A 43,299-nucleotide genomic window follows, 5' to 3' on the forward strand; every position below is an offset into this window, starting at 1 on the left:
GTCTTTCGGCCATATTTCCGCATCAATTCGCTCATCTGCCCAAAACCCGCGCATATCAAAAATAAACCCAACCTTAAAAATTCGCTTTAATAGTAAACCGAGTAGAGCAGGAACGTAACTGCGAACTTGGACAATCTCAATCCGGTAACGGATGACTAAATAACTACACAGGAGAAAACCGACTAATAAATCGTAAGCCGTTGCGGGTGCCGTGGGATGTTTGTGATACCGGAGAGGAATCCAGCGGATTCCAGAGGCGCGAACTTTTTCAATTAAAGCATTCCGCTCTTTTGTCTCCGCCCAATCTTCCGGTTTTTCATAAGTCACTAAAGTGATTTGATACTCTTTCGTCAGGTGATACAGATATTGCAAAACTTGAGATTGACCCAGAGGTTCTAGTAACCCGTCATAGGAAATATAGAGAACTTCTGAACTCATATTATTTCTGAGAAATTTTTGAGATATCATTTTGCTCAGTATGAATAGGAGTGGGACAAAGGCTACTGGCGGGATTATAACTGGCAATCGCTAAAACAGAACCTCCATACCGTTTAATATCATTAACTTTCCATTCATTTCGTTCTAATTGGTTGTTTAAAATATCAAGGGTGTACTCTCTAATATGATCGGCATCGGAGTAGTAAGGAGAGTCCAGAGTTCGTCTGACTAAATTGAGTGAATCAGCTTCAAAATCTGGGACTTCAATAATTAATGTAGCCGCTATAGTGTGAATTTTTTGCAAAAGAGCGTCGGCGTTGTCCATATGTTCTAAAACGTGGATTAACAATGCAACATCAAATTGATCTGAAATCACATTTTGAGTTATATCGGCAATAATATATTCAATTTTTTTATCACCTGAAAGCTGTTTGGCAATTTCAATATTTGCCGAATTACTATCAACTCCTACAACTCGATTTGCATACTCAGCCGCAACGCGACACCAGCGTCCCGTCCCACAACCAATATCAATCATCGAACCATTAACTGGGAGCCAATTTTGTAGTATTTCTTCTGATAATGCCATCGTGGCTTTGTGAAAGGATGAACCAAATATTTCACTGCTAAGTTCCCATGCAAACCTCTTTAGTAACCAAGATAAAAATAGACAACAACGGAGTAAGCGAGTCGAACCTAAAAAGATTTTGCTGATGTATTTAACACGATAAGCGATCGCAATCGGTAATGAACGAGGCTTATTTCTGGCCATTGTCAGATTGGCTTCTGTCAGACAAATCATCCTAGCTGTAAACATTTTTTTATCTTATTCCTGTAATAAGTTTTTGTCGTTGCCACCACCGTCGAGGAAAATCCAGAAAATATAAAAAGCTATTCGGGGTAAACCAGAGGCTTTTAAGGAAGTGATACATGAAGGATAAAGGCTGTTTAGCCTGAAAAAAAGATCCGGCAAGCATCCGGTGCAAATTTCCATAAGCTTGACGGCGTAAATTACTTATTTCTGATAAATTTTCCTTCCCAAAAGCCTTAGAAAAACAAAGCAGCATATCCCGTTCCATTTTTTGAACATTGCTGTGCATATTCTGCCCATGCACGCGATATTGAAGCAAAACTTCGGGGACAAAACCCACTTCTTGAGATCGTGCAATTCGGTAATACATATCCCAATCATGGGAAACAGAAACTCCTGGATCGAAATCGCCGACAGATAAAAAAGTATTTCGCGGGATTACTGCGCCGCTACCACCTCCTAAAATAACGGGACGAGAAAGTTTTAGCATTTCCTGAGCAACCCAACCTTCAAGACCATTCATTTGCCGATCGGTGACGCAACCTGTCGCATCGATAATTTCTAAACCACAATGCACTAAGCCTAAATTTGGTTCTACAATAAAGCGATCTACTTGTCGTTCTAACTTGTGAGGTAGCCAGATATCATCAGCATCCAAAAACGCTAATAAATCCCCCGTTGCATGGTTTGCTCCAACATTTTTAGCTGCTGATAAACCTTGATTTTTTTGGTAAATTACTTGAATGCGATCGCAATAACTCGCTAAGACTTCAGCAGTATTATCTGTAGAACCATCATTAACCACAATAATTTCTTTAATTGGATACGTTTGGCTCAGTACGCTATTAATTGTATGTCCAATATAGTCAGCGTAGTTATAAGCGGGGATTATGACGGAGATAGTTAGCATAATTTAATTTTATTGGTTTTTGATAAAACCCTGCGATTGACTGCTCGATAAAATAAGCTTGGTAAAACTGACAGAATTTTCCAGCACTGAGTTAATGCGCTACTCAAGCACATATTTTCAGGCTGCATTCTTTTTACAGCTTCTAAATATTGTTTTGGATGAACAACACTCACAAAGTGACTCTTAAAATTGGGTTCTAAACATTGTTTTAAATTTAAATAATTGGCGGTTTGATTCGCTTTCACATATAGAATCATATTTTGAGCATAAAAGAAAGCTACATTTTCATTATTCCAAACTCTAGGTCTAATGCAATCGACAAAAACATATCCTCTCTTGTCAAAAGCTTCTTTCCAATAATCTGTCCACTGTTCGTTAACATGGTGGGTTCCTCCTTGATGGGGAATTGCTGCTGAAAAAAGCACAATATCGCCTAAATTGCAGAGAGAGCTAATAAAAGCTTCGGCATTCTCCGGAGGCAGATGTTCGGCCACTTCCAAGCAAACCACTAAATCAAATTTTCGGTCCATTGAAAAAGGCTGACTAATATCTTGTGATTTAAATTTACTTTTAGGTATGAGTAACATCTGTCTATCGACAAAGTCACTATCAATCCCCAAAATATCCTCAATCTCGTATTGTTGAAAAACTGATAGCCAGGTGGCTACTCCACATCCAACATCTACAATACTTTTCGGCTCAATAAATTCCAGCAGGATGGGAATAATTTCTTGGGCTGAATGTTTAGCCTCTGAGTCACAATATTTATAAAAATCTCCTGTATAAGTCATGGATACTCCTGGCTGTTGTTTTAGTTTTAGGATTAAAGTGTTTTTTCGATGAGACTGTTATAAAGATTTTCATAGCGACGAGCAGCTACATCAGCACCCATATTTTGTCGAACATACTGATTTCCTAGCTTTCCTAATTTTTCACCCAATTCTCTATCTGACATCAGTTCACAAATAAATTCCGTGATCGCTTCACTATTACTAATAGGAACCAGACGCCCGCGTTCATTTTTACCAATAACTTCGGGTGCTACTCCTACTGGAGTCATAATTACAGGTTTATAAAATGCCAAAGCTTCAATTAAAACCTGACAAAAAGATTCACTTAATGAGGGTTGCACCACCAGATCAGCAGCAGCGATCCAATCAAGTACATCAGTGCGCCAACCAACAAATGTAACAAAATTATTAATTCCCAAATTTTTACATTGTTGATGTAATTCTTCTTGGTGAGTGCCGCTTCCTACGATAACTAATTTAAAATTTCTGCTTTTTCTTTTGATTTGAGAAATTGCTTCAAACAAATATTCCAACCCTTTTTCTCGATTTAATCGACAACAAGCAAGGATCATATATTTGTCTTGTAGCTCATATTCTTGACGTAAGCGTTTAGGAGAATCAGGAGAACTTGGCACGTAAGATGAAAAATTAAACCCATAGGGAATTATTGTTATCTTTTCAGGGGGAACCCCTTGTCTTTCCGTCAAAAGTTGGGCAACCTGCTGAGTCGGTACGACAATTTGTGTTGCCGTATAATTGCAGAACCCTTCTGCTTTGATGAGTATGTTTTGTTTAACCCCGTGTGACAGATGATAAATTAGGTCAGCATAATGCCGTCCAATCACATAACAGGGGACAGGAGTAAGTCGGACTGCAACAGAAGCAATTAAATTTTCATGGTAATGATGAGCATGGAGAATATGGGGTTTAAATTGTCTAATTTTAGCAACTAATAACCTAAGTATTTGGGGGTAGTTTTCCCAAGCTAAAGGAATATTTAATGTATCTATAGGATAAGAAAAATCTGCTGTATATTGCGTTTTGATTGGGCTATTGGAAGGTGATACAATCAATGCAGAGAGTTTAAAGCGAGAAGGATCTAGGCGTTTTAAAGCAGCATCAATACCATCCTCACTTCTCATGCTATGAGAAAAATGTAAAATTTTTATCATGTTTTTTGTAACAAGTATTTAAAACTAATTTTTTGGTTATAACCCACTATATTCTATGTTTCTATTGCAGGATTTGGGTTTTTAGAAAAGTTTCAAGGTTTTTGGCTTGTTCTTCTCTAGACAGTCCAACTAAAACATCGGGAGTTAAACCTGGAATTTGACCTATTGTTTCTTTTTGATGAATCCATTTTAGTAGTTGCTCGGCGATCTCTTCAGGATCGTTAAGAGTCACGCCCGCTTTTCTATCTTGAATTAGTTTTTCTGCGGCACTTTCCGAAGACCCGATCGCTAAAATTGGTCTATGCGCTCCGATATATTCAAATAATTTTCCGGTAAAAACTCCTTTTTCTCGTGGATCGTTCCATAAAATTAACAGTAAGATATCGGCTTCTAATTGAACTTCAAGAGACATTTGATAAGGTATCGGTGGATAACTTTTTACAATGTGTTCAACTTTATATTGAATAGCAATCTTTTCGACAAATTCACTATCTGCTCCATAAAAAATTACTTCCACGTTATTTTGTGCAACCTCTCCCAATAACTTTAAGGCTTTAAAAAGCGGATCTGGTTTGCGGATGCTTTCAGTCTCGGATAAAGGAAAAAGCTTGCCAGTATAAACAATTCTTAGACAAGTATTTTTACTTGTGTTTTTAAAAACAAAATCGTTTGGAAAATCAAATCCATTCAAAATCACTCCAACAGATTTTTGATATTTTTCTTTAAGTATTTCTGCGAGGGGCTCTGAAACAGTTACAAAACCTTGTGCCGAAGAAAAAATTAATCGTTCTAGCGGAGCTTCTAATTTTTTTCTCCATTGAGAAAAAAGTAAATCATACGCTGGATTCTCCACCCAAAGATCTCGGAGTTCTGCTACCCAAGGAATTCCATACTTTCTTGATATAAGATGAGCCAATATCAACGAAGTAGGTGGTGGTGAACTTGCATAGATTAAATCAGGTTTCCACTCTTCTAGCAAATGTGACGCTGCTGCCATTCCGGGAAAAATCCAGCCAAGCATACTATCGGGAAAATATAAGATGTTTCCATAAATCAAGCGAATTTTTTCAATGATTTTATTAAGCCCAAATGCTTTAGTAGATTCTAGTGTATTTTCAGTATTAAGATCGACGTTTCTTTTAGAAAACTTACTTTTGATTACAAAAAATAGGTGGACTAATTTTCTGGGTCTGATCCAGTCTATATAATTAATGTAGTTAGTTTGTATTACGTTGGCTGATGAAATTTCTAAAGGAAGACTCTGTTCGACAGGATGGTCTTTGATTGTAAGAACTCTCACATCATTGCCGAATTGAGAAAGATATTTAGCCATCTTGCCAACGCGAACAGATCCAATAGTGTTAAAAGGAGGAAAATACGCTGATACAATTAAAATACGCATAATAAATCAAACCTAAAGAAGAACTATTGAAAAGATCATTTTAAAATTTTGACAATCTGTTTCGCTGCCTGACCTGTACCGTAAACTGTACGGGAATTCAGATCGCCATCTGGTAAAGTCAATGAATTGAAGACTTCACATCTAACTACGATATCACTTTTTGGTGGCACTAATCGATTCCACCTTGATTGCACCAGTTCAACCCACTCTGTTTCCTCCCGTAATATGACGCAAGGAACTCGGTAGAAAAAGGCTTCTTTCTGCACCCCACCAGAATCCGTGACAATTAAACGAGCATTTTTCTCCAGCATAACCATATCCAGATATCCAACAGGTTCAATTATTTGTAAACAATTAGAAACCGGAATCATTAGATTATTTTGCTCTAAAGCTTTGCGCGTTCGAGGATGTAGAGGGAGTAACACTGGAATCTCTGCTGCTACCTGCATTAGTCCCCTAAAAATTGCCTGAATATTTGCAGAGTAGTCTGTATTTTCTGCTCGATGAATGGTCGCAAGTATGTACCCTTTTGACCGAAGATTGAGATGCTTTAAAATAAAGCTATAAATTGCCGCTTTTGACCCATAATATAGGGCCGCATCATACATGACATCACCGACTAAATGAATGGTTCCCTGATGAATACCTTCGCGACGTAGATTCTCTACTGCTACTTCGGTGGGGGCAAACAACAAATTAGAAGCGCGATCGGTTAGCACTCGATTAATTTCTTCGGGCATTTGCCAATTAAAAGAACGTAATCCTGCCTCTATATGAGCCACGGGAATATGTAGCTTGACTGCTGCGAGTGCCCCTGCCAGAGTTGAGTTGGTATCACCGTACACTAAAACCCAGTCTGGTTTTTCTTCCAGTAAAACTCCTTCAATTGCTTCTAACATTCGCCCAGTCTGAGCGCCATGAGTCCCAGAGCCAATACCTAAGTGATAATCTGGTGGGGGAATTTCCAATTCTTGAAAAAATACCTCAGACATATTGGCATCATAATGTTGTCCTGTATGCACTAATATTTCTGTTATGTCTGGGGTTGAACGTAAAACCCGAGATACTGTTGCAGCTTTAATAAATTGCGGTCTTGCTCCCACAACTGTGGCAATTTTTAACATTACATATATCCTGACCTGTAATTAATTTTTTAGGTTTTAAACCTTTTATGCAAAGTTATAATCCAAACTTCTTGTTCTTTTTTAGGCCATATAGATTTTAGCAATTCTTTAAAATAAGAGGGTTTTGCTGGTAATGATGGGGGAGAAGATTGGAGGTTTATGTTTGATGAAATTAAAGATCCTGAAAAACCACATTGAGGGCATAAACTGTAATCGGGCATAACATTTTTTTTTATAAATATATTTGACAGATTGAATCCTATCAAAAAACTCCAGGCATAAACTTCTCGGGTCACTATTTTATAATTTATGACTTGAAAGTCCTTAAATAACTCCTCATTTTTTTCTAAGTCAAAACTCCTCATATGATATATTGGATTAAAATGACAACCGCAGTAAAAACATTTTACATTTTTTCGTTTCTCGCGATAAGGAACGGCTACTAATATATAATTTTTAGCAACTCTTTCAATTTCTGTCAAGCACTTATTATAATTGATATAAGGCAAATGCTCAATCACTTCCAAAGCAGATACTAAATCAAATGAGTGATCTTCAAACTGAAGATTGTCAATCGAACCTCGCAAAATATCAGACTTACATACTCTACATTCAATTGCTGCTTTAGATCGCTCTACTCCTAAATAATTAATCGGCTTATTTTGAGTTTCTAGATAGCTAATAAAAGCTCCATTTCCAGTGCCTACATCTAACAAAGAAGTCACACAGCCCGGAATCATATCAGCACATTGCATAAAGCGTTTTAGCTCTAAGTCATTTTTTAAATACCTTTCTTTTGGCCATAAATCTTTATTTTCATAGTAATTTAATTCATTGTTCATATTTTTTATCCTTTACTAATTGTTCATTAATATTAAAATCAATAAAAACTATTTTATTGATTTATTGAAATAAAATAGTTTTTATTTTCCCACAAGAGCCAACAATAATACATGAAAGTTAACCCAAAACTAAAACAAAGAAGTAACCAGTCATCAGCTTTCGCAATATACAAAATACTCATGATAATTCCAGATGGAACAAATAGGAATAAGTTTTTAAAAATTATCGTAAAAAATTTCTTATGGCTAATTCCTGACAACTCAAATACTAAAATGCCCAAATATCCATAAACCATAATTCCTGAAATACTAAACAAGCTCAGTGCAACTCTGGCATCACCCATATATCCTCCTAACGACAAGGATAGCAAGCGAGATGTAAAAATCAATAACTGTATCCAAAATAATTTTTTTTGTTTCTCCAATATAGTAAAAACCGTACTTAACGGAGATGAAATAAACCAAAAAAATGACCAAACTCCTAAAATTTGAACATAAACGCCTGCTTCATACCATTGATTTCCAAAAAAGACTAAAAAAAGATTTCCTCCGATTAAAGTTAACATTAATATAGGAAATAGTGAAAATTTAACTAAATAATTAAATGTATTTTCAACCGTTCTAGCGAGAGTACAATCATGTTGGGCAACAGAAGCTCTTTGGAAGAATACTTGACTGATAGATTGACCAATTAAATTCATAGGGAGACTAATTATGCGAAAGCCTAAAGCGTAATATCCTACAGTTGTCATTGAAAAAAAAGCCGACAATAAAAAAGCGGGTAATTGCCAAGAAATATTGTTAAACAACGAAGCGGATAAATCATACAAAGGAAATCTGTAGTGCCGTTTTAGCCCTGATATCATTCCCCCCATACTGATACTGTGCCGTAACTTAAAACCATCATCGCGCCAAATTTGTTGTCCCAATACTAAACTCGAAAGAGCGGAACCTACTACACCAGCACCAATTAAGACTCCTCCTGTTCGATAACCCATGTAACCTCCACTCAGTTGTGTCCCCACTGTAGTTACTGAAGTGACGATCCGAGCGATTGATAAACGACCAAAATGCTTGGTTCGAGAATTCCAATAATTTAGAGCCATAAACACTCCACTGAAAAAAACTGTCAGTGGGACTAACCCTAAGTACAAACCGAGTTCTTCGGAACTTAACCAGCCTACTATCAAGGGTTTTGTGAACCAAATCAGAGGAACTGATAAAGTGCTAGTTAAAATTACCAATCCCAAACTTAAGCCCAGAAGATTAGCAGCTTCCTCATCATTGTCTGGTAACATAATAGAAAGTTCGTAACGCAGACAAGAACCAACAGCCACAATAGTTGTAATAGAACTAAATAGCGCAGACAAACCAAAATTTTCAGGGCTATAAAAGCGAGTTAGTAAAGGCGAAACTATAATGCTTAGAGCTTGAGCAAATACTGTTCCAGAAACTAGCTTGAGTACATCTTTTGAAAAACTATTTTTTTTAGGAAGAATCATTGAGATATCAATTTGCCTAAAAATTCTTTTAATACTTTTACAACCTTCACCTGGTTTGCATAACTAATCTCAGCCCAAATTGGTAAACTCAACACTTCAGTTACCAACAAATCACTCACTGGGATCTTAGGATACTGTCCCTGATAAACAGGCAACTGGTCTTGCGCCACAGGATAATAAATCATCGACCCAATTCCCTGCTCACCCAAATATCCCTTCACCTTCTCCCGTTTTCCATCCACAACCCGAATCGTGTACTGGTGAAATACATGACCATCCGCGAACTCTGGAGTGATTATCCCCGCAACATCCGCCAATAACTCATTGTAAGTTTTAGCCACCTTACGTCTGCCCTCATTCCACTGTTCCAGATAAGGCAACTTCACCCGCAAAATCGCCGCTTGCAACGTATCTAGACGGGAATTATATCCCAAAACTTCATTATGATACTTCTTTTTGGCCCCATGCACCCGCAACATCCGCGCTACTTCTGCCACATGGTCATCATTAGTGACAATCATACCACCATCCCCATAAGCTCCCAAATTTTTGGAAGGGAAGAAGGAATAAGCGCCGAGCTCGCCGATCGCCCCCGTAAATTTCCCCCGCAGTGACTCCCGCGTGGATTGCTGGCAATGACCATCACAAGACGAACAAGTTCCCCAATATTTTGCCCCAAAAGATTGAGCGCAGTCTTCAATCACCTTTAAACCATGCTCTTGGGCAATCTCCATAATCTGACCCATCGCTGCGGGTTGCCCATAGAGGTGAACAGGCATGATCGCCTTAGTCCGAGGGGTAATTTTGGCTTTAATCTCTTTGGGGTCAATATTGAAACTTCTGGGGTTAATATCCGCAAAAACTGGCTTTGCTCTCACATTGCTAATCGATTCCGCTGTGGCAAAAAAGGAAAATGGAGTAGTAATCACCTCATCTCCTTTCCCAATTCCCAGCGCCCGCAAGCCAATCACCAGGGCATCTGTACCCGAGTTTACACCGATCGCGTGTTTAACTCCCACATACTGCGCGACTTCCTGCTCAAATAACTTGACATCCGGTCCCATAATAAACTGCCCGGATTCCAGCACGCGATTAATAGCCGCTTGAATCTCTGCCTTGATGCTCTGATATTGACGACTCAGGTCGAGAACGGGAATTTTTATCTCACTCATATAACTTTTACCACTTCCCTTTCAGAAACTTGCTGATATTTTGCCCCTGTTGAATCCACCGCATAGCCATTGCTGTCGAATGTGAGAACATCACCGTAGGCGCTCATCCAGCCGGTGATTTTCGCGGGAACACCCGCCACCATTGCATAAGCCGGTACATCTTTTGTGACCACTGCTCCCGCTGCGACAAATGCACTTTCATGGAGGGTGATACCACAAACAATCGTAGCATTTGCTCCAATACTCGCTCCCCGTTTTACTAAGGTTGTAACGTAGTCTTCACGGGTATTGCGCGGAAACTCGCAACGGGGCGTTTTCACGTTGGTAAACACCATACTTGGCCCACAAAAAACGTAATCTTCGAGAATTACTCCCTCGTAAAGCAAAACATTATTTTGAATTTTGCAACTGTTACCAATCTTGACCGAGTTAGCCACGAACACATTTTGTCCTAATGTGCAATTCTCCCCAATTTTAGCTTTTCCCATAATATGAGAAAAATGCCAAACTTTGGTTCCTCTGCCAATCTCTGCGCCCTCATCTACATAGGTGGATTCGTGGGCGAAATAGTCGCTCATACCAGCACCCCTTGCTCCATTTCAGTAAGATTAACAGGAATGCCACCTCTTTCGAGGGATATCTGGCTCGCCTCCAATACTTTCAGCACTTTTAAGGCACTGATGCCATCAGTTAGGGGTTGCTTGCGCTCTTGGATACAATCGAGAAAATGTTGGCATTCTAATCTCAGCGGTTCTGCTTCCGGTATAAATAAGGTTGTTTCTGAAGTTTGGCGGGCAACGGGCAAACCTCCTTGCCACTCAATTCCTTTGTCGTAAATTTTTAGCTTCCCTTCCCGAATGGTATCGTCAAAAACCGCCATTTTTTGATCGCCGACAACCACCAACTTTTGTTCTTTGAAAGGATGCAACCAACTGACAAAAATATGCGCTTTTGTTCCGTCATTATACTGCAAATTGGTTGTTGTGACATCGACGATACCAGACTGCAAATAAGTACCCCCTGATGCACTAACGACACTGGGTTCCTGACCAATCAAACTAGAAATAACAGCAATATCGTGAGGGGCAAAGCTCCACAAAATATTTTCTTCTGCCCGAACTTTTCCAAGGTTGAGGCGGTTGGAATACATATATAAAACTTTGCCCAGTTCGCCGCGCTGAATAATCTCCTTCAAAAGGGTAACGGCTGGGTGATATTCGAGAATATGTCCCACCATGAGAATGGCCTTTTTTTCTCGGGCCAGTCCGACCAGTTCTCGACCTTCTCGATAGTGAAGCGCTAAAGGTTTTTCTACAAAAACATCTTTACCCTGTAAAAGGGCTTGTTTGACTTGAGTGTAGTGCAAGGCTGCTGGGGTAGCGATCGCCACTGCCCGAGTCTGTTCGTCGGCCAACACCGCTTCAAAGTCTCCAGTTTTATGGACTTCTGGATAAAGTTGGGCTTGATTGTTTAACGCCGTTTCATTCTTATCGCAAATCCACCGGAGTTTACCGAGGTTTGCAAAATTTCGCACTAAGTTTTTGCCCCAATATCCGCATCCTATAGCAGCTACGTTGGCATAATTATCATTAACCACTCGTTCCTCACTCTTCTGTCTCAGGGTCATGTCAATAGCCCTTTGAGGCTTTTTCAAAACTAGGGCTGCACTGTTCTAATAACCGCCACGAAAGAGATAACTGTTTTTTTTGATGCTCTAGGAGTTTGGGAGATTCAAGTAAACAATTGACTTCCCTCAACATGGCCTCTTGTGCTTCGGGGAGAAGCTCTGCATAGTTTTGAACCTGCAAGTTTCGCAACACCAATTTATAAATTGCTTCGATGTCGGTCATCCAGATCATCTACTAAAAAGCATGAGAGGTTTAAACGGCTTGAATTAAGGATGGATGGTATGAATACACTCCCCTCAATGTTAAGCAACCACAACATTCTTGGATGTGGTAAAACTCTCGATCGCATCGTCCAAAATTTCATCGAGCGATCGCGTGGGTTGCCAGCCTATATACTCGGCAATCTTGGATAAGTCCGGAAAACGCCGCTGCATATCTTCAAATCCAGGTGCGTAGGCTTGCCCATAAGGAATCGTTTGAATTTCAGACAGCTTGTTATTTCCTGTAGTTCCCACTCGATCAATAATCCGCTGGGCTAAATCTAAAATCGTAATCTCCTGTTGTGAGCCTACATTAAAAACTTCCCCAATGGCTTCGGAAGACTCGGCGAGGCCAATCAGTGCTCTGACTGCATCTTGCACATGGAGGAAGCAGCGGGACTGCTGGCCATCTCCATATACAGTGAGAGGTTCTCCCTGGAGTGCCTGTTGGATCAAGCGGGGAATCACCATGCCATAGCGTCCGGTTTGTCGGGGTCCGACGGTATTGAACAGACGGGCGATCGCCACGGGCAATCCTTTCTCGTGATAATAAGCCAACGCTAAAAATTCATCCACCATCTTTGAGGCTGCATACCCCCATCGATTGCGACTGGTTGGTCCGAGTACCACATCATCATCTTCTCGGAATGGAATACTATGTCCTTTCCCATAGACTTCTGAGGTGGAGGCAATGACGACTTTTGCCCGATACCGATGTGCCGTTTCTAGGACTTTCTCGGTTCCCATGATATTCGTCTTAATGGTCTGTACGGGATTTTCCACCACCAGTTTGACGCCCACGGCTGCGGCTAAATGAATGATGATATCCGCTTCTGATGCCAGTCTATCCAACACCATATCATTGGTGATGTCAGCGTAGGCAAAGTGAAAGTCTGGGCGATCTAGTAAGTGGCGAATATTATCGATACTTCCAGTTGATAAATTATCGATGACTCGCACTAGAGAGCCTTTATCTAACAATGCTTCTGATAGATGAGAGCCTATAAAACCTGCACCCCCAGTAATCAAATAGGTGGGGTAATTTCTGGATTGGAAATTTTTATTGATCATATTTGTTTTGGGTGGTTTGGCAAGGTGGTGATGTAGTATTCTCAGGGGTTTTCAGAAACCCGGTTGAATTTTAAAATAAAATTTTGCATTTTAAAAATTTTATGGGCTAATTATTTCATACACTTCCTGTAATATTTCGTGAATTAATTGTGCCTAAAACTGAAAAAGTACAAAACCAATCTAGCGTGAAGAAGTTTGAGTTTCATTAGGTGCATAGTATCGTTCATAGTAGTTATAGGAAGTCGGTAAATATTGTTTAACGCCATTGGCGACTAGGCCCAGGACTGGGGTGCGAGACATTTTTAATCCATCAAAAACTTCTCGTAAAATAGCCCGATCGCTTTTACCCATACCGATCACCATGACTAAACCATCGGTATGAGGTGCTAAAAACTTAGCATCGGAGATTGCCCCTAATGGAGGGGTATCAAAAATCACTAAGTCAAAACTCGTTTTAAACTCTTCAATTAACTGTTTCATGCGTTGAGACGAAAGGAGGCGAGCGGGATCTGGGGGGATTTGTCCTGCAGTTAAAACATATAAATTCTGATTAACTGCCGACTGCTGAATGCTGTCTTGAGCATTGAGAGAATCCGTAGAAATTAAATTGCTTAATCCCCAGACATTGGGTAAATCCATGCGGCGATCGATTTGAGGACGACGTAAATCTGCATCCACTAATAAAACCCGATTTCCCATTGCTGATGCAGCTTCAGCCAGTTTCATTGAAATTGTGGTCTTCCCTTCGGCTGGCAATGTAGAGCTGATTACAATGGACTTGAGGGGCTGATCCGGACTCATAAAATAAAGGTCGGCATGGAGAGAACGGAAGGCTTCAAAAAACTGAGAAAATAGGTAGCCGCCAGATGCTTGAACTAGGTTTTCTCCATCAGAGACCGTTAGGCTCTCTTTCAGGTCTTTTTCAAAGGGAATGGTTCCTAAGATGGGGAAGCCCATATAATCTTTTATGTCTTCAACAGAATGGAATTTTGTATCCAGTTTTTCCGCTAATAAAGCCGCCCCAATTCCTGCCATTAAACCCGCAATCACCCCTAGGAGTAAACTCCGAGACAAATTGGGTGAAATGGGAAAAGTGCCAACTTCAGGTTGCGAAATCAGTTGCCAGGGCATGGCTTTTTGAGCGGATTCAATTTGAAGATTTTCTCGAACGGCTAAAAATCGATTTAAACTTTCGGTTCCTAATTCCAGTTCTCGCTGTAAGTCTGTGTATTGACGCATTAACGTCGCTTGTTCTTGCATTTGCTGTTGCACAATCGTTTCAGCTTGAGCGATCGCCCATTGTCTCGCCCGAGTTGTTTCCATCAAATTGACGGTTTCTATCAGCTTTCCAGTCAAATCATTCCGCAGTGAGTTAGGAGTGGATAATCCGCGAATATCTCCCCGAATTTGAGAGACGTTGGGTCCAAGAACTAATAAAGCTTCCTCTTGCAATAAAGGTAATAAACTATTCCGTTCATCAATCAAAGCTTGCATAGCGGGACTTTGCGCCGTAAACCGAGTAGACTCTCGCGCCAGTTTTGCTTCAATTTCATGAAACCGATTCAATAAATCTTGATAGCGAGGTGCTTCACTCAGGGAGGTTGCTAACATCGCTTGTTCTAGTTCCAACCCTAACTGCCCTCTTAATTTCCCGTAGAGGGCTTGCGCTTGCACGAGCTGGGATTCTGTCTGTTGTCTTTCTTGGACCAAACTTCCAATCTGCTGAGATAAAATCTGTCCGCTTTGTTCCGGATCAATTAGGTTATAGTGTTGGCGAAATTGTTCTAAGTATTCTTGAAGGGTATCGACTCTCTGTTGCAGCCGAGGCAACTGGGTTTCTACAAATTCCAATCCTTGACGTAGGGTGGTCTGCTGCTCCATTTCAGAATAATGAATGTAGCCCGTTGCCAACTCTTTTAAGATAATTTGAATTTTTTTTGCATCGGTGTCCTGATAGCGAATATCTAATATTTTGGTTAACTTCAATCTTCGGATGCTTAAATTCGCTATAAACTCGCTAAATTCCAATTCTGGATAATTTTGTTGGATGTTGGTGAAAACAGGATTAAGGACGGGGCCGCTTAAAAGAACTTCCATTTGAGTTTCATAATCTAAGCTTTCTCCTTTTCCAGTATTTTGAGTTAAAGCTTGATTAAGTTGTTCAAGATTATCCTGTCCTTTAATCGGTTCCACTAACAATCTAAAATTTCCCTCATAAATCGGGGTTTGGGTCAAGACTTTCACCAAAACGCCACAAGTTACAGCGATGCTGACTCCGGCAAATATAAAAATCCGGCGGCGGGCAACGGAGAGCAAATGTCGAAGATTTAGAGCATCAGCATCATTATTGAGAGGAGGTAATATCGTTGCAGGTAAAGGAGTTTGAACGGAAGGGGATGCCCCCTTCAACTGCTGAAAGAAAGGTGGAGAGTTACCATCGATATCCATGATTTCAACGTCAGGAATAACTAGAAGTGTGAGGAAGGTAAGATTTTTTTAATTTTATAAGCGAGCCATTATTGTCAATCCCCCAACTCACTAACCTCTGGGTCAGAGAGGGGCGGGATTTCACTGGGATGTTTCTTCGTTATCAAAGGGACAGTCCAAATTTCCGCCCACTTGAATAATAAAATCATCAAAATCCTGGTCCTCCAATGCTGGATCAACTAATAAAGAACCTGTGTCATCCCAGGATAAGGCCACTCCTCCAGTTCCGAGAGTGGAAAAGTCTCCTTCAAATCTGAGTTGCTTATTCCCGCCTGGGTTTCGGCTATTCATGGAATATAGAATTCCGGCAGAACGACCATTTAACGTAGATTCTAAGTAAAATAGATAGGGCGTATTAGCCTGAAATTTAAAGGCGACTAAGGGTTGAGGAACAGCATTCCCTGGAGTCCCTTTAAAATCATTGCTGACGCTCTCGCCGGAATTGTCCTCGTAAGTAGATTCAGCTTCGACACTTTGTACCCTATCGGCGGGTTTGACTTCAACAAGCAAAGGGGTTTTTTCGCCCGTTTGTAAATTCATTACTCCAAAAGTGGCTTGATAAGCCCCGTTGGATTCGATAAATTCAAACTCTACAATAGTCTCTAAGTCAAACACGATTCCGGTATTATCAAATTGATTTTCACCCGTCGCTTTGACTGATAGGGGATTGAGTAAACCGAGGGCGGACAAAGAAGCAACTGCTCCTAAGAACCAGCTGGTTCTGAACCCGATTTTACCTAGCATAGCACAGTTCCTCTTCACTACCAAGTTCTTAAATTTTGAAGTGCCTTAAGTTTTTCTTCTTCAGGAATGTCGAGAAGACTTAAGAATGTTTTTGTTTCTTCCAGTAATCGGTTGTATTGAGTACATTCTGAACTGATGCAAATTCCCGAATTTTCTGGGGGTCTTCTGCTAAAGCGCCGAGGAAGATTTTCAGCTTGTTCTACAGAAGCAACACAAGCCGAATAAGCCTCTTGTAAAGCTTGATATAGCTCTTGGGCTTGAATTAAAGTTTGGGGATCGAGTTGGCTTTCAATCTCAAAGATAGGGGCGGTATTGTTCCAACTATTCGTTCCCGTACTATCTGACTGCTGTGGGGGATTTGCCAGGGCGCTGACAATCCAAAATACAGTTCCCACAGTAGATGCGGCGATCGCCCCTTTGATTCTGATATTAACCATAACCACTGCTCCTATTTCATTGACTAAAATCTCCAGCCTAAACCCGCCCCTAAAACAAATCTGGGTCCATCCCCAGCCCCGGCTAGATCTCGCACCGCCGGGGTAATCACAAAGGGAATATTTTTAAAGGGGGCAATGGAAGCACCCACAGCCAAATCTTGTCCGGTCCATTCTGCAATGACACTAACAGGTTCTATCACTCGCACGGCCATACTTCCAAATACATTAATGCCATTGCGCTCGTCTTCCAGGGCATCTTCAGTTTGGAATTGTCCATTGCCCACTCCAGCAGTAATGGCAATCCGACTTAACGGGGAAGAGAGAGATTCTTGGGTATGAATTATTTTCGTAACCGTGCCATAAAGTGAGTTCTGGACACCATCATCTTCTCCAAGAAATAGAAATCCATTCCATCCAGCCGCGATCGCCCAGTCATTGGCAAATTGACGATGGACTTTGACATTAAAGCCGCCCGTACCGATATCGCGATTGTTCCCAAAGACACTGGCTAGAGTATAGCTCACTTCTACCCCAACGAGATCCCGGGCATCACCAACCCCAAAGCCAATGGCGAGAGCTCCATCACTATTGTCAACAAATCGGGTGCGAGATTGATAGGTCGCGGAAATATACCCGGTGTTGCGATCTGCGCCATATCCCGTAGGATTGAAGATACTCAGAGCGGGTGAGGCTTCGATACTGGGCTGAATTTCAGCGCTTTCTTGAAGTTGCTGTACCTGCTCTTCAATTATTTGAATTCCTCGCGGATCGGGGCGATAGAAGGGGGTTGGGTTAGTGGATCGCCCGGGGGTGGAATTGCCTGGGGATTGGACCAGTGCGATCGCCGGTGCGGGATTGTTCGCTTCCCCTGAGTCCATTGGTAATAAATCTCTCGCACTTCCTAGGCTTGCAGAATCGCTCTCTTGAACCACTTGGGGAACCTGAATCGGAATCGACTCGGTAGCGATCGCCACAGAGTTTACCGGCGGGGGGGGAATCTGCGGAAGCGCTAACTCCTGACCCTGAGCGGCTTGAACAACGGGTGGAATCTCAATCCGGGGTTGACTCCATTTGGGGGTCGAGGGAACGGCGACGATTTCAGAAAAGGAATTGTCTGGATGTTCCTGCACCGACACCCAATTTATAGGCTGATCGCTGCTCACATTTTCTACTCTAACTCTGGGCTTCTCACTAATTTCTGTGACCACAGGGGTAACAGGTGCAGCCGCAGGAGTGAGAGAACCTCCTTGCTCCTGCATTGCCACTGGTGCTCTGGGTGGCGGTGAATATCTAGGGACGGAACCTTGCTCTAACAAAGGCTGAGAAGCGATCTGCTCGGGAGGTGCAACATTTGCCCAAGGAGAAGCGGCACTAAACTCAGGAATGAACAAGGGAGAGCGCCTAGGGCCTTCTAAACGCAGTTCCCGAACAGTTTCCCCTTTTTGAGACAGTGGTTGGCCCCCAGAGGGTTCAACCCGAGCGATCGCCGTGGATGCGATCGCAGATGAGTCAATTTCCGGGGAATTTTCTGGTGCGGAAGGAGTAATTTCCGTTGCGGGTGTTTCTACAAATTTTGTATCTTTAGCCTCTTGTGTCGGGGGTATTTCATCCGGTTTCAAACTCAGAGCGAGTTTCGCATTAGCGCGATCGGCACTTTCAGTATTAGACATTGAAGTTGCCAAAAAGGCCACGGTAAATAATGAAGCCGTTGCTAGTACAAGTCTCATAAGGTCACGTGTTCTCTTAAGTTGATATAAATAATAGACGCAGGAAATACCCATTAAATTAAATCCTAAAACCCAGCAACTCTATTCCCTCTTGTTCTTTGTTCTGAGTTTAGTTAATGACTCATACAAGGGAGAGTCTATAGCTCCGGAAATGTTCCTGCTTACTACAAAAGTTTCCTTGTTTTACAGTATTAGCACTTTAACTATTTTGCCCAGAAAGTGAATAAATTTCAAAAATAAGACACCCTTTATTTTATTTTATTACTTAATTATCTCAATAAAATAGTAGCTATAAATACCAACCAATAAATGAAATACAGATGATTTTTATTAGGGTAAGACTCGGCGAAATTTAGACCTTTAAGCATTGAACAGCTACTCAAACAAGTGCTATATATTGGACGAGAGTTCCTAAAGCGACACTTACAGGATTAGAGGAAGGGGGCAAGAAACTGTATTGCTTGTCCCCTTCCTCTTATATCATGTTTGCTGGACACCCACACTGACCTAACCCCCTTTCCCCACATCCTTGTAAAGAATGGGGGAAAAGAGGAAGAAATGTTTTTTTAAGTTAATCCACTGGACTTGCTATAAGAACAGAGGAACTGCTTAAAAAAAGAGGAGGACTGGATAAGATTATACTCCCTCCACTCGGAATCCTTACCTGAATTCTGCAAAGTTTTTTATTGCTCTTCCTCAGACAACAAGAGAGTGAGTTTCTTCAATAACTCGTCTATTTCAGCCCGCTTATTGGGATTGTTCCAGGCTTTAAAGCGGCTGAAGCGTTTGGAGATACTGTTAATTTCCGTTTTTAACTGGTCTTCTTCTTTAGGAATTTTCTTTTCTTTGACTATTTTTTGCACTTGTCGCAGAGAGAAAGATTGGGCGATCGCAGCTTCTAAAAGTTCGACTCGTTCCTCCTTAGACCCCAACTTAGCAATTTCCTTGGCTTTTGTGTATTCGATGCGACCCTGGCGTAACGCTTCAAGAATTTCAGGAGACAGTTTAAGCAGAGGAAGCCGATGAGTTCTAAAGGCTTCAGTAGAAAGTCGGCCAATACTTTGAAAAATAGCTTCAATTACTTGCTGCTCTTCCTGGCGGACAGCGCTGTCCGCCAGCCCTCTTTTTACTTTAGCCATTTGATTCAGTAAAGATATTACTGCTTCTCTATCCTTTTCTAGCTTCAGTTCTAGTAGTTGCAAAATTCCCTCGGTTTCTTCCACCGGGTTCAAATCTTCCCGTTGTAAGTTTTCCATCAAGGCGTACTGGACAACTTCTAAGTCGCTAAGTGTTTGAATGACAACGGGTACTTCACTGAGTCCCGCTGCTTTGGCTGCTTTATATCGGCGTTCCCCCGCAACTAATTCATAACGACTTTCTCCAAGAGGCCGCACAATAATCGGATGAAGCACTCCATGTTGTTTGACACTCTTGGTCAGTTCCGCCATTGCAGTTTCATCGAAGTAGCTTCGGGGTTGGAACTGCGAACGGGAAAGCTGGCTAATTTTCAGTTTTTCAGAAGCAGGGCAATTTTGGTGAGAAAGATAGGGAATATTTTGGGGGTCCATGTGGTTGCTAAAAAGTGAGTGGGCATCGGTTAACAACAGTAGAATCTATGCCATGACTTAAGGTACATCATGCCAGTAGGTGCAAGAGTCAGCTAGACTGACTGGGCGGCTATCCTTCTTACCCGGTGGGGAGGAATTTCGCTTGGGCAGAGCACGCAGATAAATACAAAATCTTTTCAGACTAGATCTGCGATAGTCCGGACAGTTTTAGAAAAAAAAATTAGATAGCGCGGCTTGCAGTAGTTTGTCATTGAACCCCAGTTGCACCGCTCATCTGTGCGTCAATTCAAGCCTGTGGCATCGCTTCGCTTTAGATGTCCCTGGCCGACTTCTTCACATGGTTCTTGGCTTGTTTGGTTACCAACAATTTAGCTTGTTTATACAACTATAGAAGCTTGATAGTATAAGTTATATATAAAATATTTATAAAGTATTTTTTGAGAAAATTTTTCTATCAAAGAAAAATGGGCAGTTATACAATATCAAACAGAATTAAAATTGCAAGCTGTTAAAATCATTCCAGCATTCATTTTTGACTGTGAAAAATTTTAGATTAATCACTAATTAGTGTGAATTATAAAACCGCTAAAACTTGCAGTATTTTTATGTTATGGCATCATAAAATGTTAACGTTATTAGTGCGGACTTATAAAATTTGGTAAAGGTAATTATAAATTATATTCTCAGCATTTTATTCATGAAGTGATGTTTTGGTGAAGTGGAGTTTTTATAAAATTTGGGGACAAGGGTGAGTAGGGTGATGAGGTTCTGTGGGAGAGGAAATAGGGGGACAATCAGACCAATATTGGTCAAAATTGCTGCGCATCGCTCTATCAGTTTCATATTTTAGCTCCCTCACCCCTGTTAGTTATAATCTATAGAGACAGAGGAATTATCTGACTACGGCGATGTTATTGCGATCGCATTGTAAGACCGATCGCCCGAGAGAGACCTCCGGTTTTTTAGGATCCCGAGGGGTAAAACCCCTCAGTGACCTAACCCATCGGTATCCTCAAAAGTATTCCGGTTCAGAAACCCGCTTTTCTGGCAATAGTAGGGACTTTCACCCCAATTTATCCCAGAGAAATCGGGTTTTCTCCCTTCATGAGCGAGGATACCGCAGACCCCTTATCCCAGGGTGGAGAAGAGGCGATCGCCCATGAAAGGGACAGTTCCCTGGAGAAAAGTGAAAAAATCTTTAGTCCCCCTCCATCTCATGCTTTAATAAGTAACTGTAACCCTGTGTCTGTAGCTTCTTTTCCCAGTCAACCTCAGTCCTTAATTGGCAATACATATCTGGAGGCCAATATGAAAAATTTACAGTTGCTCGATGAAACCATTCGGAACTTAGAGCAGGAAACCAATCTAACCCGCATTAAAAAATTAATGCTTTGTGTGTGTCAGGGAAGATGGGAAAATAATGCTGACTTACTAGCGGCTTTGAACTTACGGGACTTAATTATTGAAGTATGCGAAGTAACTGGCAGTTTAGACAATCTTAAATTTTCTTTAGATGGAATTGTCAGTAATATTAATAAACCGCAACAATATGCTTTAGTGGCACAAATTTTAATTTCTAATCTAGGTAAATTTTATGATGATGGTTTAACTCAGCCGGGACTCTCAGAGTTTCCAACCCCTCCCGATTTAGCAAATACCCTGGTCATTGTTTCTGATTTTACCAATGAAACTGACTTTGACCTTCCGACTCCACCGGAAGCACTGGGTGCCATCACCGGAGAAAAAATCTTTGATTTGCGGCTCAAAGTCGTTCAGCATACGAGTCCATTACGGGCAAAAATCCTCATCTTCTCGGCACTTGATCGCCTTTTTGAATTTAATCGGGATGAAGACTGGCTCAACTTAAAAAAAATCCAGCTTGACGAACTGTTACAGCAAATTTATGAACTCTGTCCCAGCGTCGAAGCTCTGGAATCTCACTTATATGAAACTGCCAAAAATCTCCCGGAAGCGGATGAAAACTACCAATCTGCTGGCGTGATTGTGCAATACATGAGGCCGTTATATTCCCCCATCGGGAAACTGCCACCCCTGCCCGACTCGCTCTCTCCCGGGAGCGATCGCTGGAATGCTCTGCCTGAAATAGAGGGGGCCGACGAAGACAGCAGTGCCAGTCACGGCTTCATTCCGGATGACGACGATAATGATTACAGTGAGATTAGGGAAGAAAGTGAGGACGGTAGCGATATATTGAGCGAAGTGTTACCGCCCATCTCGCTGAATTTCGAGAGTCTGAACAGAAGCGATCGCAAATTTTCGTTAAACGCCCTCAAAAAAATTGATCCAGTTCAACAAAAACAAGAACTGGAGAAAAAACTAACTCTTAAAGTCAACCAGAGTGTGGAAGAAATTGTTCAATTTATTGAAAACCGCTTAAATCATCTCGAACGGGAAATTAGCGACGAACTCGAACCTCTCGATATTGAAGACGGAATTTCAGTCAAATATGAAACGATGGGAGATTTTATCACTCAAGTCAAACAGGCTACTTCTCAATTCCTGGAACTTCTGATAAACTTAGAAGAAGCGGAAAGAAATCAACCCATTGAGCGAGAAGATAACTCGACGTCTTGAAATGGGTCCGGATAAAGAAGGGCAACCCTAAATCTAGGGATTAATGTCAGGGGAAAAAGCGGGGAAAGAGGGATAATGTTGATGAATGTCGAAGAATTATTGCGGCGCTATACAGCCGGAGAAACCAATTTTAACGGAGCCAGTCTCTGGGGTGCGAACCTGCGCGGGGCGGATTTAATTGGGGCGAAATTACGGGGAGCGGACCTCCACGGAGCGGACCTAATTTTTGCCTACTTGAGCCGAGTCAACTTGAGTGCAGCCTACCTAGTCAGTACCAAACTCAGTGGTGCTAATCTTAATCAAGCCAATCTCTCCGGGGCAAATCTCAGTGATGCGGACCTACATGGGGCGACTCTCCAAGGCGCCGATCTTCGCAAAGCGAACCTCAATTTAGCTAATCTACTGGATGCGAACCTCAGCGATGCGGATTTACGCGGAACGACTTTGAGCGGGGTTTGTTTACGCGGGGCCTGTTTGCGCGGGGCCAACTTCCGGGAGGAACGGCGAATATACAGTGCGGCGAATTTGCGGGGAGCGGATTTACGGGGAGCGGATTTGCGCGGGGTCAACCTCAGCGGTGCGGACTTGACGAAGGCGGATTTAAGTGGGGCAAATCTCACCGAAACGAACTTGCGCGGGGCGAATTTAGAACGGGCGAAAATGGCCGCAGCGATTGTTAACGGAGGGTTTCTGAGTGATGCGAATCTGTCTTATGTGGATTTGAGCGGGGCTTGTATGACAAATGTCAAGCTGGAACGAGCGCTGTTGGGCGACGCGAATTTGGAGGGAGCTAAACTGGATATGGCAATTATAGCCGATGCCAAACTGGGGAAAGCCAACCTATCCGGGGCGAATTTAACCCGGGCGAATCTATCGCGGGTGGATTTAAGTCGGGCAAATTTGTCTCATGCGCTCTTGAACGAGGCGAATCTATGTGAGGCATATTTGGCGAGAACGAATTTAATGCGGTCTAACTTGACTAAAGCCAGCTTAATCCGAGCAGAAATGAGTGGCGCTAATACTGCCGGGGCGATATTTAGCCACACGACGATGCCAAATGGAGATATGCAGAATTAAACTGAGCGCCCATTTTTAGTAGAACCGTGAGTGAGTAGTCCAGGGAGAAGAGGCAGATGACAGAGTATGATGCGATCGCCATCGGCAGTGGAATTGGCGGGTTAGTCACAGCAGCTTTACTCGCTCGGTATGGCAAGCGCGTGCTTGTTTGTGAGAGTCATGCGATCGCCGGAGGTGCAGCTCATGGGTTTTCTCGCCAGGGATTTCACTTCGACTCCGGACCCTCCTTTTACTGCGGACTGGGAGATTCCCAAAGCCTAAACCCCCTGCGCCAAGTCCTGGAAGTTCTGGGAGAAGCGGTGCAAACCATCGCCTACGACCCCTTGGGACATTATCATTTAGGGGACATTATTCTGCCCATTTACGGCAGTTGCGATCGCTATCGGGCAGAAATTGCTGCCATTACCCCCGCTGGAGCCAAGGAACTCCAGCGGTTTGAACGGCGAATGTTGTCCTTGTATGACGCCCTCAAAAGCATTCCTACTTTAATCTTGCGAAGCGATCGCAAGCTGTTACCCGTTCTCCTGTCATACTGGCCCGCCTTGCTCCAATTACTGCCCCATCTTCGGGAGATTCAAGGGTCCGTGGGTCAAATCCTTGATCGCGATGTGAAAGACCCCTTCGTCCGGCGTTTAATCGACCTAGAATGCTTCTTACTCTCTGGATTCAAAGCTCACGGCACGATCGCCCCAGAAGTGGCCTTTATGTTCGGAGAACGCAGTCGCAGCGCCATCGACTATCCGATTGGGGGGAGTACCGCCATGATCGAAGCCCTAGTGCGGGGATTAACCCGATGGGGAGGGGAACTGCGCCTGAATGCTCATGTGGAGCGCATCTTGGTCCAGGCGGGGCGAGTCACCGGGGTGCGGCTGCGAAATGGCACCATCCTCAAGGCCCCCATTGTCATTTCCAATGCCACGATTTGGGATACCTATACCCATCTGCTTGCGCCGGAGGACCTCCCGGAGTCCTACCGCCGTCAAGCCTTAGAAACCCCGGTGCTGGATAGCTTTATGCACCTGCATTTGGGGATTAAAGCCGAAGGATTAACTGGGCTGACGGGACATCATGTGGTGGTCCATGATTGCGATCGCGACCTCACCGAACCGGGGAATACCTGTATGATTTCCATTCCCTCGGTCTGGGATCCAAAGTTGGCCCCACCGGGACATCATGGGATTCATGCTTATACGATGGAACCCTACCAGTCTTGGCAGTCCGATGTCAGTTATAAAGCGCGGAAGCGACTGCGAGCACAATCTTTATTTCGAGCCTTAGAACGGATTATTCCTGATCTACGCGATCGCATCGTCCTGGAACTGATTGGGACGCCCCTCACCCATGCCAAATTCCTGCGGCGAGATCGAGGCACCTATGGTCCGGCGATCGCCGCTGGCAAAGGAACCTTTCCCAGTATTCATACCCCCATTGCTGGATTATACCGAGTGGGGGATAGCACCCTTCCCGGCATTGGGGTTCCTGCGGTGGCAGCATCGGGAATCCTCTGTGCCAACACCCTGGTGGAACCCGAGCAAACCGCACAATTACTGAAAAGTCACCGGACTTGACTGCGAGACCCCCCTCGGGTTTTGCAGGGTCTGGATTCTTTACTTCACTGGAGCCATAAGCGATAATCAAATAATGCTGATTCGGGAGTTGGATTGGGCATTATAGGTCTGAGGCTCCCCCAGTCCCGCAACGGGATGATCGAGCTGACAAAGGCACCCGGGATCAGCAGGACCTCAACCCTGGGGTAATCCCCTGGGCAAGATACGCGATCGCGGATCAACCCCTTTATAAGGATGAGGCTGTTTTATTGTAATCACATTCTGGCCTAGAGCCTCGGTATAGTAGAGGGAAGAGAACGGGGTTTCTTTCAAGCCTCTCTACTCATTAGCACCCAATTTGGACAAGAAATTGAGTTTCTTGTCCGGTTTATCAAATCGGGAACCGACACTCTAGGGGGGTGGGGGATGCCGCCAGTTCCAAACTAGGCGATACAGTAGGCCATATAGCGAACCGATCACAGATCTATAGAATTATGGAGCGATCGCGCCACTCTTATTCCGTGCAGTTAGGTCGTGCCATCATAAACGATTTCTTCGCCGGAACTACCGTTTTGGTGGATCGGTTGAGTAACGAAGATGAGGGTGTGAGCATTCTATGAAATTGCGAAAGAAAATACTGATTATAGTCGGCACGACCCTGTTAGGTCTAAATGTCGTGCTGTACGCTACAGCATCGAGTATTTTACTGGGAGACTTCAAAGAATTAGAACAGAAAGTTGTCCATCAAGATGCCGTCCGAGGCTTGCAGTCCCTCCAGGAAACCATTAACGAACTGGAATCCATCGCTCGCTATCATGCGGAATGGGACGATACCTACAGCTTTATCACCCCGGGAGATCCTAACTACGTTAACTCAAATTTTGGCAATGAAACCTTCGTTCAGTTAAAGCTGAATCTGTTGCTGATCCTGGACGAACAAAGAAAACCTGTTTTTAGCAAAGCCTTTGATTTGCAGCAAAAGACTGAAATCCCCATGCCTGGGGTGATTCAAGATTTAGCCACGGCTTATCAACAACAAGTTGAGAAAAAATTCACCGAAACCGGACACCACAACCACCCCCTCAGTGGCATTGTCCTGCTTCCCCAGGGACCGGCCCTGATTGCTGCCCAATCTATTCTCACCAGTCGAGGAGATGGTCCGTACCGGGGGACTTTATGGGTCGGACGCTTTCTGAATCAGGCGGAGATTGATCGCCTCGCGGACCTGACCCAATTATCCCTTTTGGTTTACCCGATGAGCGCTTTGCCGCCGGAATTGGAGGAGGTCAAAACCGAGTTAGAGGAGTCTTCTTCATCCCAGAGGCCCTCAGAACCCTTGCCGATGATCCAGCAGGGTCATCCCATGCGATCGCCTATCGTGGTCAAGGCCCTCAGCGAAACGGAAATGGCCGCCTATACCTCCCTTCCGGCGATCGCCAGCAATAACCGTTTACTACTGCAAGTCACCCACAATCGCGAGATTTACGCCAAAGGTAAAACCAGCATCCGCTATTTTATCGGGGCTCTGTTAGGGGTGAGTCTGGGGTTTAGTGGTCTAACCCTGCTCTTATTTGAAAAATTAGTCCTCTCGCGACTGACGGTGCTCACCCGAAAAGTTGAACGCATCGGCGACAAAGGGGACCTGTCCATGCGCGTTAAAATTGTAGGTCATGATGAACTTTCGAGTTTAGGGATGACCATCAACGGGATGCTCAAAGCCCTGCAAGAGTCCCAGTATAAGCTCAAAGAAAGTGAAGAACGCTATCGATTGATGGCGGAGAACTCCACCGATATGATTTCCCGGCATACCCCGAAAGGCAAGTTTATTTACGTCTCCCCCGCTTGTCATTCGTTATTGGGATATGAACCCGAAGAACTGATCGGCTGTAACCTCTATGACTTTTTCCATCCCGAGGATGCCAAGACCCTTGCCGAATCTTACTTGGCAATGGTCAAGGGTCAAGTCAGTTATACCGTTAGCTACCGGATCCGCCATAAATATGGTCATTACCTGTGGTTTGAAAGTACCAGTCGCACGGTTCGCAATCCCCAGACGGATCAAATCGAAGAATTAGTCGCCATTTCCCGGGATATCACCGAACGCCATCAAACCGATGAGGAACTGCGGGAAAGTGAAGCCTCGATTAGAGCGCTTTATAAAATTACTTCTTCCCGTAAACTCAGCTTTGAGCAAAGGTTGCAACGGTTGCTCAGCATGGGAAAACGGCGCTTTGGGTTGCCGGTGGCAATTTTATCTCGGATTAAAGGCGATCGCTATGAAATCATGGCAGTTGAATCCCCGGATAATACCCTGCAACCCGGCGATCGCTTCCCCTTGAGTCAAACCTACTGTCGTGAAACCCTCCGCCTGAAAGAACCCCTCTATTTTGAATCCGTTAGTGTCACGCGCTGGCACAACAACCCTACCCAAACCGCCTTTCCCCAAGAAGCTTATATCGGGACAAGGGTGATTGTCGGGGGCAAAATTTATGGCACCCTCAGCTTTTCCAGTAGCACTCCCCTGGGACGCCCGTTTAAAGCCGTCGATAAAGAACTGCTCAAACTCATGGCGCAGTGGATTGGCAGTGAAATCGAGCGTCGTGCTGCCGCTGCGGATTTAGCCCGGGCTAGGGACGAGGCCCTCGCTGCCACTCGTGCCAAAAGCGAATTCCTCGCCACCATGAGCCACGAAATCCGCACCCCTATGAATGCTGTAATAGGCATGACCGGATTACTCCTGGATACCGACCTCAACCCCGAACAGCGTGATTTTGTGGAAACTGTCCGCGCCAGTGGGGATGCCCTGCTCACCATTATTAACGATATCCTCGACTTCTCCAAAATTGAGTCGGGGAAACTCGACCTGGAACAGCAACCCTTTAATCTGCGCTCCTGTATTGAGGATTCCCTGGATTTACTTGCCTCCAGAGCAGCGGAAAAAGGAGTAGAGTTGGCCTATCTCATCGAACCCTCTACTCCGGAAATGATTATCGGCGATGTGACCCGAGTCCGGCAAATCTTGGTGAATTTGCTCAGTAATGCGGTGAAATTCACCGAAAAAGGAGAAGTAGTGGTCTCGGTGAGTGCCTCGAATATTCCTCCCCAACAGGCCGAAGGAATCGGGACGGATAGCTTAATCCTCAAGGCGCAGGAGACTAGGAACGGTCATCTCCCCAAGGATCGGAACCCGGATATCAGCACCAGCAACCCCTTATGTCAAATTCAATTTACCGTGTCTGATACCGGCATCGGCATTCCCCCAGAACGGATGAATCGCCTATTTAAGTCTTTTTCCCAGGTAGATTCCTCAACTACTCGCGAGTATGGTGGCACGGGGTTAGGTTTAGCCATCAGCAAGCGTCTGAGCGAACTGATGGGGGGTCGGATGTGGGTGGTCAGTGGCGAGGGAGTCGGTGGCGACCCGGACCCGGCCTTTCAATGGCCGATCGCCCCCGCCATTGCTGACAACTTCTCCCCTCGAACCGACCCCGAGCAAAGTATCTTTACTTTGACCGATGCCAAATCCGATCATCCCGATACCCCACCCACGGGTTCGACGTTCTATTTCACGGTGATGGCAACTCCAGCGGTCAATCCTTTGCCGGTGGACCTGAATGGCACTCAACCGTCTTTGGCCGGTAAGCGGGTGCTGATTGTGGATGATAATGCTACAAACCGCCAAATTTTAACTCGTCAAGCCTTGTTTTGGGGGATGAAGCCTAAGGCCGCGAGTTCGGCCCGGGAAGCCTTGGATTGGCTGCAAAACTCGGAAATCTTTGACATTGCCATTCTGGATATGCAAATGCCTCAAATGGATGGGATTACGCTGGCGTCCTACATCCGAGGAATTGTCAAAAATCGTGAATTCCCCCTGGTGATGCTGACTTCTATTGGCAGACAGGAAGTGGACTTGCCTCATAAGGTCCCCTTTGCTGCATTTCTGAATAAGCCGATTAAACAATCCTATCTGTACAATGTGTTGGCGGGAATTTTTGGGGGAGTGCCGATTCTTTCTCGTCCAGTTCTGATGAACGCCCTCGCCATTGACCCCCAGATGGCTCAACACAAACCGTTACGCATTTTGTTGGCGGAGGATCATTTAGTCAATCAAAAGGTGGCCCTGCAAATTTTGCATCGGTTGGGGTATCGCGCTGATGTGGCGGGGAATGGGATGGAAGTGTTGCAAGCGTTGGACCGGCAGCATTATGATGTGGTCCTGATGGATGTTCATATGCCGGAAATGGATGGGTTGGCGGCAACTCGGCAAATTTGTGAAGATGCCCGAGATGGCCGACTGCTGCATAAACCGCGAATTATTGCGATGACGGCGAATGCGATGCAGGGCGATCGCGAACTTTGTCTGGAAGCGGGGATGGATGACTATATCAGTAAGCCCATCCGTATGCCGGAATTAGTGGAAGCGCTGGCCCTGTGTCCCTTGGATTCAGACCATTCCCCCCTTATGACGCCGACTTTATCCCGAGCCGATGGGGAGGCTCCAGGGTCGGAATTAGCCCGGTCTGGTCCCGAACATCCTCCGGCTTCCCCGTCCAAGGCGATCGCTCCCCCGGTTCTGAATCCGGCAATGTTAGCCTCGTTACGGGATATTGAGGCCCTGGAAGAGGTGATCGAGATTTATTTAGAGGAGTCTCCCAAGCTGATTGACCTGCTGACGGTGGCGATCGCCCAGGATGATAGTTTTGAACTGCAAGAAGCAGCGCACTCGCTGAAATCAACGAGTGCGGCAGTGGGTGCAATGAGTTTGGCAGATCTGAGTCAGCAACTTGAATCCATTGGGCGATCGCACCACAACTCCAACACCCCTCCCCCCCCAGAAGTCACGGATATTTTCTCTGACCTGATTATGGAATACCAACGGGTCAAAACCGCACTGAACTGGGAACTGGAACAGGGAGAATCCAGCTAGTTGGGATTTTGGGTAATCGAGAGGGTGTAGCTATGCTGTCCTCCCGCAAGGTCGCCAATATAGATTTGATAAGTCCCAACGGTCCATAAACCAGACATTTCCGGCTTTTCTCCTACGGTACTATCGGCAAGTATGCAAAACCGTCCAGTGGGACCTTCAATTAATAAGGTGGGTTCTCCGGCACTTTCGACTCTTAACCGGAGATAGGGGAACTGCTGTCCGACTTCCAGGGTTTGACTGGGTTGCTCAGAAATGCTGCCACAGTCACTTTTTTGCACTCCACCGGATGTCCCTTGGAGTTGGATCGGATCGCTACTCAACTGGGGTTGCAGTTGGACTACTTCTGCATGAAGTCGATGGGGGGCGATCGCGGCTAAAAGGACCGCGAACAGAGGCGCAATCAGGGTGCGAGTGGGTAGTTGCATAGATTATTTCCCCTTGGGGTTTAAAAAGCTTTTTTGGTAATCTCTACTACTTACAGACGCTCAGCATTTTCATCCGTTCCGATCGCCAGAGGCAACTCGGATTCGAGCAATCCCCATTTTCACTATCATTATAGATTTTAAATTGACAGGTCGCCAGATGAGCAATCCTCCCCAGACAACCCTACTCAAAATCGTTATGATTATGATATTCTTGTAACGGTTCGTAAAGAATCGGGCGCGTTGATCGCCGTGAGCGTGCTTTCCAAGCCTACGCCCTAGCCTGTTCGCGCCAGTTAACCCTCATAACATGGAGAATCAAACAATGACCGAAGGATGTATCCGCGTCGGCCAACAGGCCCCCGACTTCACCGCCACCGCCGTTGTGGATCAAGAGTTCAAAACCATCAAACTCTCGGACTACCGGGGTAAATATGTGGTGTTGTTCTTCTATCCCCTGGACTTTACCTTTGTTTGTCCGACGGAAATTACCGCTTTTAGCGACAGTCATGGAAGCTTCAGCCAACTGAACACCGAAGTGTTGGGTGTATCGGTTGACAGTGAATTTTCTCACCTGGCTTGGATCCAAACCGATCGCAAATCTGGGGGTCTGGGCGACTTGAACTATCCTCTGGTTTCCGATATCAAGAAGGAAATTAGTTCCGCTTACAATGTCCTCGATCCTGAAGCGGGAATCGCTCTGCGTGGACTGTTTATCATCGACAAAGACGGTGTGATCCAGCACGCCACTATCAATAACCTGGCATTTGGCCGTAATGTCGAAGAAACTCTGCGGATTCTGCAAGCTATCCAGCACGTTCAAACTCACCCCGATGAAGTTTGTCCCGCAGGTTGGCAACCCGGTGCGAAGACGATGAACCCGGATCCCAAGAAGTCTAAAGAATTCTTTGCGGCTATCTAATTGGCGGGATTGGCATCGGAGGCGATCGCGATTGGAACTTGATCGGCGATCGCCCTTTAATCCTTTGAAACCCAACTCTTTCCCCAAGCTACTTCAGCAGGGATTGAGTTGGGTTTAAAATTTATGCAGGATTTTCTTTAATGAATGGGATCAAGAGGCTTAAACTATGTTGACATCTACGGATTTTAGAGGATTACTCAATCAACGCTTTTTCAATAATTTTCTGCCGGTTCCTGCTCTCAATAAACTCTACCCGGCAGTCTGTCCCCCTGACTTTCAACTTCCTCATGTCAACGGGGAGGGTTCGATTCGCCTTTCTGAATACCGAGAAAAACAACCTGTCATTCTCTATTTTACTCGCATTTTTACGGAAAAACAATATTGTCCACTGTGTTTTCCTCACATTAAAGCCATGAATACGGCTTATGAGCAGTTTGTAGAAGCGGGTGCGGAAGTGTTATTAATCACGAGTACCGATGAACGTCAAACTCAAATTGTCATCCGGGATTTGGGATTAAAAATGCCGGTGTTGTGCGATCCGAGTTGTTTAGTTTTTCGGGCTTATGGGACCGGACAAGCTCTGGGTGCACCGTTACCAGCACAGTATCTACTCGATGTGGAAGGTAAGTTACGGTTTAAGCATCTGTTTTCCTTTTTAGAACCGAATGCTCAAGTGAGCCGCTTGTTAGAGCAATTACAGCAACTTAAAGGGTGATCCAGACGATCGCTGGGTATTTGGGTCTGGGGTACAGAGTAGGGGTGACAAACCGGGTTTTGGGAGAACCTCTGTCGCACTCAGCAACAAAGAAACGGCCAATAACCCGGTTTCGGGTCTAGGCTGGGACTCTAACACTGTACCCAGTCCGGGGGTTACCACTGGGGAGAACGGGCTAACAATTCGGCGATCGCCTCTGGATCTAAGGGTTTAGAAAAGAGGTATCCCTGGGCGAAATCACAGCCTAATCCTCGGAGTTTTTCTAATTGGATGGGAGTTTCCACCCCTTCGGCGATCGCAATCATGCCCATTGTGTGAGCGATTCCGATAATACCGGGAACCAATCCGCACTGATGTTCCGGGTCATCAATGCGCTTGATAAAAGAGCGATCGATTTTTAGGACATTGACGGGAAATTCTTCTAGGTAACTTAAGGAAGAATAGCCGGTCCCAAAGTCATCAATGCTTAATTCAATATGGCAGTCGCGAATTTGGTGGAGAATGTCCAGGGTGGCTTGGTTTTTATTGGCGATCGCACTTTCAGTAATTTCCAGTTTAATCATTTGAGGATTGATTTGGGTGGCTTCCAGGAGTTCCCGCAGATGCTGGATAAACGAAAATTGTAGAAAATGCCGCGCTGATAAATTGACACTACAAGTTACCTTGTCATTAATCAGGTTTTGATGTTGCCACGCTTGGAGTTGTCGAACAGATTCCTGTAATACCCACAGATCAATACTGGCGATTAAACCCGTTTCTTCGGCGACGGGGATAAAGTCGATGGGAGAGATAAATCCCCGGGTAGGATGTTGCCAGCGCACGAGGGCTTCAAAGCCGTAAATTTTGCCCGTAGTTAGGGAAATAATCGGCTGATAATAAACTTTAAATTCCTGCCGTTCGACGGCCCGTCGCAAGTCATTTTCAAGCTGGAGACGGTTTAACGCCTCATCATGCATGGCGGGATCGAAGATGTAATATTGGCCTTTTCCGAGGGCTTTGGCGCGGTACATGGCGGTGTCTGCATCCCGGAGGAGATATTCGGGTTTTTCGTGGTAGAAACTCCCCAGGGTAATGCCGATACTGGCATTAATAAAAACTTCATAGCGGGAGAGTTGAAAGGGTTCGGTTAAAGAGTTTAAGATGCGATCGGCGATACTTTGTGCCCGGTCGAGGGTGGGGAGTTCTTCCACGAGGACTGCAAATTCATCGCCGCCTAACCGGGCTAAGGTATCTTCTTCTCGGAGGGCGGATTGGAGGCGTTTACCAATAGCAATCAGGAGTTCATCTCCGACGATATGACCGAGAGAATCGTTGACGACTTTAAAGCGATCGCAGTCTAAAAAGAGGACGGCAAACTGATAGTGGGGGTTAGCTTTTCGGAAGGCGATCGCCTGGTCCAATCGTTCCATAAATAACACCCGATTGGGTAGATTTGTCAAGGGGTCATGAAGGGCTAAATGGAGTAACCGTTCTTGGAGTTGCTTACGTTCCTTGATTTCCTGAATCAGCTCTTGATTAGACTGTTCTAACTGGAGGGTGCGTTCTTGGACGCGAGTTTCCAGTTCTGCATTGAGTTGCTGAATTTTTAATTCGGCATCCCGGCGCAGGAGTTGGGTTTGGATGCGAGCTAAAACCTCTTCTAATTGGAAGGGTTTACTAATGTAATCGATTCCGCCAACATTAAAGGCTTTGACTTTATCAAAAGCATCATCTAAGGCACTCAAAAAAATTACAGGAACTTCGCGAGTAGCCTCATTTGCTTTTAAAATTTCACAAACTTGATACCCGGTCATATCCGGCATCATGATATCCAGTAAAATCAGGTCAGGGACGACAATCCGACAGGCTTTGAGGGCCATTTGACCGTTTAAGGCTTTGCGAACTTTATATCCTTCCTCGGTTAAAATCGTGGCCAGATAGCGCAGATTATCTTGGGTATCATCCACGATTAGAATATCTTTTTGGAGCATTTGAACAGGTTCGGCGTTCATTGGCCCTCCTGTTGAGTCAATTGTTCAATGAGATCAAACTGATAGTTATGGGCTAACTCGGCTAAGGCTTGGGATAAATGGGACAGATCCGGGGGAATCTCTTCGAGTAAGCGTAATATCAAATCATCGCTGCATTGCATGGCTGCATCAGAAAGCTGATAAATCCAACTTTCGGGCATAACTTTTAAAGCCTCCGGGGAGAGGGAATACAGGGGTTTAGAACTATCGGGCTGTGAGCGGTTCAGGTCGTCTGGGGAGAGGTCTTCAAAAATATAGTCAATATTCAAATATTGGCCGATGGTTTCTAGCAACAATTCTTCTTGAAACGGCTTACGAATGAAGTCATCGCAACCGGCATCTAAAATCATTTTTCTTTCTTCCTCAAAAGCACTGGCGGTTAAAGCGACAATGGTCGTTTTTTGACCCTGAACGGTATTTTTAATATGTCGGGTGGCTTCATAACCATCCATGACCGGCATTTGCATATCCATTAAAATTAAGTGAGGTTTCCAACTTTCATAAACCGCGATCGCCGCTTGGCCGTTCTCCGCCTCTTGCACTTGAAATCCGAGGGATTTCAAGATTGTCTTCAACAACAGACGACTCTCAAAGGCATCATCTACGACTAAGATGCGAGATTCATTGGCTTTAGCTTGAGGGGCGATCGCCACTGGACGGCGCTTGTTTTGGCGAGTTTGAATCTCTGCCTCGCTACTCGGTGCGATCGCCACGGCAAAGGCAAACACCGTTCCTTGACCCACGGTGCTGGTAACCTGAATATCGCCTCCCATTAATTGTACGAACTTTCGGCTAATTGGTAAACCCAGGCCCGTCCCTTGCTGCGATTTCCGTCCTGTTTCTGTTTGTCCAAAGGGTTCAAACAATTTCCCCATCTCCTCCGGGGCGATACCTGGACCTGTATCCTCAATTTCCAAATATAAGAATTTACCCTGATTACTGGAGTTTGAAAAATCCGCCTCCCCAGGATTGACCATAGTCGAGGCATCTTTCACCTCAATGCGGAGAATAACGCGACCTGTTTCAGTAAACTTAATGGCATTCCCTACAATATTAATCAAAACCTGACGTAACTTACTCTCATCAGTTTTCACAAACTGAGGAAGGGCATTGCACCCCTCAAATATAATCTGGAGTTGCTTAGACTCCGCCTTGAGCTGAAACATCTCATTTAAGGATTTCAGCAAATTAATTAAGTCAAAATTGACCGGATTAAAACTCATTCTGCCCGCTTCAATTTTAGACATTTCCAACACATCATTAATCAAGGCTAAAAGATGCCCCCCTGCCCGATTAATAATTTTTAAATGCTCGTGATTTTCAGGTTTCAGGGAGGAATCCCGGGCCAAAACTTGAGTAAACCCCAAAATTGCATTCAGGGGAGTTCGCAGTTCATGGCTCATATTCGCTAGGAACTCACTTTTGGCCCGGTTAGCGGCATCCGCAGCGAGGGCGGCTTTTTGCAGGGCCTGGGATTGTCGCTGAGTTTTTTCCAGTAATTCTGCTTGCTGTAGGGCCACTCCCAACTGATTGCCAATTTGAACCACGACTTTAATTTCGGCTTCCTTCCAGTGGCGAGGACCGCTATTTTGATAGCTGGCTAATAATCCCCAGAGTTTATTGCCGGAAAAAATAGGAACAATAATATAGGCTTTGGCTTGAAATTGCTCTAGGATATTGAGGTAAGATTCATCAAAGCCCGCATTGTAAACATCTTCTACCGCCAAATAGGTCAAACCTAAATTCCACTCTTCAGTTCGGGCAGATTGCATATAGCAATCTTCTAGCACAACCTCGTTGTCCCCTAGCAAATCCGAGTCGCTTCCGGTTAGTTTCACGGCAGTTTCGGGTAAATCCTGAAGGTTATCCATTAAAGAAATCCATTCTGGACCCGTGGATTCGGCGACCACCTCACCTCGCCAGTCGTCATGAAAATGGTGAACTAAAACGCGATCGCACTTAAGCACCTGGCGCAATTCCCGCGTGGTTGCGGAAAAAATCGTTTCCAAATCCAGGGTTTCGCGCATTCGTTGAATCACTTGGGAAAGTGCGCGTTCTCGTTCCACACTTTCCTGTAACGCTGCTTCGGCTTTTTTGCGTTCTGTAATATCCGTTAAAGTGCCGGTGAGGCGATAAGCTTCCCCCTCTTCATTCCGGATACATTTCCCCTTCACTTCCACCCAAATCCAACTCTTATCTTTCCGTTCCATGCGGTGGGTATGATAATAGTAAAGGGGATTTTGCCCTTGCACATGGTCTTGCAAGGTTTGCATCGCTACAGACAAATCGTCCGGGTGAACCTTGTTAAACCAAGTGCTAACCCGATAAGGTAATTCCCCCTCTTCATAGCCTAAAATTTGCATCCAAACTGGGGAATAATAAATCTGGTCATTTTTCAAATCCCAATCCCAAATCCCATCATTCGTCCCGGATACGGCTAATTTAAACCGTTCCTCACTTTCCCTGAGTGCATCTTCAGCCCGTTTGCGTTCTAGGAGTTCAGTTTTAGCTTGCTCAAATAGGGTACATTGTTGAATTGCGATCGACAATTGCACCGAAAGCTGACGGAGGGATTCAATTTCCGATTCATGCCATTGTCTTTCGCCGCTACAGTGATGAGCAATCAGCAATCCCCATAATTGTTCCCCTTGTCGCAGAGGAACCACGAGATTCGCTTGAACTGCAAACTGACTGAGAAGTTCGACATGACATTCGGAAAGTCCAGCGGTGTGAATATTATCAATGGTCCGAATTCGACCTTGCGCGTACAGGGGAATATGGGTTTCAATGAAACAGCGGTCTTCGATTTCAATTCCTTTGACGGACATCCAGTCAGAACCCACCGATTCAACGGCAATCACTCCACCCCAGTTGGGGTTAAAACGATAAATTAAAATTCGGTCCGTGGCTAAAAATTTCCGAACTTCGTTGACGGCAGTTTCAAGGACTTCTTCCAGGTCCAGAGAGGAGCGAATCCGTTCCTGAATTGAACTGACCAGACGTTCCCGTTTAAGCTGCTGCTGTAAGGCAATTTCCGCCCGTTTGCGTTCGCTGATATCGGTAATGGTGCCGAGATAGCCCTGAACTTTCCCATCATCGCCGATTTCGGCGATCGCCTGACCGATCGCCCAAACCACAATCCCATCAGGACGGACAAACCGATATTCTGACTTAAACGGAACCCGAGTTTCAGCGGCTAAAAACCACTCCGATTGCACCCGCTTCAAATCATCGGGATGGAGATTTGCAATCCAACTTTTGCCGATCGCCCCTTCTAAAGAAAGTCCCGTCAACTCACTCCACCGCTGGTTAACATAAAGACAATTTCCCTGAGCATCCGTATGAAAAATACAAACCGGAGAGGCTTCAGCTAGGGTTTGATAGCGCCGCTGACTCTCATCTAAGGCAGCTTCCGCAGATTTTCGAGGCGTAATATCTTTGTGGGTACCGCTCATGCGTAAGGGGATGCCAGATGGGTCTCGTTCTACTACTTTACCCCGAGACAGAATCCATTTCCATTCCCCAGACTTCGCTCGCATCCGTAATTCCCGTTCATACACCGGGAGAATTCCCTTTAAATGGTCTTGTAACGCCTCCAGGGTGGGCTTACGGTCCTCTGGATGTAACAACAACTCCCACATTTGATAGTGATTACCTATTTCCTCAACTTCATACCCCAGCATCCCTTTCCATTGCGGATCAAAATAGGTTTTTCCCGTGGGGATTTGCCAATCCCAGATGCCTAATTCACTGCCTTCTAAGGCTAGTTGTAACCGCCGTTCACTCTCACTCAGGGCAGCTTCTGCGACCTTTTGACCAATGGAGGAACCTAACTGAGTGGCAACTGCTCCTACTAAGGCGATCGCTCGTTCATCTCGGGGACTTTCCCTGCGTTTAAAGAAGGTTAAAACGGCTAAAATCCCATTGCCTCGAATAATGGGGACTGCAAAACTGGCTTTTAATCCCTGTTTGAGTGCTGTTAAAGCATCGGCGAGGGGTTCGGTTTCCTCGGTTAAATTTTCAATCCATTCCGGTTGGCGTGACTCCCACACTCTTCCGGGAAGTCCTTCCCCAAACCGATAGATCCGGGGTTCCCGTAGCAGGCGGAACTCTTCCACATCGGGTTCGGGGTAATACCAACCGGGACGATAGGTGAGGGAGTGGTGATTGGCGTCGGGAAGCCAAGCCTCGGCCACATCCCAATTAATGGTAATGCAAATTGAGCGTAATACGGAGGCTAAAGCACTTTCTAAATCCGGTGCATGACGGATGGCTTGATTTGTATCTAATAGCAGCCGAATTTCATCTTCACTTTGCTTGCGATCGCTAATATTACTGAAGGTGCAAACGACTCGTTCAACCTCGCCGGAGGAGCCGATGTGGGGGTCCATATTTAGCAGCAACCATACGGTGTCTTTTTTCCCCCACCGGCAGATTCCCGTGACTTGATTGTGCACAGGTTGACCCAGGGCGATCGCCTGATTAAGGGGATGCTGTTCTTGAATCAAAATCGTTCCATCCAAAGAAAGAATCTGCCAGTTCAACTCAAAAGCACTTTTCCCCTGTAACTCGGTTTCCGAGAGATCCAGCAGTTCCCTGACGAGAGGATTGCTCAATAAAATAGTGCCTTTGGCATCCAGAAGTAATACTCCAACGGGCATATTTTCGACTAACGTTCGGAACCGGGTTTCACTTTCCTGGAGGGCCTGTTCTCGTAACATCTGGGATTGATAACGGCGATCGACCAAAGAGGTAATCAGGGTTCCCACCAGCAGAATCAGCGTTCCCAGACCGATTTGCATTGCTAACCAGGATTGGTCCGCACCTTCAATCCGCATCGCTTCTGGGTGGGAAATTGCCGCAAAACAGGTGGCCCACATTCCGGTATAGTGCATCCCGGCGATCGCCACGCCCATAATCCCTGCACTCCCCACTTTCAGCCATTCCCGGTGAGGACTGAGGGAGTCGCGAACCTGAAATGCCAACCGTAACGCCGCAGTGGAGGCAAAAATGGCGACTGCCACGGAAAGGGTGACCCCCCAGGGGTTGTAATGCAGGGTTGCCGGGACCTGGACTGCCGCCATTCCTAGATAATGCATCGAAGCGATCGCCAATCCCATGACCACACCCCCTCCCACCAGGAGGCGGACCTTCAACTGCTGACGATTGTACAGCAACATCGCCAAAGCCGAAGCCACAATTGCATCCACCCAAGACAACAGGGTGAGAGGGATATTGTATGCTGTGGGGACAGGCAACTGGAACGCCAACATCGCGATAAAATGCATCGACCAGATGCCAGTTCCCATTGCCACAGCACCCCCCACACTCCAGATTAAGCGCGATCGCCCCGAAGATTTCGGATTCACTCGTCCGGCTAAATCTAACGCCGTGTAAGAAGCAACGGCACCAATTATAAATGAAAGGGCGACTAAAACCGGCTCATACTGACCCCGAATCGTATCCATAATTGTCCCTAATTGTCCTTAATTATCCCTGACATTGACTTGCTTTCGTAAAAAATATTGTAGAATTCAGCGCAATTATTAACCCGTTTTTGTTAGTTTTAGTTAAAATTAATTATTAATACACTACTTTATTTTTTTAAGTTAACAATACAACAATCTCTAAGGGCCAATTATAAACTATCTCAAAAGGGGTCCAATAGTCACCGCTCTTTTTGAGAACGGCACTACTTCCAAGAAGCCCCTCAGTGTTGCCTTTGAATCCGCCTTCGATTAACTCGTAAAGCAGAGTGGGAATATGCCTGTCTTGGAGGCACTCCAACCCTCTATCATTCTAGTCCACCCCTGAGTAAGGGCGGAGTGACCCTATTAAGTATTTTTCACTGGACCCTAGACTAACCCGATCCTCCGTCAACCCCAAACAATGCCCAACTATCAGACAAGCCGCTTGGTAGTGGGGCTAACAAAATAAACGGAGGGTTTTCCAAGTATTTAGTGGGTTACAACTGAATTTAAGATATAGCATTTCCACCAGTGATGAGGTACGTTTTTGGAGTGCGATCGCCAAGAGTGCCGGAGGCATCACATCTTGCTCATTTTTTTGAAGTTAAACTCATTTAGGTGCGCTATAGCAAGGTCCGGGTTAAGCAGCGATCGCCTCCTTCCGTCAGCAGTTTAGTCCAACTTCATCGGATAATCAAAATGCCGTATTAAGCACCGATAATTATGCACCACCGGAACACCTATCAACTGATGGCTGAATATAATTGCTGGATGAACCAGAATATTTATCAAGTTTGCGAGTCAATTCCCGACGAACAACGCAAGCAAGATAGGGGAGCATTTTTCAAGTCAATTCATGGAACCTTGAACCATCTGCTTTATGGAGATAAAGTTTGGATGGGGCGATTTACCAATCAGCCATTTTTGGGGACATCCCTCTCACAAGAATTGTATGCAGATTTTGCCGAATTGAGAGCCGAACGGGAACAGACAGACCAGCAAATTTTAGACTGGTCCAAGAGTCTGGACCCGGACTGGTTAAATCAACCGTTTGAATATGTCAGTCAGTCGGACCAGAAACAGCGCGTCATGCCTGCCTGGATTTTGGTGACGCATCTGTTCAACCATCAAACTCATCATCGAGGGCAGGTGACTACCTTGATTAAACAACTTGGGTATGAACCCGGGGTGACTGATATTCCTTGGATGCCCGGGGTGAGTGGGTTGGGTTCGGAATGATTCGCGAAGGTGCAATGGGAGGGGAATAGATTTATCCGTTGGAACAGTTGCAAGTTTCAATCCCTGAAAGGGATTAGGGGTCATTGAGACCTGAGATTAGCTGGCTTAACAACTCCCAGATTCAGGTTTCAATCCCTGAAAGGGATTAGGGGTCATTGAGACGGGGTTGCGCTGCTGGTAGTGCGATCGCACCCGGGTTTCAATCCCTGAAAGGGATTAGGGGTCATTGAGACTGTTTGGGTTTCCCGGAATTCCGTCATTTAAAATGTTTCAATCCCTGAAAGGGATTAGGGGTCATTGAGACTAATTAACAAAAGTCGCCCAATGGTACTAGATTATCGTTTCAATCCCTGAAAGGGATTAGGGGTCATTGAGACTTGGGCAAGTTGGGAATTGGCAAGGTAAAATTGTTCGTTTCAATCCCTGAAAGGGATTAGGGGTCATTGAGACGGAATTTGACCACCCCATCGGTAGCTCTTACTATTCGTTTCAATCCCTGAAAGGGATTAGGGGTCATTGAGACAAATTCTACTCACGATGCAATCATTTCCAATCCGTTTCAATCCCTGAAAGGGATTAGGGGTCATTGAGACTTGTAGCCTCGTCTGATAATGTAGGTGATTATCTGTTTCAATCCCTGAAAGGGATTAGGGGTCATTGAGACGGAGAAGCACTTTTGTTGTCCGCAAGGAAAATTCAACTGGTTTCAATCCCTGAAAGGGATTAGGGGTCATTGAGACTCTTTAACCCAACAACGAGCGTATTCAAGCGCTTCGTGTTTCAATCCCTGAAAGGGATTAGGGGTCATTGAGACGTTAAAATCAAGCTTTTAACGAACATCTATATCTAGTTTCAATCCCTGAAAGGGATTAGGGGTCATTGAGACACCGATCAGCATATTATGGTCCCATCTCTCATCTAAGGGTTTCAATCCCTGAAAGGGATTAGGGGTCATTGAGACCCTCCGAATTTAGCCTCTCAACAGTTGTGGTGGGTTTCAATCCCTGAAAGGGATTAGGGGTCATTGAGACCACTTATCAAAGTCGGTAGAGCTATCCCCCAATCGGTTTCAATCCCTGAAAGGGATTAGGGGTCATTGAGACAGCAATTCGAGGATGAGTTATACCAGTATTGCCTAGTTTCAATCCCTGAAAGGGATTAGGGGTCATTGAGACTTGTAAATTTGGTCCCAATAACGATGTTGTCCGCCTGTTTCAATCCCTGAAAGGGATTAGGGGTCATTGAGACGAACAAAAGCAAAATATGTGGGATACGGCAGTAGAGTTTCAATCCCTGAAAGGGATTAGGGGTCATTGAGACGGATGATGGGAATATTGCGGCTATCTGTGAGTTTCTGGGTTTCAATCCCTGAAAGGGATTAGGGGTCATTGAGACGTGATTGCGCTGCTAGTAGCCCTGGCGGGAGGTGTTTCAATCCCTGAAAGGGATTAGGGGTCATTGAGACCGCCGGTATTTGAAACCCTTGCTATATAAAGTTTTCAAGGTGCATTTGCGCGAACCTAGATTTAAAATACCATTACAGCCTGTGATTTGTAAATAGGTTAAATTCATTTTTCTCTCAAATCCTCTTCCCGTATAGCTTTCAGCAGTTGCGCGAACCGGGTGGAAGGGGAAAAAGACTCAATGCCTTATCTAGTCAGGATTTCAGTCTCAAATTTTGTCCCCTGGTTTTCTACAGCTTAGGGTTCGCGCAAACGAGATAAAAATTTAGGTGGGGTCCCTCGGGTTTAAAGCCCCTGACGCATCCTCTCTACATGGACTCAATGGAGCAAAAGGGCTTTCCTATTTTTAAGTTTAACAGAACTAGGCGGTCAATCGGGTTCAACCGACTTATTCTATGGGGCCGCCAACGTTTGAACCCCTGCCCGATTTAGCGATGAAGTTTCAACTCCCACCGGATTTACGCCCTCATTCCACAGGCGATCGCCCCTTGCCAACTGTTAAATTTTGTCAAAGAAACGCGAATTCCCTCTCAAACCCTGATTCCCTCGTGGGAAATGTCAAAAAACCATAGAAAACTGATCCGGCGCTTCAGGGTATATCCGTTAGAATTTTCCTTAAGAAGCGATACCATAGTGTCTTTTTGACTAAAAATCATCAGACCTAGGGTTGAATCCCTAAACCCAAACTCACGGAACCTTTAACAGTCATTTGTCATTTGTCATTGGTCCTCTGTCATTTGTCATTTGTTAAGGGACCAAGGACCAAGGACCAAGGACCAAGGACCAAGGACCAAGGACCAAGGACCAAGGACCAAGGACCAAGGACCAA

30 protein-coding genes and 1 CRISPR repeat array (1 of these 31 running past the window's edge) are annotated in these 43,299 nt (G+C 44.8%); of the genes, 8 read left to right on the forward strand and 22 right to left on the reverse strand.

All coding sequences use genetic code 11. The features are described 5' to 3' along the window. The 19 genes from NG792_RS01985 to NG792_RS02075 form a co-directional block, all read right to left on the reverse strand. Positions 1-438 carry the 5' end (the start) of a glycosyltransferase gene (locus tag NG792_RS01985; RefSeq protein WP_261234313.1) on the reverse strand. Its footprint begins 804 nt before the window's first position, so the window shows 438 of its 1,242 coding nt (coding positions 1-438); its start codon is at positions 436-438; its stop codon lies beyond the left edge, outside the window. Position 439: 1 nt separating this feature from the next. Beyond that, positions 440-1,255, reverse strand: coding sequence for a class I SAM-dependent methyltransferase (locus NG792_RS01990; protein WP_261234314.1), 816 nt, complete (start codon positions 1,253-1,255; stop codon positions 440-442). A 4-nt stretch (positions 1,256-1,259) separates the two neighbouring features. Further along, positions 1,260-2,159: a glycosyltransferase family 2 protein gene (locus tag NG792_RS01995; RefSeq protein ID WP_261234315.1), complete on the reverse strand. Its 900-nt coding sequence runs from the start codon at positions 2,157-2,159 to the stop codon at positions 1,260-1,262. Beyond that, positions 2,153-2,950, reverse strand: coding sequence for a class I SAM-dependent methyltransferase (locus NG792_RS02000; RefSeq protein WP_261234316.1), 798 nt, complete (start codon positions 2,948-2,950; stop codon positions 2,153-2,155). The genes NG792_RS01995 and NG792_RS02000 overlap by 7 nt, the downstream gene beginning before the upstream one ends. Before the next feature lie 32 nt (positions 2,951-2,982). Then, a complete protein-coding gene (locus tag NG792_RS02005) occupies positions 2,983-4,122 on the reverse strand; it encodes a glycosyltransferase family 4 protein (protein ID WP_261234317.1) in 1,140 nt (379 codons plus the stop codon). 61 nt (positions 4,123-4,183) lie between these two features. Then, the gene (locus tag NG792_RS02010; RefSeq protein ID WP_261234318.1) at positions 4,184-5,524 is read right to left on the reverse strand and encodes a glycosyltransferase; all 1,341 of its coding nucleotides are present in this window, start codon (positions 5,522-5,524) and stop codon (positions 4,184-4,186) included. Between the two features lie 35 nt (positions 5,525-5,559). Then, positions 5,560-6,648, reverse strand: a complete 1,089-nt coding sequence (wecB, locus tag NG792_RS02015) for a non-hydrolyzing UDP-N-acetylglucosamine 2-epimerase (RefSeq protein WP_261234319.1) — start codon at positions 6,646-6,648, stop codon at positions 5,560-5,562. 29 nt (positions 6,649-6,677) lie between these two features. Then, a complete protein-coding gene (locus NG792_RS02020) occupies positions 6,678-7,490 on the reverse strand; it encodes a class I SAM-dependent methyltransferase (protein WP_261234320.1) in 813 nt (270 codons plus the stop codon). 53 nt (positions 7,491-7,543) lie between these two features. After that, complete coding sequence (locus NG792_RS02025) at positions 7,544-8,992, reverse strand: lipopolysaccharide biosynthesis protein (protein ID WP_261234321.1); 1,449 nt, start codon at positions 8,990-8,992, stop codon at positions 7,544-7,546. Then, positions 8,989-10,164 (reverse strand): DegT/DnrJ/EryC1/StrS family aminotransferase, encoded by a 1,176-nt coding sequence (locus tag NG792_RS02030; RefSeq protein WP_261234322.1) that lies wholly within the window; start codon positions 10,162-10,164, stop codon positions 8,989-8,991. The genes NG792_RS02025 and NG792_RS02030 overlap by 4 nt, the downstream gene beginning before the upstream one ends. Continuing rightward, entirely contained in the window at positions 10,161-10,742 is a 582-nt protein-coding gene (locus NG792_RS02035) for an acyltransferase (RefSeq protein ID WP_261234323.1), read from the reverse strand. The genes NG792_RS02030 and NG792_RS02035 overlap by 4 nt, the downstream gene beginning before the upstream one ends. Then, positions 10,739-11,791: a Gfo/Idh/MocA family protein gene (locus NG792_RS02040; protein WP_261234324.1), complete on the reverse strand. Its 1,053-nt coding sequence runs from the start codon at positions 11,789-11,791 to the stop codon at positions 10,739-10,741. The genes NG792_RS02035 and NG792_RS02040 overlap by 4 nt, the downstream gene beginning before the upstream one ends. A gap of 1 nt (position 11,792) precedes the next feature. Continuing rightward, complete coding sequence (locus NG792_RS02045) at positions 11,793-12,014, reverse strand: hypothetical protein (protein ID WP_261234325.1); 222 nt, start codon at positions 12,012-12,014, stop codon at positions 11,793-11,795. A gap of 80 nt (positions 12,015-12,094) precedes the next feature. Then, complete coding sequence (locus NG792_RS02050; RefSeq protein ID WP_261234326.1) at positions 12,095-13,123, reverse strand: GDP-mannose 4,6-dehydratase; 1,029 nt, start codon at positions 13,121-13,123, stop codon at positions 12,095-12,097. A 180-nt stretch (positions 13,124-13,303) separates the two neighbouring features. Then, positions 13,304-15,571, reverse strand: coding sequence for a GumC family protein (locus tag NG792_RS02055; protein ID WP_261199997.1), 2,268 nt, complete (start codon positions 15,569-15,571; stop codon positions 13,304-13,306). A 120-nt stretch (positions 15,572-15,691) separates the two neighbouring features. Beyond that, positions 15,692-16,354: a DUF4114 domain-containing protein gene (locus tag NG792_RS02060; RefSeq protein ID WP_261199998.1), complete on the reverse strand. Its 663-nt coding sequence runs from the start codon at positions 16,352-16,354 to the stop codon at positions 15,692-15,694. A gap of 17 nt (positions 16,355-16,371) precedes the next feature. Next, complete coding sequence (locus tag NG792_RS02065) at positions 16,372-16,791, reverse strand: hypothetical protein (protein WP_261199999.1); 420 nt, start codon at positions 16,789-16,791, stop codon at positions 16,372-16,374. A 23-nt stretch (positions 16,792-16,814) separates the two neighbouring features. Then, positions 16,815-18,518 carry a ribonuclease E domain-containing protein gene (locus NG792_RS02070; protein ID WP_261234327.1) on the reverse strand — a complete coding sequence of 568 codons (1,704 nt, stop codon included), beginning with the start codon at positions 18,516-18,518 and terminating at the stop codon, positions 16,815-16,817. A 683-nt stretch (positions 18,519-19,201) separates the two neighbouring features. Then, complete coding sequence (locus tag NG792_RS02075; RefSeq protein ID WP_261234328.1) at positions 19,202-20,086, reverse strand: ParB/RepB/Spo0J family partition protein; 885 nt, start codon at positions 20,084-20,086, stop codon at positions 19,202-19,204. A gap of 1,104 nt (positions 20,087-21,190) precedes the next feature. Between NG792_RS02075 and NG792_RS02080 the strand changes: the two genes are divergently transcribed. From NG792_RS02080 to NG792_RS02095, 4 genes are all read left to right on the forward strand, one after another. Next, the gene (locus NG792_RS02080) at positions 21,191-22,681 is read left to right on the forward strand and encodes a hypothetical protein (RefSeq protein WP_261234329.1); all 1,491 of its coding nucleotides are present in this window, start codon (positions 21,191-21,193) and stop codon (positions 22,679-22,681) included. 81 nt (positions 22,682-22,762) lie between these two features. After that, entirely contained in the window at positions 22,763-23,758 is a 996-nt protein-coding gene (locus NG792_RS02085; RefSeq protein ID WP_261234330.1) for a pentapeptide repeat-containing protein, read from the forward strand. 56 nt (positions 23,759-23,814) lie between these two features. Beyond that, positions 23,815-25,326, forward strand: a complete 1,512-nt coding sequence (locus tag NG792_RS02090; RefSeq protein ID WP_261234331.1) for a phytoene desaturase family protein — start codon at positions 23,815-23,817, stop codon at positions 25,324-25,326. A gap of 595 nt (positions 25,327-25,921) precedes the next feature. Next, on the forward strand, positions 25,922-30,232 hold the full coding sequence (locus NG792_RS02095) for a response regulator (protein WP_261200005.1): 4,311 nt from the start codon (positions 25,922-25,924) through the stop codon (positions 30,230-30,232). Here NG792_RS02095 and NG792_RS02100 read toward each other — a convergent pair. Beyond that, entirely contained in the window at positions 30,229-30,657 is a 429-nt protein-coding gene (locus NG792_RS02100; protein WP_261234332.1) for a hypothetical protein, read from the reverse strand. The two genes, NG792_RS02095 and NG792_RS02100, sit on opposite strands and share 4 nt — an antisense overlap. A gap of 322 nt (positions 30,658-30,979) precedes the next feature. Here NG792_RS02100 and NG792_RS02105 point away from each other — a divergent pair, with 322 nt between their 5' ends. Both NG792_RS02105 and NG792_RS02110 read left to right on the forward strand, forming a co-directional pair. Continuing rightward, on the forward strand, positions 30,980-31,576 hold the full coding sequence (locus NG792_RS02105; protein ID WP_261200007.1) for a peroxiredoxin: 597 nt from the start codon (positions 30,980-30,982) through the stop codon (positions 31,574-31,576). A gap of 166 nt (positions 31,577-31,742) precedes the next feature. Continuing rightward, positions 31,743-32,291, forward strand: a complete 549-nt coding sequence (locus tag NG792_RS02110) for a peroxiredoxin family protein (protein ID WP_261200008.1) — start codon at positions 31,743-31,745, stop codon at positions 32,289-32,291. Positions 32,292-32,446: 155 nt separating this feature from the next. Here NG792_RS02110 and NG792_RS02115 read toward each other — a convergent pair whose 3' ends face one another. Next, a complete protein-coding gene (locus NG792_RS02115; RefSeq protein ID WP_261234333.1) occupies positions 32,447-34,282 on the reverse strand; it encodes a two-component system response regulator in 1,836 nt (611 codons plus the stop codon). Further along, the gene (locus tag NG792_RS02120) at positions 34,279-39,768 is read right to left on the reverse strand and encodes a PAS domain S-box protein (RefSeq protein WP_261234334.1); all 5,490 of its coding nucleotides are present in this window, start codon (positions 39,766-39,768) and stop codon (positions 34,279-34,281) included. The genes NG792_RS02115 and NG792_RS02120 overlap by 4 nt, the downstream gene beginning before the upstream one ends. Positions 39,769-40,491: 723 nt before the next feature. Here NG792_RS02120 and NG792_RS02125 point away from each other — a divergent pair. Both NG792_RS02125 and NG792_RS02130 read left to right on the forward strand, forming a co-directional pair. Continuing rightward, positions 40,492-41,007, forward strand: coding sequence for a DinB family protein (locus NG792_RS02125; RefSeq protein WP_261200011.1), 516 nt, complete (start codon positions 40,492-40,494; stop codon positions 41,005-41,007). A 53-nt stretch (positions 41,008-41,060) separates the two neighbouring features. After that, a CRISPR array of direct repeats spans positions 41,061-42,472; the repeat unit is 37 nt; unit sequence GTTTCAATCCCTGAAAGGGATTAGGGGTCATTGAGAC. Positions 42,473-42,865: 393 nt separating this feature from the next. Beyond that, positions 42,866-43,042, forward strand: a complete 177-nt coding sequence (locus tag NG792_RS02130; RefSeq protein WP_261234335.1) for a hypothetical protein — start codon at positions 42,866-42,868, stop codon at positions 43,040-43,042. The last annotated feature ends 257 nt before the right edge of the window (positions 43,043-43,299 follow it).

The sequence above is a fragment of the Laspinema olomoucense D3b genome (assembly GCF_025370785.1).
Taxonomy (GTDB): domain Bacteria; phylum Cyanobacteriota; class Cyanobacteriia; order Cyanobacteriales; family Laspinemataceae; genus Laspinema; species Laspinema olomoucense.

Coding starts and splice junctions, on each gene's coding strand:
- NG792_RS02020 (WP_261234320.1), bottom strand. CDS start 7,490: ATGAACAATGAATTAAATTACTATGAAAATAAAGATTTATGGCCAAAA.
- NG792_RS02130 (WP_261234335.1), top strand. CDS start 42,866: ATGGGGCCGCCAACGTTTGAACCCCTGCCCGATTTAGCGATGAAGTTT.
- NG792_RS02025 (WP_261234321.1), bottom strand. CDS start 8,992: ATGATTCTTCCTAAAAAAAATAGTTTTTCAAAAGATGTACTCAAGCTA.
- NG792_RS02050 (WP_261234326.1), bottom strand. CDS start 13,123: ATGATCAATAAAAATTTCCAATCCAGAAATTACCCCACCTATTTGATT.
- NG792_RS02035 (WP_261234323.1), bottom strand. CDS start 10,742: ATGAGCGACTATTTCGCCCACGAATCCACCTATGTAGATGAGGGCGCA.
- NG792_RS02010 (WP_261234318.1), bottom strand. CDS start 5,524: ATGCGTATTTTAATTGTATCAGCGTATTTTCCTCCTTTTAACACTATT.
- NG792_RS02065 (WP_261199999.1), bottom strand. CDS start 16,791: ATGGTTAATATCAGAATCAAAGGGGCGATCGCCGCATCTACTGTGGGA.
- NG792_RS01990 (WP_261234314.1), bottom strand. CDS start 1,255: ATGTTTACAGCTAGGATGATTTGTCTGACAGAAGCCAATCTGACAATG.
- NG792_RS02120 (WP_261234334.1), bottom strand. CDS start 39,768: ATGGATACGATTCGGGGTCAGTATGAGCCGGTTTTAGTCGCCCTTTCA.
- NG792_RS02070 (WP_261234327.1), bottom strand. CDS start 18,518: ATGAGACTTGTACTAGCAACGGCTTCATTATTTACCGTGGCCTTTTTG.
- NG792_RS02040 (WP_261234324.1), bottom strand. CDS start 11,791: ATGACCCTGAGACAGAAGAGTGAGGAACGAGTGGTTAATGATAATTAT.
- NG792_RS02060 (WP_261199998.1), bottom strand. CDS start 16,354: ATGCTAGGTAAAATCGGGTTCAGAACCAGCTGGTTCTTAGGAGCAGTT.
- NG792_RS02100 (WP_261234332.1), bottom strand. CDS start 30,657: ATGCAACTACCCACTCGCACCCTGATTGCGCCTCTGTTCGCGGTCCTT.
- NG792_RS02075 (WP_261234328.1), bottom strand. CDS start 20,086: ATGGACCCCCAAAATATTCCCTATCTTTCTCACCAAAATTGCCCTGCT.
- NG792_RS02000 (WP_261234316.1), bottom strand. CDS start 2,950: ATGACTTATACAGGAGATTTTTATAAATATTGTGACTCAGAGGCTAAA.
- NG792_RS02090 (WP_261234331.1), top strand. CDS start 23,815: ATGACAGAGTATGATGCGATCGCCATCGGCAGTGGAATTGGCGGGTTA.
- wecB (WP_261234319.1), bottom strand. CDS start 6,648: ATGTTAAAAATTGCCACAGTTGTGGGAGCAAGACCGCAATTTATTAAA.
- NG792_RS02125 (WP_261200011.1), top strand. CDS start 40,492: ATGCACCACCGGAACACCTATCAACTGATGGCTGAATATAATTGCTGG.
- NG792_RS01995 (WP_261234315.1), bottom strand. CDS start 2,159: ATGCTAACTATCTCCGTCATAATCCCCGCTTATAACTACGCTGACTAT.
- NG792_RS02115 (WP_261234333.1), bottom strand. CDS start 34,282: ATGAACGCCGAACCTGTTCAAATGCTCCAAAAAGATATTCTAATCGTG.
- NG792_RS02055 (WP_261199997.1), bottom strand. CDS start 15,571: ATGGATATCGATGGTAACTCTCCACCTTTCTTTCAGCAGTTGAAGGGG.
- NG792_RS02105 (WP_261200007.1), top strand. CDS start 30,980: ATGACCGAAGGATGTATCCGCGTCGGCCAACAGGCCCCCGACTTCACC.
- NG792_RS02095 (WP_261200005.1), top strand. CDS start 25,922: ATGAAATTGCGAAAGAAAATACTGATTATAGTCGGCACGACCCTGTTA.
- NG792_RS02045 (WP_261234325.1), bottom strand. CDS start 12,014: ATGACCGACATCGAAGCAATTTATAAATTGGTGTTGCGAAACTTGCAG.
- NG792_RS02005 (WP_261234317.1), bottom strand. CDS start 4,122: ATGATAAAAATTTTACATTTTTCTCATAGCATGAGAAGTGAGGATGGT.
- NG792_RS02110 (WP_261200008.1), top strand. CDS start 31,743: ATGTTGACATCTACGGATTTTAGAGGATTACTCAATCAACGCTTTTTC.
- NG792_RS02030 (WP_261234322.1), bottom strand. CDS start 10,164: ATGAGTGAGATAAAAATTCCCGTTCTCGACCTGAGTCGTCAATATCAG.
- NG792_RS02080 (WP_261234329.1), top strand. CDS start 21,191: ATGAGCGAGGATACCGCAGACCCCTTATCCCAGGGTGGAGAAGAGGCG.
- NG792_RS02085 (WP_261234330.1), top strand. CDS start 22,763: ATGAATGTCGAAGAATTATTGCGGCGCTATACAGCCGGAGAAACCAAT.